This window comes from Pseudoalteromonas arctica (genome assembly GCF_012927645.1).
GTDB classification, from domain to species: domain Bacteria; phylum Pseudomonadota; class Gammaproteobacteria; order Enterobacterales; family Alteromonadaceae; genus Pseudoalteromonas; species Pseudoalteromonas arctica_A.
On sequence record NZ_JABBMT010000009.1, the window covers coordinates 1 to 57,156 of the forward strand.

The following is a 57,156-nucleotide window of genomic DNA, read 5'->3' on the forward strand; positions in this document are numbered from 1 at the left end:
TTTGCACAATATGCTCCACGCTGTCACCCCTAACTCAATTCATAAAGCCAGATTTAATACTTTAGTCGCTGCCGTTAAATCTCTATTGCACTGTCAGCAATGTACCTTGACTTCTATCGGCCGCAACTTGAATTCAAAAACAACTGAAAAACATGATATTAAACGTATTGATCGACTACTCAGTAACCACGCGCTTTTGCGTGAATCAACAACAGTTTATGTTCGCTTAAGCCGTTTTGTGGTCACTGAAAAGCATCCCGTCATTTTGGTTGATTGGAGTCATGCTGATACACAAACCAAATACTGTATTCTGCGTGCCAGCATTGTCAGTGAAGGTCGTTCTCTGACCCTGTATCAGGAAAGTGCATTCAGTTTTCAGTATCATTGCCCAAAAGTTCAAAAACGGTTCTTAAAGATGCTCAAACTGATTTTGCCGGGTGACTGCCGGCCCGTAATTGTGACGGATGCGGGTTTTAAAGTTCCTTGGCTCAAAGCCGTGCGAAATAATGGCTGGCATTATATTAGCCGAGTTCGAGGTACGGCACATTTGAAAACGCAGGGCAGTGCTGGTTGGCAAGGGACATAAGTTATTAAAAAGAGATAAAAAACGTGGTTATAAGGAGCCTTGGCTACTCGTTTCTTCTCTTCCAAAGAGGCACCACTTTCTCGAAAAAGAGCTCAAATTATATGGTATAAGAATGCAGATAGAAGCAGGATTTCGAGATCAAAAAAGTGTTAGGTTCGGCTTAGGCTCAGATCTGCACAGGACAAACAAACTCTATCGATTAGACATACTGTTGCTGCTTGGCACACTGGCTCATTGGTTCTCAATGATGCTGGGGGCAGTGATAGACAAAGCAGGAAAGACAGGCGCTTTTCAAGCTAACTCAACCAAAAAAAGACGAGTAGTGTCATGGGCATTTGTTGGGCTGCGATACTTCAAAAAACAGTCCATTAAACTGCGACGGCGAGATTATTTGGCAGGACTAGCCTATTTCGTACAGGTGGTAGTGCAACTCGATTGGAAAAATATGGATGTGAGTGATGTAATTGAAACTTAGTGATTATTTCTGGGGATCCCTTAGCCACCAAGCCAAATCGTCCCAACATTAGCAGACGCTTACGAAATAAAAGGTAGTTGACCAACACCAATTTCAATCGACTGTTGTTGGCCATAGTCAGTAGCATTAACAGCTGCTAACGACTTTGGTTCTTTGGAAGTTAATTCAGTATCGAGAAATGGGCTAATTACAATCTGAATAAATGGCTCGGAAGGAACATTATGATTTCGGATAATTGCGCCAAAAGCGTCTACTCGCCAATAACGATTATCGGCGGGAAACTCCCTTATTTTAGGAATATTACCCGCCATTATTTATCTAGCTCCCAGTACATGATAACGATGTAGTACAAAGTATCATTGTTTAGTTGCTAGAAGGATTATTTCACTTCTTTACCGGCAGCTTGTTGATCAGCATGATAGCTTGAACGAACAAATGGGCCTGATGCGGCATGTGTAAAGCCAATTTCATCAGCGTATTCTTTAAGCGCGTCAAACTCTGCGGGTGGCACGTAGCGTTTTACTGGTAAGTGATGTTTTGATGGCTGTAGGTATTGACCAACCGTGAGCATATCGACATTGTGCGCACGTAAATCACGTAGCACTTCTTCGATTTCGCTAATTTCTTCACCGAGACCTACCATTAGACCCGATTTAGTTTTCACTTCAGGGTGCGCTTCTTTAAAGCGACGTAGTAATTCTAATGACCATTTGTAGTCAGCACCAGGACGCGCAAGTTTGTATAAACGTGGCGCCGTTTCAAGGTTATGATTGAACACATCAGGTGGCGTTTCGATTAAAATCTCAAGTGCTCGGTCCATACGTCCACGAAAATCAGGCACTAAAATTTCGATGGTGATTTTTGGGTTATACTTACGAATTTCACGAATACAATTAGCAAAATGTTGTGCGCCACCATCACGTAAGTCATCACGGTCAACTGAGGTGATCACCACGTAGCTTAACTTCATGTCTCTGATTGTTAGTGCTAACTTTTCAGGCTCTGCGGCGTCTGGTGTTAACGGGCGACCGTGAGCCACATCACAAAATGGGCAACGACGAGTACAAATTGCACCTAAAATCATAAAGGTGGCAGTACCGTGGTTAAAACACTCCGATAAGTTAGGGCAAGATGCTTCTTCGCAGACTGAATGCAGACCGTGTTTGCGCATGGCTTGTTTAATGCCATCAATGCGCTCAGTCGATTTAGGTAAGCGAATTTTTAGCCATTCTGGCTTACGCAACATTTCGTTTTTTTCAGTAGGTAATACTTTAACTGGGATCAACGCCATTTTTTCTGCGTCGCGTAGTTTTACCCCTGGTTCCATCTTGACTGGTTTATTCATTCGTTTTCAAACCCTTCAGTATACTTAACTTTAGTTGCATTAAGTTTTTTTATCATGTGTTTTACGAGTCCAGCGCCTGCTTGTTCAAGGTTTTCTGGACCGTTTAGATCGGTTGTTTGCACCATATTCATGCCTGCATAACCACACGGGTTAATACGTAAAAATGGGCTTAAATCCATATTTACGTTTAGTGCTAGGCCATGAAAAGAACAGCCACGACGAACGCGTAGACCTAATGAAGCTATTTTGCTGTCATTAACGTAGACACCTGGCGCATCAGCTTTAGCGTAGGCATCAATGCTATACTCTTGCAATGTGTCGATAATACACTCTTCTAGCCAGGTCACCAGCTCACGTACGCCTATTTTTAAACGCCGCAGATTAAACAACACGTACATCATTTGCTGGCCAGGGCCGTGGTAAGTTACTTGACCACCTCGGTCGACCTTGATCACTTCTATATCGCCTGGTGCCAGCACATGCTCATCTTTCCCTGCTTGACCTTGGGTAAAAACAGGCTGGTGTTCAACAAGCCAAATTTCATCGGCAACGACATCATCGCGGGTGTCGGTAAATGCTTGCATTTTTTGCCATATTGGCATGTAACGCTGACGGCCTAACTGACGTACGATTAACATGTTCTCGCTCACTGCAAACTCCAATTATGGTTTAAAGCATGTGACGAACGTCATCAATCGCACTGATCACGTTGTAGATTTCTTCAATGTGTTTACCACTTGTCACGGTTGCAACGAGCGTAATTGACTCGTAGTTCCCTTTACTGCTTGGCTTAACTTTTGGTGCGTAATCGCCTGGCGCAATTACTTGTAACTTAGTTAGAACCTGATCAGTTAAATTAACGTTTGCTAAGCCCATTATTTTAAATGTAAATGGGCAAGGGTACTCTAAGTACTCATCAAAATGAGTATCTTTTACAGGTGTAGCCATGACGTTGACTCCTCATACTTATGTGCGTTTAGTACTATTTTACTAAACAATAAACCGATTAGATAACCTGTTCTCGATCTTTATAGCAATTGAATTAACCGCTTATGTAAGAGAATTGGTATTCAGGTTATTTGCGGGTTAGATATGGGGCGCATTCTACCATCTTTAAAGCAAAAAAAAACGCCTTGCTTTGCAAGGCGCTTATATTCTTTGTTTGGGTATTACATTATTTGTAAACGTAGGTAATCATAAATCTTACCAAAGAAGCTACCTTCTTCAACTTCTTCAAGTGTTACCAGAGGATACTGAGCAATTACTTCGCCTTCAAGCTGTAAAGATAAAGTACCGACGGTAGAGCCTTTTGCTAATGGTGCTTCTAAAACCTTATCAAGTTTAAAGTCGGCTTTTAAATTTTTACGTTGGCCGCGTGGAATAGTGATCGGCGTATCAACTAAAATGCCTAACGATACATTTTCTTTGTTACCCATCCAAATACGTTGCTCGGCAAAACTGTCGCCGGCTTTGTAAGGTGTGATTGTTTCAAAAAAACGAAAACCATAGTTAAGTAATTTTTTACTTTCTACTTTACGTGCACGTTCACTTGAAGTACCCATAACCACGGCAATTAAACGCATTTCGTCTTTGGTAGCTGATGTAACTAAACTATAGCCTGCTTCAGATGTGTGGCCGGTTTTTATCCCGTCAACGTTTAAGCTTTCGTCCCATAACAGTGAGTTACGGTTGTATTGCTTGATGCCGTTAAAAGTAAATGATTTTTGTGCGTAAACGGCATACTCGTCAGGCACATCACGAATAAGTGCTGCACCTAGGGTGGCCATATCCCGTGGGGTTGTGAAGTGTTCGTTAGTGTCTAAGCCATGACTGTTAATGAAGTGGCTGTTACTCATGCCTAACTTCTCAGCATGAGCATTCATTAAGTCTGCAAATGCGCTTTCGCTCCCGGCAATATGTTCTGCCATTGCTACACAAGCATCATTACCTGACTGGATAATAATACCGTGGTTTAAATCATCGACAGTGACCTGCTTACCGACTTCGATAAACATTTTTGATGATTCAGGAAAGTTTTTTGCCCACGCTTTTTCGCTTACCGTAACCATGTCTGTTGGCGCTATATTGCCCGCTTTGATTTCGGTGCCAATGACGTAGCTGGTCATCATTTTAGTTAAACTAGCAGGCGCTAGGCGAGTATCAGCTTCACCCTCGGCAATAACTTTACCAGTGGTAAAATCAACAAGAAAATAACCTTTTGCATTAACTTGGGGCGGTGCTGGGATGATTTGGGCGGTCACAGAAAAAACGGCAGCAGAGCAAACTACGCCACATACACCGCTAATAATTTTGGATTTAATAGATTTCATCATACTCATTAATGGTTAAAGTTAAAGATTCGCGTTTACCCCATTCTAAAGGTCTTACTGACTGTAAAGCAAGAACGCGTTTTTAAATTGATCCTGTTTTAGTTTTTCAAGCACTTGCTGAGCTTGTTCAGCATTTTTAATTGGTCCTAAACGCAGCCTATAAATAGCATCTTTTTCCACAATATTAGTGGGTAATTGGTATTGCTGGCGTAAGGTGTACGCTAATGCTTCAATATTTTTTAAGGTACTGCCTGCAGCGACTTGAATATAACTCAAACGCGCAGTCGAATCGGGCATTGTGATAGCCTCAAGCTTAACCTTGGCTGTACCATGATGATAGTAACCAAGTTTATACGCTGCTGCATAGGATAAATCGATTAAGCGGTCATCATGAAATGGACCACGATCATTTACACGAACAATCACAGATTTGCCATTACTGGTGTTGGTTACTTTTACAAAGCTAGGTAAGGGTAGCGTTTTATGCGCTGCAGTCATCGCAAACATATCATAGACTTCGCCATTTGAGGTGTGATAGCCATGAAATTTACGGCCATACCAAGAAGCGATACCTTCTTCACTATAACCCGTTTCATCCAGCATCGGAGTATAGTTTTTGCCGTTCACAGTGTAAGCGCGCCCAGCACTGGCACTTTTGCTAACCTCTGTGACTATGGCATCTTGCATTTCTAATTCAGTTGGCACTCTCAGTGGTGCGGAATCATGACGCATACTATAACGGTCACTGTGATTTATACCTGAAGAGCTACAGGCACTTAAAAAAACCACTAACCACAAACAGCTGAATATTTTTAAACAGTAGCGCATTATTTTAATAGCATCCTTTTATCAGTTGCGATAGACATGATAATGCCAAATCCGGCCATTAAGGTGACCATTGATGTACCGCCATAACTTATCAATGGCAATGGTACACCCACCACAGGTAGTAACCCTGATACCATGCCAATATTTACAAATACATAAACAAAAAAAGTCAGTGTGAGTGCTCCTGCCAGTAATTTACCAAAGGCATCTTGAGCATTAACTGCGATATACAAACCGCGACCAATAATAAATAAATACATGGACAATAAAACACATACACCAAACAGGCCAAATTCCTCACTAAGTACTGAGAAGATAAAATCAGTATGGCGTTCAGGTAAAAATTCTAATTGTGATTGCGTGCCTTGCAGCCACCCTTTACCTTCAATACCACCAGAGCCGATAGCTATTTTTGATTGGATAATATGATAACCAGAGCCAAGAGGATCGCTTTCTGGATTGAACAAAGTGAGTACTCGCTGCTTTTGATAGTCATGCATACCATAATGCCAAAAAGGCCACGCAGCCAAAGCAACCAAAGCGCTCAAAAAGCCGATTAATCGCCAGCTTAAACCAGACAAAAACAATACAAAGATCCCTGAACTGGCAATTAAGATGGATGTGCCTAAGTCGGGCTGTTCTTTGATCAGGAGTGTGGGGACCATAACAATAATAAAGCCAACAACTAAGTGCAGTGCTCGTGGTGGTAAATGATTACGGCCAATATACCAAGCGACCATCATAGGCACGGCTATTTTCATTAATTCAGCAGGTTGAAAACGGGTAATGCCTAAATCTAACCAGCGCTGAGCGCCTTTGGAGCTGACGCCAAATAACAGCACCCCAACTAGCATCAGTAATCCAGCACAATATAAAGGAATAACTAACCGCTTTAAGGTCGCAGGTGAGAACTGCGCTAAAATAATCATACCTAAAACAGCGCTGCCCATACGGGTAATATGACGGATCATCATTGCTGGATCTTGACCACTGGCACTATAAACAACGGTTACACTGCCTGTCATCATTAATAGTAATGCCAGTAATAGCGGCAAGTCAAGATGCATACGCATCCAGATTGAACGGCCATCATGCAAACTGGTCATGGTGTGTTACTCCTTGCAAGATTAACGGGGTTTGCAGCAAAGTAGTAATCCATTAGTTGGCGAGCAATTTGCACGCCGCCATGATTGTTTTCTAGAACAACAGAAACAACGATTCTAGGATCCTCATAAGGTGCAAAACCTACATAGATAGTGTTATCACGTTGGCGCTCTTTGAGGGATTTTGCATCGTAACGCTCACCTTGAGCGATACTGACTATTTGTGCGGTGCCAGTTTTACCTGCTGAATCGTAATTGGTTCCTTTAAATGCTTTGTGTGCAGTACCTGATGTTTTTTGAACTGTGTTATGCATAGCATCTAATGCGACTTGCCAATGGCGAGGATCTTTTAAAATAACAGGTGGCTTTTCTTCATTATTGATCTGTGTGACGTCATTGTCTTTTTTTACTACTTGCACTAAGTGTGGTGGGTGGTTAACGCCACGATTTACTAATATATTCATCGCGTTTGCGATTTGTAGGGGAGTTGCGGTCCAATAACCTTGGCCTATACCAACAGAGATAGTATCGCCACGCCACCATGACTCTTTAAAACGGCCTTCTTTCCATTCTTTGGATGGCAAAATAGCCGTGGTTTCTTCATGAATATCGATACCGGTTAAATCACCGTAGCCAAACTGTGCCATAAAATCACTTATTTTGGTGATCCCTAATCGATAAGAGGCATCATAAAAATAGGTATCACACGACTCTTCAATAGCTTTGTAAACATCAACATGACCATGGCCCCAACGCTTCCAATCACGCCACTTATGATCAACATTTGGAATTTGGAAGAAGCCCGGATCCCACATCGACGTTTGCTCGGTAACGAGACCTTCTTCAAGAGCCAGAATAGCCATGTGAGGTTTTACCGTCGATGCCGGCGCATAACGCCCTTGTGTGGTTCGATTGATTAGAGGTCGGTCAGGATTTAATAAGGCTTTATAGTTTTTACTGCTAATGCCGTGAACAAATAAATTTGGATCGTAACTAGGATTGGAATAAAGCGCTAATATGCCTCCGTCTTTGGCGTCCATGACGATCACAGCACCACGCATATCTTTAAGTGCATGTTGGGCAATTTGCTGTAAGCCAACATCAAGAGTAAGAACAAGATCATTACCCGGCTGCGGAGGAGTCATACTTAAAGTGCGAATGACGCGACCTCGATTATTAACTTCAACCCGCTGTGAGCCTACTTGGCCATGTAGTAATTGCTCATAATATTTTTCAATACCGAGTTTACCAATATCATGGGTTGCACGGTAATTAGTACCTTGCTCTTGTGCTTCGAGCTGAGCGAGTTCTTTTTTATTGAGTTTAGCAACGTACCCTAACGCATGGGTTAAGGTGTCTGCAAACGGGTAGTAGCGTGCCAAACGCGCTTCGATACTAAACCCAGGGAATTTATGTTGATTAACCGAAAAGCGAGCCACTTCTTGTTCGTTTAAACGTGCTTTTAATACTTGGCTCTTAAAGCGACGGTTGTGTTTTATATCATCAAGAAAATCGTTTTTTTGTTGCTCTGAAATATCAATAAATTGCGTTAAATTAGACAGTGCTGTATCAAGATCATCAACGTCCTCCGGAATAACCTCTAAGTTATAAACGGGTTTATTTTCAGCGAGCAACACACCATTGCGATCATAAATAAGGCCGCGGTTGGGTGCTATTGGTATAACTTTAATGCGGTTGTCATTCGAGCGGGTTTGATAATCTTGGTGATCATCAACTTGAATGGTATATAAATTAGATAGCAACACCGCGACTAAAATTGTAACAAATACGAACCCGACAAAGGCGCGACGAGCAAATAGGTTAGCTTCTGCTGAGTGGTCTCTAATTGTGGGTCTGTGTTTGCGCATGAGTAAATGTTACTCGCGGTGATACGGGTGGTTATTGTTTAAGCTCCAGCCTCTATATAGACTTTCTGCAATAATAATACGCACCAAAGGATGTGGTAGGGTTAAATTTGATAATGACCATTTTTGCTCTGAGGCCGCAATACACTCTGGCGCTAAGCCTTCAGGGCCACCAATTAGCAAACTTACATCGCGGCCATCCAGTTGCCACTTCTCCATGTTTTTTGCTAATTGGTGAGTATCAAGCGCTTTGCCTGTTACCTCAAGTGTGACAATACGATTGCCTTTAGGGATAGCGGCTAAGGTTTTTTCGCCTTCAATATGCAAAATACGTTTAATATCTGCATTTTTACCACGTTTGCCTGCGGGGATTTCAATTAACTCCAGCGCCATATCTTTTGGAAAGCGGCGTTGATATTCTGCAAAGCCCGTTTCTACCCACGCTGGCATTTTGGTGCCAACGGCAATCATCTGTATTTTCACGTGTTACATCCAAACTCGATTAAAATTAGTGAGCGGTTAGCTTGGTATTAGCTCCATAGTTTTTCGAGGTCGTAATAGCTACGTGCTTGATCTTGCATAACGTGTACGATTACATCGCCTAAATCAACCAGTGCCCACTCACCATCGCTTTGGCCTTCATAGCCAAGAGGCTCTTGACCTGCGTGACGAGCTTCTTTTGCTAAATGATCAGCAATTGACAATACATGGCGCTTAGACGTACCAGAGCACACAACCATAAAGTCGGTGATGTCTGAGCTTGCAGTTACATCAATATTAACCACATCACGTGCTTTCATATCGTCAATTTTGTCTATAGCAAAGGCGAGGAGTTGTTTCGTATCCAAGGTGTTATCTCATTAAAAAGTGAATAGCTGTTATTTTATCACGCAACAGGTTTTTATTCACCACTTAGATAAAGTTGCTGCGTTTGAATATACTGACTCACGCCAGTCGGAAGAAGTTCATTGTAATTTATGCCATTTTTAATCGCCTTGCGAATATCGCTTGAGGCAATGGCCATTTCTTCGCCGGCTAAAAAGTATAATTTTCCGCCAGCTTGCATTGTAAGCTCTGTGCTATTGTTACATTCGGCGGCTTGTTGGTATGCGAGCAACTCGCCATGGGCAGTGCTTTTTAGACCCGGGCGCTGAAATACCACAAGATGACAAAGCTGAGTAATTGTTTGCCATTCAAACCATCTCTCTAAGTTATTAAATGAATCCATGCCAATTAAAAAAAGCAATGGCGTATCAGGATTTTTTGCACGTAACTCTTGTAGGCTTAATAAAGAATATGATGGGCCACTGCGATTGAGTTCACGTAAATCAAGTTGAAAATAAGGGTAAGGAGTAATTGCTGCATTGAGCATGGCGACGCGATGCTCTGTACTAATGCCTGGTGCGGCTTTATGTGCAGGGATCGCACAAGGCATAAAATATAAAGTGGTTAAATTAAAGTGCTTTACACAGTGTTTTGCCATATTTAAATGGCCTAAGTGAACGGGGTCAAAAGTGCCACCAAAAATAGCAATCATCTAAGCTCCAAAGAATTAATCGACCGGGTGGGCAGGTAGGGGGATAGTTAAAGGCTGACAAAACACCAAGCAAATATGCGCCAATGCTTGATACGGCTTGACTAAATTACCTTGCTTGTAGCTGGCATCAAATTGCGCCAACAGTTGCGTAATCTGCTCAAGCGTTGCAATCGATAAACGATTGAGTGCTTGTTGAATCGGCCCTTGTTGGTTTTTCCATATCGCTTTTTGGTTAAATAAATTAGCTAACGATTCACCTTGCTGTAAGCCTAATTGCAGGTTAAGTAAGGTATTTGCTTCTTTATTAATGGTCCATAATATACTGACCGCTTCGGTATTATCACCCACGAGTTTATTCAATACTTTAATTGCTTGGCGGCTATTACCTTGTAATAGCGCATCACTTAAATCAAAAATATCAAACTTGGCTTGATTCAGTAGCCCTTGTAAAACCTGCTGTTGATCGATCATAGCAGTGCCATGCAATAACGACAGTTTTTCGAGCTCTTGAAAACACGCTAATAAATTACCTTCGGTAGCATCTATTAAGGTACGTTTAGCATCTGTTAGCATATTGATTTTTAAGCGCTGGCACTGCTCATCCAGCCAACGGCTTAAATGATTGCCGATCAGGGGGTAGCAGGGTACAAATACGCCTAGTTTATTTAATGACTTAAACCATGCGCTGCGCTGAATATCTTGACTGGCCTTGGCCCCTTTTACAATAAGTACAGTGTCTAGGTTGTTTAGTGCTACGAGCTGTTTAAACGTTTGGCTACCAACAATACCTGGTTTTTGAAAATTAAGATCTAGCTCAATTAAAGTGCGCGCACTAAAGAGCGACATACTTTGGTATTGAGCAATCAGTTCTTGCCAATCAAAACCGGGCATTAAGGTAAATTTAACAACCTCATCAAAACCTTGTTGTTTCGCAATCTGACGAATTTGTTGAGCACATTGCGTAACTTGAAAGGGTTCTTCACCAAAAACTAAATAAAAAGGCTGTAAGCCTTTTTTTAATTCATTGGGTAATTGATTCGCATAACAGCGCATTACAGTTGCGACAGCTCTCTAACAATACGACGACTGGCTTGCATGCGAATTTCACTCAGTAGCAACTCTAACTCTTTTGCTTTTGCTAACGCGTTATCTGGATCGTCTTGATAATTACGATACAGCTCAAAACGTTGTTCAATTGCTTCTTTGCCTGGGCGTTTGAGTAAGTAACTTACACTGTAAGCCAGCTCGTACTCAGCAACCTGACCATTTTTAAATAATGATAAGGTTTGGCGTTCTAAACGATCTTTAAATAAATACAGTTGCGCTACGTTTTTCTTTGGCGTGTCGAGTAACTCAACTGTGCTCAGCGTAAGTTCTTTTTCAAGCATGGTAAATAACGCTGACTTTTCATCATCACCGATTAAGGTTAAGGTGGCCAAGTCATCAGGCAGGCTTGAGGCTTTTTTAAGGTGAAAGCCGCAACTAGATAACAAAAAACAGACTAGCGCTAAGGCTAGTCCGTTTTTAATGGCGTGAATAGCAGCCATAATTAGTTAGCTACCACGTTAAGAAGTTTACCTGGTACGTAAATAACCTTACGGATTGTTACGCCATCAGTGAACTTAGACACGTTAGGTTCAGCAAATGCTAGTGCTTCTACTTGCTCTTTAGTGGCATCAGCGGGCACGGTTAATTTAGCACGTAGCTTACCGTTAACTTGTACGATGATCAGCTTTTCATCTTCAACAAGGGCTGATTCATCAACAACAGGCCAAGACGCATCTAAAATATCGCCTTTTTTGCCCAATTCTTGCCACAATTGATGTGACAAATGCGGGGTAATTGGTGCAAGCATAATTAGCAGTGCTTCAAGTGCTTCATTGGCAATCGCAACATCTTGTTTATCAGCTAAAGGTGCTTTTAACAATTTGTTAGAAATTTCCATGATTGCGGCAATTGCCGTATTGAATGTTTGGCGACGTTCAACATCATCAGTCACTTTTGCAATCGCCTTGTGTAACTCACGGCGAAGCACTTTTTGCTCGTTGTTTAATGCTGATTTATCGAGTGTTTGGAAGCCAACCATGTTTACGTCAACTGCGTATTTCCAAATACGTTTAATGAAACGATGTGCGCCTTCTACTCCAGAGTCAGACCATTCAAGGGTTTGCTCTGGTGGTGCAGTAAACATCATAAATAAACGTACTGTGTCTGCGCCGTATTGAGCGATAACTTGTTGTGGGTCGATACCGTTATTTTTTGATTTAGACATTTTGCTCATGCCTGATGAGAATACTGGCTCGCCGTCAACTTTATGCCATGCTTTAGTTACGCGGCCTTTGTCGTCGGTTTCAGTATTTACATCACTAGGAGAGATCCAAATGTCGCCACCTTTTTCATCTTTACGATAAAATGTTTCGGCAAGTACCATGCCTTGGCATAATAAGCGCTCAAACGGCTCATCTGAATTAACTAAACCAAAATCGCGTAATAATTTATGGAAAAAGCGCGAGTACAATAAATGTAAAATAGCGTGCTCAATACCACCAATGTATTGGTTTACTGGTAACCAGTAGTTCGCTGCTGCTGGATCTAGCATACCTTTATCATGGCGAGGGCTACAGTAGCGTGCGTAGTACCAAGATGATTCCATAAAGGTATCAAAAGTGTCTGTTTCATGAAACGCAGGTACGCCGTTTACAGTGGTTTTAGCCCACTGTGGATCAGCTTTAATTGGCGATGTTACACCGTTCATAACCACGTCTTCAGGTAAGCGCACTGGCAGCATATCTGCAGTGGCAGCAAGTTCGTTACCGTTTTCATCGCTTAACATTGGGATTGGTGAACCCCAATAACGCTGACGGCTAACACCCCAGTCACGTAGACGGAAGTTTACTTTACGTTCACCAACCCCCAGAGCTTCAAGTTTGTCGGCAATAGCGTTAAATGCGCCATCAAAATCAAGGCCATCAAATTCAGCTGAATTAACTAACACACCTTTTTCAGTGAATGCCGCTTCATTTAGATTTACTTCAAGATCTGAACCTGCGATAGGTGCAATGACTTGTTTGATGTCTAAGCCGTAAGCGGTCGCAAATTCAAAGTCACGTTGGTCATGCGCGGGCACTGCCATTACAGCACCTGAGCCGTAATGCATTAGTACAAAGTTCGCCACCCAAATTGGTACTTGCTCACCGGTAAGTGGGTGAGTAGCAAAAAAGCCCGTTGCGATGCCTTTTTTCTCCATAGTTGCCATGTCAGCTTCGGCAACCTTGGTGTTTTTACATTCTTCAACAAAGCGTGCTACTGCATCGCTATTTTTTGCTGCTTCTTGGGCAATAGGGTGTCCGCCTGCAACAGCAACATAAGTAACACCCATGAAAGTATCAGGGCGAGTAGTATAAACGCTGAATGTTTCGTTATTATCAGTGCGTTTAAATTCGATATCTAACCCTTCAGAGCGACCAATCCAGTTGCGCTGCATGGTTTTAACTTGTTCAGGCCAATCTTCTAACTTGTCTAAGTCGTCAAGTAATTCTTGTGCATAATCAGTAATTTTAATAAACCACTGTGGAATTTCTTTTTGTTCAACGATAGCGCCTGAACGCCAACCACGACCGTCAATTACTTGCTCGTTGGCAAGCACGGTTTGGTCTACTGGATCCCAGTTTACAGTTGACATTTTTTTGTACACTAGGCCTGTTTCGTAAAGCTTAGTGAAAAACCATTGTTCCCATTTGTAGTAATCTGGATGGCACGTAGCGATTTCACGATCCCAGTCATAACCAAAACCTAATTGCTTAAGTTGGGTACGCATGTAATCAATGTTTTCGTAAGTCCACTTTGCAGGGGCTGTTTTATTTTTAATGGCCGCATTTTCAGCAGGTAAACCGAACGCATCCCAACCCATAGGTTGCATTACGTTTTTGCCTTGCAAGCGTTGGAAGCGAGAAACAACATCACCAATGGTATAGTTACGAACATGGCCCATGTGGAGTCGGCCGCTTGGGTAAGGGAACATAGAAAGGCAATAATACTTTTCTTTACTCTCATCTTCAGTGGCTTTAAATACTTGGTTTTCTTCCCAGTAGGCTTGGACTTTTGACTCTATCTCTTGCGGGTTATATTGCTCTTGCATCTACGGTTCCAGACTTCTTGCAAACTAATAAAAAATTGCCGTTAGGATACCCCAAAAAAAGCACTAATCACAGCGTCAAATCAGTGGATTTTATATGAAATTAGTTTTCAGGGCAGGTTAACCTATACTTGTGTAAGGTATAGGTTCGCTAAACATAGTTCTGAAGGAGTAAACAATGGCTGATTATAAGACGTGGTTAACCGATTTGAGCACATGGTTGAAAGACGTAAAAGAACATGAGCTAAAAGATGCGATGGATAAGTTTATTGAATCTGAACAAGCGCTAAAAGATTTAGGACAAGAAAAATTAACTTTATACCGAGACTATTTAAAGCGCGATATTGAACATATTCGTGAACACGATAAGCACTATGATTCTCTTGCATGGCAAGAGCTTAAAGAGTCTTTGTGGTTTGAACTTTCACATATAGAAGACAAAACTCAATTTGAGTGGCACGCATTAAATCAAGATTTTAAGCACAATGGGGTCTATCACCAAGGTGAATGGATAGCCATGGGCACATTAGTATGTAAGAATTGCCAACATAGTTATGATATTTACCATGCAACGCAAATTACAGCGTGTTCACAATGCGATGGTATTTACTTTAGCCGCAAGGCACTACAACCTTAAATAGTTAGTGAATAGTGCTTATTAGAGCACTGATGCCACCTTAAAAATCAACGAATATGTTGGTATAAAAAGAAGTTAGAATGACGAACAAACTGCAGCCTTTATCTGTGTCGACTCTTGCGCCGACAATTTCACTTAATCATGTACAAACGTGCATGAACAATCCATATCCAGAAACCTTGACTTTTATTGGTCAACAGCGGGCGCAAAGCGCGCTGGATTTTTCGTTAGGAATGGAATTACCTGGTTACAATGTGTATGTCATGGGAGAGGCCGCGCATGGTCGCTTTACTTTAGTTAAAGACAAACTTCAAGCTCACAGCAAAGGCCGCCCAACACCGAATGAATGGTTATATGTAAATAATTATGACGACCACCGCGAGCCTATCGCACTATTTCTACAAGCAGGGCAGAGTAAACAGCTGGCTGACGATATAGACTCTTTTATCGATGAAGTCCTTGATACTTTCCCTGCAGCATTTGATAACCCAGCGTACCAGCGTAAAAAGAAAAAAATCGACCGTGAGTTTAATGATGCCTACGATGCGGCTATCACCGAAGTCGAAATTGCGGCACTTGAGCAGAGTGTTGCCTTAATCGAAGAGAAAAGTGTGGTTGGCTTTGCCCCGCTGATTGATGGCAAACAACTAAGCGATGCTGAATTTGCTGAGCTGGATGACGATTTACGTGAACAATTTTACGAAGTTATTGAAAAGCTCGAAGACGCATTGATTGAGGCTCTTATTGAGCTACCACGTTGGAAACGTGAATCATCTGAAAAACTCCGTAATTTAAAAAAATCCACGGCAGAGCTTGCTACTAAACCGTTATTAAAAGACCTTGAACATAAATATGCAGCGCACATTGGCGTATTACGCTATTTAAAAGACATTCGCGTAGAAATTATTGATGCAGTACTTGAGTGGCTTGATGATGAGGACGAAAGCGACGAAAACAAAGAAGATTTTGACCGTAAAGGCATGCTTACCGATTTTTTTGCACCTAATATTTTAGTTGAATTTAAAGAAGGTGATGCCGCACCAGTAGTGTATGAGCCGAATCCTACCTTTGGTAATATTTTTGGCAAAATTGAATACTCTACTTCACAAGGCTCATTGATCACCAGCTACCGCTCAATTCAACCAGGTGCATTACACCGCGCAAATGGTGGTTACTTGATCATGGATGCTGAAAAAGTGATGGCGAACCCACAAGTGTGGGATGGTTTAAAACTGTCACTGAAAACGCATCAAATCAAAAATGATTTACCGTACCAAGATAGCGCTGTTGGCAGTAGCTTTACTTTACGTCCGCAGTTAATTCCGCTCGATGTGAAAATTATTTTACTTGGCTCGCGTGAATTGTATTACACCATAGGTGAGTACGATGAAGAGTTTGCTGAACTATTTAGAGTGCTCGCCGATTTTGATTATTATCTGCCAAGCAGTGATAAATTACAGTATCAATTTATCACCAAAGTGATTGAGTACTGTGAGCAGACGCTAAAGTGTAGTTTAACTGAGCCTGCAATGGCACGCTTACTGAAGTTTAGCTACCGCCAAGCAGAGCACCACAATAAGCTTTCAGCCCGTTTTGCTGATGTATTAGAGCTAGTGGCAGAAGCCAGTTTTTATACTAAGCAAGATAACTTAACTTTAATTGATGCTCATCATATTGATGAAGCGATTGAAGGCAAGCAATATCGTACGGGGCAAATTAGCGAAAATATGCTCAGCGATATCAAAGAAGGGCATACTTTAATTGCCACCGACGGTCATGCCGTTGGTAAAGTAAACGGTTTAACAGTATTACACATTGGCGATACTTCTTTTGGTACTCCGGCACGGATCACCGCTACAGTTTATGCTGGTGCCGATGGGGTAATTGACGTTGAGCGTGAAGCTGAGTTGGGTAAAGCCATTCACTCCAAAGGTGTCATGCTACTCACTGGTTATTTAGGTAACAAATACGCACAACAATTTAGTTTAACATTGAGTGCAAATATCGCGATTGAACAAAGCTATGGCTACATTGATGGTGACAGCGCCTCATTAGCTGAGCTATGTGCACTTATATCTGCTATTACCAGTTTACCAATCAGCCAATCAATTGCGCTTACCGGCTCAATAAATCAACACGGTGATGTGCAAGCCATTGGCGGTGTGAACGAGAAAATAGAAGGCTTTTTTAAACTGTGCAAAATGCGCGGACTAACATCTGAGCAAGGCGTGATAATTCCTAAATCGAATCAAGTAAATTTAGTGCTTGATGACGAAATACTCAATGCCGTAGAACTGGGCAAGTTTCATATTTATGCAGTTGAAACCGTTGATCAAGCGCTTAATTTATTGATGGATATTGCCGCAGGAGAGCTTAAAGATGGGCTTTATCCAGAAAACTCAGTAAACGGTATTGCTTTAGCGCGTTTAAGTGAAATTGCTGATATTGTGAATGGCGATAGTGACGAAGACGAAAAAGAACAGAGTGAAGAGTCATGATTAATATTATTTTAGTGATAATTATCGCTATATTTTGCTACTTAATCTTTCAAAATAGTAAAAAAGTTAAGCAACAATCGCTTGCTAATGCGCAGCTTGGCAGTGACTTTTTAGCCACTAACACTAAAGTTGAAGGCATAACAGAGACAGCCTCTGGTTTACAATATACAGTCGTTAGCAGTGGTGGCAATGAGGAGAAACCAAGTCCTACGAGCATGGTAAACGTGCATTATCATGGCACTTTAATCGACGGCACTATATTTGACAGCTCAGTAGATCGTAAAACCCCAATTAGCTTTGGTTTGCACCAAGTTATAAAAGGCTGGACAGAAGGCCTACAACTGATGAGCCCGGGCGATAAATTTCAGTTTTATATACCGCACCAGCTCGCCTATGGTGAAAAGCGAGTAGGGGATATTCCTCCTGCGTCACTGCTTATTTTTGAGGTGGAATTACTGGCTATAGAGTCGTAATTTTAATGTAAAAAGTATATTAAGCCTTACTTTATCAAGTAGGGCTTTTTTATTTGCTCTCATTAGCCAATCCTACTCAAGAATTTAAATCGTCAGTCGATACCTGAAATAGTTACAACTTTGTTTTAGGGATAAAATAATGAAGATTTCAGCCGCCTCAATCCAATATCAAGCCTCTAGTTATAACAATCAGTCTTTAATAGAAACAGAGCGGCAACCTACAGGTGACGAATCACAAGAAGAACCTGACTATGTTTTATCAGAGTTTTTAGATGCGAAGGTTCAAAAGTACAGCGAAGATAATGCAACATTTGCTGAGCAATATCAAAATTTAGAAAAGGCATATAAGTATTTCACCCAGCAAGTGGTTGCATTGCAAGAGCAAGTAAATAAGCTTAAGCAGAGCACAGTACAACGTAGTTTAACCATAGATAATAGCCAATATGGGCCAGCTGAAGACGACAATCGCTTGACTGTGGATGCTGAGCATATGGGGGCTAAAAAGTATAAAACCGAGCAACAACAAGAAGAGATAAATAGATTGCAGTTGCAACTTAGTGAGGTGAAGTCTCAGCTGGCAGCAATAAAACAACAAATTATTGAGCTAGTAATCAACGAAATGAAAAGGCGAGGCGACGACTTTACTATTTAACTTGAGTTTAGGTTATTTAGCTAACAGCACACTATTTACTGATTATTTAATCATTGATGCAACCTACCTTTGGAATAATAACTACCTTAACCATCAATGGTTATTTTCAGGTGTAGGTTCACACTCAGCAGGGCATGAATTGCTTTCAGAGGGGATACACTGTTGGGTGTTTTCTTCTATTTTTGAAAGTATCGCATTAGTTTGGTCAAGCTTAGAGTTAGTATCATCTACTTTGAAGTTAAGAGCTGTTGTCTGGTTTGCAATAGCATTAACTATGTTGTCAGATTGGCTTTGTGTACTTGCCTGTAAGTTTTGTATATCTCGGGAAACCGTAAAAATAGCATCTCTATTTAAAGCTGCATTTGAGTCATTAGTTTGCTTGAGTTGGTCTATTGAAAGGTTAATACTCGAAGTTTGATTTTCAATATTATCTATTATTGCTGATTTTAAGCTTTCAGATGAATCGCGTACTTGAGTTTTAATATCACCTATAGCACCGCTTAAGCGTTCAGAAGATGTTTTTTCTTGATCTTTAAAATCCCTTATAACTTGAATTAATTGCGAATCATCGTAACCAGAATCGGGAGGAGTAACAGGTCGAGGCTTTTCGGACGGGGGGTTCAAATCCCCCCAGCTCCACCACTTTAAAGTGATACAAAACAGCCAGTTAGAGCGTTATGCTTTAACTGGCTTTTTTATTTCTATAGCACTTGTCCACTTAGTGCCCACATTGGATTTATAAAGGTTTATCAGGGGCGCTTTGCGCGGTTCCGTGCAAAAATAGTTTATGATGCGCTTCGCTTGGTTACGACCTAGTTAACCAGGAGGTAAATCAGGCGTTTTTGCGCGGTCTACATGGCTTCGCCATAGCAATAGTTTAGCCTGGCGTTAGTCATCAACTTTTGATGACGAATGTTTAGTCTTCCAATGTTCTTCAAAAGCTTGTTCAAGTTTACCATCTTTGTTAGATAAAACGTCATCAAGCTCTTGCATCACTTTTTCTTGTTCTTCAGAAGTCAAATCATCAAACGGCTTATTATTGTCAGGTAATGTCATTTTCAGTCCTTATTAAAAAACGTATAGATAAGGCCGATCTTCCGCACCCACTTTAAGAATAAATTTTCTGATACTGTTCGCCTAAACAATCAATGATGGTTTGATTGCGCGCTTCCAAATTGGCAACGATAGGAATTTTGTCTGGTAAATATATAATACTTATTCCTTCGAAACACTGGAATACCCAACGTGCTGTTGGCCTTTGATCAGGTTTGTATTTCATATTTGGGAAGTAACAATCTTTCTCGACTAAGGTTTTGCGAATTTGATGCTCTAACCCCGCGTACACCATTAGGCAGCAAGTCATTACCATGAGTAACGCTTCAATGCGCTCAGGTAATACGCCTTCCCCAATAAGCTTATCGACGGGCTTGTTTCTAAAATACTCGCTATACATATGAAGGGTTCGCCCCGTGAAGCCTAACCCGTTCAACACCATTGCCGTCACCAATTGACCACAACTGATTTTACGCTCAGGCGCAGCGCCGCTTAAGGCACTATCAATAATGTCGGCAAATCCTAGGTCGTGACAAAAGGCAGCAACAAGTCCGTGATGATCAAGTATTTTAGAAGAAGGAACAGGCATAAAATTAGGCTCTCAAAAGAGAGTAATAGATCAAACCTAGGGTTCTGCGTCAAGCTTTTATTTACAAAAGCAAATCAAGTGGCTATTTAATGAGCGAGTTTAATTCAAGTTAGGGGTGCGGAACAACAGATCCAAAAGCAATAACTGAGGATAGACAAGCGTTGTATTTTGAATAAATACGCCATTAGCGTAGCTAAAAACTTGGGCAAAACGACTATCACTAGGTTTTTCAATTGCAATAAATGGACTTTTCGCATCGTCAAAAAGTCTTACAGGCTGCTTTTTCAAATCAAAATGAATAAACTGCTTTGTTTGTTGCGCTACGAATGTAATATCGTTTAAGTTAATACAACATACCGTGTGATTCTTTAATATTGCGAGATCATTTTTAGCCGAATTCGCGCAGCCTGATAACAATAGAAGTAAGAGCAATACAATTGTTAACTTTTTCATAAGTATTTTAATGATTATTAGTATATAGATAGTATCTAATATGCAATAAGACTGAAATATATAAATTGCTAATATGTGACGCAATGTAAATGAAATGAAGGGTGATGAATTTAAACTGGTTTATTACAGGCTCAATGGTTTGTAATTAAACAGATAAACTAAACATCGGTCTGCGTTTAAACGAGCAAAAATCTTTTTAAAAAACTATAAAATTGAAGAGGGACTTTATGAGTATCATCTCCTTAACCACTCAACATAACGTTGCGGTTTTAACCTTAACAAACGGCGAAAATCGCCAAAATCCACAGTTTGCACATCAACTAAAACAAGCGTTAGCAGAGGTTGTTGAAAACCTTACTGCTTTTTCCTATGCCAGTGATCGCTGCCATTAATGGTCATGCTTTTGGTAACGGTGCAATTTTAGCATGCGCGTGTGACTTTAGATTTATGCGCGGCGATCGTGGCTTTTTTTGCTTCCCTGAAGTGGATTTATCAATCCCATTCTTACCCGGCATGATCGCCTTTGTGAAAAAAGCGCTCCCTTACTATCGCTTTAACGAAATGAAACTGACAGGGCGTCGCGTCCCTGGAGCAGAACTTGCAATTGATCACGTTATAGAAAAAGCCTCAACAGACCAAGATAGTCTATTAGCGGACGCAATGGCGTTTGCCGCTACATTTGATAAAAAGCGCGCCATTTTTGCTGAGCACAAAAAACGTTTATACAAAGAAATAATTCGTGTGATAAATGAAGAAAATAAACCATTTATAGATAATCTAGCTTTGATGGTTTGAGCTATAAGCTGCTCTCAATAACAATCTAAATAAAGATACCTATTTAATTTTAAGGACAAAGGCGTAAATGAAAGCGAAACAAATAGAACAATTAGCATTAACAGCTGCTGAAACTAAGGAAGTTATTACGCCCTATGCATTTAAAATAGATCAAGCGTTATTGGGACTGCCACTTGCTTCACCGACTCGCCGCGCGCTCGCGATGGTAATCGATGTAGCGCTAATTTTTCTCGCGGCTAAGATCAGTGCTGCTGTGATCGCATTGGTAGCTGCAATGGCTTTTTATAAAGGCACAGCGCAAAAATACTTACCAACAATGTCGACGGTTTGGCGAAGAGTATTAAAAATAACTGCTGCCAGTATATTATTTATAAGTTCACTCTCAGTGCTTGCAATCGCAATCGATTTTTTTGAGGATGATGCCGCGATTCAAGGGATAAAAATTAAGCGTGAAACACCATTAAATACAGAGGAAAAACAACAGATAAATACTTATTTAACGCAAACAGCACCAAGTCAAAATTGCGATCAGACTTGTCAAAGCAATGCGCTTGCCAATTTAGTTGCTCAAGTGCCACAACTGGCTGAAATAGATGAGTTTGATAACGCTCAGGTTGTCCGATTGTTATTGAAAGTAATGGTTGAAGATGATGAGCAGACGGCTGCACCTGAAGACGCACCGGTTAAAGCTGCACCTGTGAATAGTATTTTACAGTGGGGCAAAGGAATCATTCAAGATTTAGGTCTTGGCTTTGGTTGAGCCGCGGTGTACTTCACATTATTTTCGCTTTTGTGGCGTGGCCAAACACCGGGTAAAAAAGTATGCAATATCCGCGTTGTCGCACTTAGTGGCGAAGATTTAAGTTTATGGGATGCGTTTGGCCGATACGGTGGCTACGGCGCAGGGTTTGCAACTGGGTTACTAGGTTTTTTACAAGTTTATTGGGATCCGAACCGCCAAGCCATTCAAGATAAAATATCAGCAACTGTGGTTATTAAAGGTAGCTTAAATCAGCCTGTTACTACGCAAACGATAGAAGACGCGATTAAGGAATAAGTTAAAAACCACTTTAGTGAGTATTTTTAGTTCTGCTTTGATTAAAGCATGGGCTATGACGATAAGTTGTTGGTCGCCATTTATGGCGAAAGAGCGCTTTGATTGAAAAATATAGGGTTATCTATAAGCTTAATAAAACTATCAAATTAGGAGCTGATTATGAGTACTGAAACTCAAATCGATGAAGATAAAATAGATGAAGCCGCATTAGCGCTGATGTATTTAACTTTGCACGATCATTGTCGTGCATGGAAACAAATAGATTGGGATATTACCAATCGGCTGCACGAAAAAAGGCCTAATAGGCGACCCGGTAGGTAAAGCCAAATCAGTCATCCTTGCGGATGATGGCTTAAAACACGCAGAGCGATTGTTTGAAAAGCTATTTACTAAATAGTGTGTATAGGAAATAAAAGGCTACAAAAAGCGCTAGCTATAAAACTAAAAAAGGTCTAAAGTTAGCTCATATTTATGGTCTTTTTGGTGGGTTATGAGACAAATATTAGCAGACTGTTCAGCAAGTATTTCAGAATTAAAGAAAAATCCGACAGCGTTATTAAATGAAGCTGATGGTTCAGCGATAGCTATTTTAAATCACAATAAACCAGCAGCTTATTTAGTACCTGCGCAAACGTATGAGCTTTTAATGGAACTGATCGACGATATTGAATTAGCAAAAATTGTCGAAAGTCGCAGAGCAGACTTATCAGAGGCTGTTGAAGTTAATATTGATGACTTATAAGCTCAAATTTTTACCCGCAGCGCAAAAAGAGTGGAACAAGCTTGCTCCACCTATAAAAAGCCAGTTTAAAAAGAAACTCATCGAGCGGCTAGAAAATCCTCATGTACCAGCATCTAAATTAAGAGGTTTTGATAGTGTATATAAAATAAAATTGCGCACAGCAGGCTACAGGCTTGCCTATGAAGTGATTGATGCTGAAGTTGTAGTATATGTACTCGCTATCGGCAAACGAGATAAAGATGCAGTGTATAAAAAGCTGATGAAACGAAGTAAATAAATGTCGCAAGGGGGGTGGATGGAAATCGCATCGGATATTTCGTGCGCTTAACTTATACGTTATTATTTTTCCAAATCAGCTCGCTAATATCACTTAAAAATTCATTAGAAATACGAAAATCCTCGCTTTGCGAGACTAGATCCTCACGATTCATTGTAATTAGTAATGATATAATTATCTGTCGATGTACCTTAGCATAATATAGGGGGTTATCTTTTTTAGTACTGATTCTTGCTCCACCTTGAATAGATATTAAGTCTTCTTCAGGGATTTTCAGGAATGAGTCAAATACAGGATCATTAGGCCCCAATATACAGAGAGCACCAAAGGTTTGGTTTATCCAGCCTTCTGTTAATTGCTTTCCTTTAGTTTCATTTCTAACATCATGGCCTCTTTGACTTATGTCTTTATAAAAGTCTTGAAGTATTTGATTATGCGATTTTATTTCTTCAACTTCCTGATTACTTGGGGGTTGATATTTCCCCCTGATAAATCTGCCAGCTGATAAATACTCAAGTATTAATCCTTCAGTGTAAATGTTGACCTTCATTTCTTCTTCAATTTTTTTATTCTTTTTTCAAACCTTTCATATAACTGATAAAACTCTTGAGATTGAAGTTACTCAGCTTGCGATTGAAAGACTTTTTCACTTAACTCATTTGCTTGTTTTGAAATTAAGTAAGATTTATTCGCGATCAATATCGAAATCACAGCCGTTAAAAACATTAACACGCTAATAATTTCTGAAAGAATATGCTCAGGTTTAAGTCCAAGTTCATTATCTACAATTAAGGCACTTGGGAAAAATGCAGCAATAAACACCAACATCAGCGCGCAACACATAAGCAATGAAATGGGAGTTGTGAGCAATTTTTTTAATCTGTGACATTTATTCTATCCTTGAAAATAATTGAGTATTATACATTTAAATGTTGGGTTTCGTTGCACTCAACCCAACCTACGAATAAACTGGCTTACGGCTTACGGCTTACGGCTTACGGCTTACGGCTTACGGCTTACGGCTTACGGCTATACCCAAAATTCCCATCAACACAACTGCAATCCATACCGGCCAATTACCATATTGACTATAGATGCTATCGCCTTGAATAAGCTTGACGTTGACTTTCAAGATGTCGGCTTCAAATTGTGGCATGCTGATTTGAGTGTGGCTGATTGGGTCGTATACGCCGCTGATGCCATTGTTGGTTACACGAATAAGCGGGCGTTGCAGTTCAAGGGCGCGCATACGGGCTATTTGCATATGCTGGTGAGGGCCGTGAGAATCGCCAAACCAAGCATCGTTGCTAACGGTAAATAAAATATCAGATTGATTGTGGTAATTACCCCGTACTAGATCAGCAAAGGCGATTTCGTAGCAAATAGCAGGCAGAATATTTAAACCGTTGGCGCGTAGATTGTTTTGTACTTCATCGCCGCGTGTAAACGAGGACATGGGTAAATCAAACAAAGGCGCGATAGGGCGCAGAATATCTTCAAACGGCACAAACTCACCAATTGGCAGTAATTGATGCTTCTGATAGCGGTTTTTACCTAAGTATTGATAATGACCATGTTCGTCACCCTGCTCTTTATTACCAAGTACAATTAAGGTGTTGAAGATAGTTTTGGTATCAAGCTGGTAGTCGACAATACCGGTAATGAGTGCGGTGTTGTTAAATGAGGCCGCGCTATCTAAGCCTGCTAAATAGCTATCTGCAAGGGCTTCTATTTCAGGAACCGCAGCTTCTGGCCACACAATTAAATCTGCATCCCAGTGACGGCGCGTCATATCCTGATACTTACTCATGGTGGTCCAAAATTCACTGGGCTCAAAGCGTAGGTGCTGTTTGATATTACCTTGTACCAGTAAGGCGCTAATAGTTTTCTCACTGTAGTTGTTATTGCGTGTATAGTGAGTAATAGCGAATACTAAAGCGATGCTTAGCACCGTGGCTGCTGTGGCTTTAAAGTCCCTTGTAAACAGCAGGCGATAGAGCGCAAAACCAATCGCGATACATACAAGGGTTAAGCCAAACTCACCAATTACTGGAGCGAGTAGATTAAGCGGGCTATCGGTTTGAGTATAACCAAAGCTTAACCAAGGGAAACCAGTCATTACCACGCCACGTAAGTACTCGGTGATGGCAAAACCACAAAGTAATAACAAACCATAGCTGTAAGGGCCGCTGGCAAAGCGTGTCGCAAACATAAAGGCTAAAGCGGGGTAGATAGCTAAATAAGCACATAACAGCACCATCAGTAATACTGAGGCTACCAGTGGCATACCGCCAAAAGTAGCGATAGATACATGTACCCAACTAATGCCAGCACCAAACCAACCAATGCCAAATATAAAACCATATTTGGCGGCGCGTTTACTGGCTTGTTTGCCATATTGCTGCTCAGACTTATGTGTGTGGGTGCTGTATATCGCCAATGCTAAACAGGCGAACGTGAGAGGCCAAATCTCAAATGGGGCATAGCTTAAAGTTAAAAGAAGGCCCGCAACCAGTGCGAGCCATGCTTTTTTATCTGTTGCTAAATGCAGGCTATTAGTCAGAAGTGTCTTCAATGTTGTTATCATCTGCCTTTGGCACGGTAACCTGTAATTGTAATAACCGACGATTATCGGCATTGGTTACTTTAAATTGTAAGCCATCTATATCAATTATTTCACCACGGCCAGGCATATGCCCAAAGGCGTGTAAAACAGTCCCACCGATGGTATCAGCGTCTTGCGTGCTGTAGCCGGTTTTAAAATATTCGTTAAAATCATCAACTGGGGTTAGGGCTTGAACAATATATGCATGTTTTGCAACTTGACGAATATCTTGTTGATCTTCTTCGTCATGCTCATCTTCAATCTCGCCGACGATGAGCTCAAGAATATCTTCTATGGTTACTAAACCAGATACGCCGCCGTATTCATCAATCACTAACGCCATGTGGTAGCGTTGTTGGCGAAACTCATTAAGCAGTGTATCAACACGCTTACTTTCTGGTACAACAACGGCTGGGCGTAAATAATTACGTAAAGATGGTAGTAGATCATCTTTGTTTAGAATAAGTGGGAGTAGATCTTTTGCCAGTAGAATACCTTCTATGTGGTCTTTATCTTCACAGACTACCGGAAAACGGGAGTGTGTAGAATCTACCATCATAGGAATAACGTCTTCCAGCGGTGCGTCAACTTCGAGTGTGATCATTTGTGAGCGCGGGATCATAATGTCTCGTACTTTTAACTCTGACACACCGAGCACACCTTCTATCATCTCTTTGGTTTCAGGATCAATCACATCCCGAACTTGCGCATCGGCAATTACTTCAACCAGCTCTTCTCTATTCTGGGGTTCCCCTTGCAACATTTGGGTAATTTTACCCAACCAGGTCTTGCTAGAAGAACCCTGGCTAGTCTGCGAGTTATCGTCGCTCATTGCGTCTACTTGCTCCGTAAATTTAAATATCGTCCCGATATGGGTCTGCTATGCCTAATTCGGCAAGCAATTGCTTTTCAATGCTTTCCATCTCTTTCGCATCTTCATCCTTTATATGGTCAAATCCAAGTAAATGCAAGCATCCGTGGATAACCATATGGGCAAAGTGGTCATGAAATGACTTTTCTTGCTCGATTGACTCAGCCAGTACAATGGCTGGACATATAACTAAATCACCCACCAAAGGTAGTTCTACACCTGCTGGCGCTTCAAATTCAAACGACAACACATTGGTTGGTTTATTTTTACCACGGTAGTCATTATTGAGTTGTTGGCTTTGCTCTTCATCAGCAATAACAATACTCAGCTCTGATTCGTCACGGTATTGACTAAGCACTTTATTAGCCCACAGCGCAAATTGCTCAAGACTAGGCAAGTTGTCAAACTCACAGGTTATTTGTAAATCAAGTTCAGTGTTCACGGTATTACTCTTTAGTAGCAGATTGGCTCTGCTCTTGATTAGCTAGCAAGTCTTTAGCACGCTGTTTTTCTGCGCGCTTGAGTCGTTCTGTTTCATCGTTTCGTTCGTAAGCTTCAACAATACGTGCCACTACAGGGTGGCGTACCACGTCCTGTGATTGGAAAAAGTTAAAGCTTATTTCGTCTACGTCACTAAGTACTTCAATGGCATGACGAAGGCCTGAGCGTGCACCACGGGGCAAATCAACTTGGGTGATATCACCAGTGATCACCGCTTTTGAATTAAAGCCAATACGGGTTAAGAACATTTTCATTTGCTCAACCGTGGTATTTTGGCTTTCATCTAAAATAATAAAGGCATCGTTCAGTGTGCGACCACGCATAAAGGCAAGTGGAGCGACTTCAATGACATTTTGCTCCATCAGCTTTTCGACTTTTTCAAAGCCGAGCATTTCAAATAAGGCATCGTACAATGGGCGCAGGTATGGGTCGATTTTCTGACTTAAATCACCCGGTAAAAACCCCAGTTTTTCACCGGCTTCAACAGCGGGGCGGGTCAATAAAATACGTCGTATTTCTTGACGCTCTAAGGCATCAACTGCTGCGGCGACCGCAAGGTAGGTTTTACCTGTGCCAGCAGGCCCTATACCAAAGGTGATATCGTGACGAAAAATATTCGACACATAGTGACCTTGATTATCGTTACGTGGTTTTATTACGCCACGACGAGTTTTGATCATCACCTCTTGACCATACTCGTTTAGCTCACCTTGCTCTAATGCATTTGATTCACTAATGGCTAAATGGACGGTATTTGCTGCAATTTCAGTAATAACACCGCGTACTGGCTGTGTTTCAACATATAAGTCTTTGAGGATTTCCATCGCTGCAAACGCGCTGGTGGTTTTCCCGGTGATTTTAAAATAGTTATCGCGATGAGTAATTTCAACACCTAAGCGGCGCTCAATGTGTTTGATGTTTTCGTCAAATGGGCCACATAAAGATGAAAGACGTTTGTTGTCGGAGGGTTCTAAATAAATCTCTAATTTTTTTAATTGATTACTCAAAATTGCTTCCTGTTTTGATGTGCCAGCGAGGCTGGCACAGTAAGTTTCGCCTAAGGAACGAAAGTCGCCACACCTAATTCATCAGGGCTGGCTTGTGGCTCTGGTTGTGCTGCTTTACTTAAAATATCAGCTGGAGCAACCGCACGGCGTAAGTTCATTTGGGATTCTGTACGAATTAAGTCACCGCGTAAAGAGTTTGGCAGTGCTTCAGTAATACGTACATCAACAAACTGACCGATCACAGTATGCGGGCCAATAAAGTTAACCACGCGGTTGTTTTCAGTACGTCCGCGTAATTCCATCGGATTCTTCTTCGATGGACCTTCAACTAGGATACGTTGCTCAGTATCAAACATTTGGCGACTGATCTGTTGCGCCATTTGGGTTATACGATTTTGTAACAGGTATAAACGCTCTTTCTTTTCTTGCTCGCTAACATCGTCAGGCAAATCAGCCGCTGGCGTACCCGGGCGTGCGCTGTAGATAAAGCTAAAGCTCATATCAAAACCAATATCATTGATAAGGTTCATCGTCGCTTCAAAGTCAGCGGCACTTTCACCAGGGAAACCAATGATAAAGTCTGATGACATGCTTAAATTAGGGCGAATTTTACGTAATTTACGAATTGTTGACTTGTATTCAATCGCAGTATGGCCACGTTTCATTAAGTTAAGAATACGATCCGAACCACTTTGTACTGGTAAATGTAAATGATCAACAAGTTCAGGCACGTCAGCGTATGCATCAATGATGTCTGGTGTAAATTCTACCGGGTGCGAGGTGGTATAACGAATACGGTCAATCCCATCAATGGCTGCAACATAACGAATTAAATCTGAGAAGTAACAAATTTCACCATCATGGGTTTCGCCGCGATAAGCATTTACGTTTTGACCCAGTAAGTTTACTTCGCGCACACCTTGTTCAGCTAGTTGTGCAACTTCTAATAATACATCATCAAGCGGGCGGCTAACTTCCTCACCACGCGTGTAAGGTACTACGCAAAAGGTACAGTATTTAGAGCAGCCTTCCATAATAGATACGAATGCAGACGGGCCATCGGCCTTTGGCTCTGGTAAACGGTCAAACTTTTCAATCTCTGGGAATGAAATATCAACCACAGAGCTACCTTTGTTACCTTGCACTTGTTTGATCATTTCAGGTAAGCGATGCAATGTTTGTGGGCCAAAAATAACGTCAACAAATGGTGCGCGTTGGCGAATTGAATCACCTTCTTGTGAGGCAACACAACCGCCAACACCGATGATCAGATTGGGTTTGTCGTCTTTAAGTAATTTCCAACGGCCTAGTTGATGGAATACTTTTTCCTGCGCTTTTTCGCGAATTGAACAGGTATTGAGTAGGATAACATCTGCATCCCCAGCTTCATCAGTTAACTGGTAGCCGTTGGTTGCATCGAGAAGATCAGCCATTTTCTGAGAGTCGTATTCATTCATCTGACAACCCCAGGTTTTAATATGCAGCTTTTTACTCATTGAAATATAGCCTCGTTTTCAATTCGGTAGTGGCACGGTTGTGCGCTAAACAGGATAAGCGGCACTTTCGCTTACTTAAAGGACGCGTATTTTAGCTGGATACCCGCCTAGATCCAAGTATAGTTTTTATGTTTGTGAATTGAAGTCAAACAAAGTGCGTTTTATGGTTGATTAAGATGAAACTCACTCGCACTTACAAACAGAAATACGATACAATCAAGCGCACTGAAAATAACCAAATTAGTGACTAAAAATGATGAAAAACAAGGTTATTGTTGTCGGCGGCGGCATGGTTGGTGCAGCCACAGCAGTTAAACTCGCTAAACAAGGATGCCAAGTAACAGTGATTGAGCAGCAGATAATTGATGCGGATGCTGTATTGGCAAGTGAAAAAGTTGCTATTCGTGTATCTGCTATCAATCGTTTTTCAGAAAACTTATTAGATGATTTAGGCGCTATGCCTATTTTACGAGTGCATCGACATGCCCCATATCAACAGCTCGAAGCGTTTGAACGAACGGGCGATAACCTTTTGTTTGATTGTCACGATATTAATACCACTCATTTAGGCCACTTAATTGAAAATAATTTAATTCAAGCGAGTATCTGGCAACAGTTTGCACAGCACAATATTGAGGTGATTGAAACATCCCAGTCGTTGTCAGCAATTGAGCAAAGCAAACAGCAAGTGACATTGCATTATGGTGAGCAGCAATATACTGCCGATTTAGTTGTTGCTGCAGATGGTGGGCAATCGTTATTACGTCAACAGGCAGGTATTGGGGTTACGGGTTGGCAATATGACCAGCACTGTATGGGAGTATTAATAAAGCTAGACGCGGCACAACAAGTAAAAACATGGCAGCAGTTTAAACCCTCAGGCCCCGTTGCATTTTTACCTATGCAGGCACCATACGCTAATTTAATTTGTTACCATGATGCAAAGCAATTAAAGCAATGGCAGCAACTCTCAGCAAGCGAATTAAAACAGCAACTGCTTGCACATTTTCCGCCTTTAGCTGGAGATTTTGACGTTATAGAACATGCTGTGTTTCCGTTAACTCGCCAACATGCCAACAGCTATTCAGATGGCCGTATTGTACTGGTTGGCGATGCAGCACACACTATTAATCCGCTCGCTGGGCAGGGGGTTAACTTAGGCTTTCAAGATGTCGTTGCGCTTGCTGACATATTAAACAATACAGACGATATAGGTGCTGCACAATACCTCAAACAATATGAGCAAACTAGACGCAAAGCAAACTTATTAATGATGAGTATGATGGACGCCTGTTATTTTGGTTTTTCTAATCAACTGACCCCATTGCAGTGGGCACGTAGCCAATTTTTGAAAGTGGCAAATAATTCAGTTTTTTTTAAAAATCAGCTTCTAAAATACGCAATTGGTGGACAATTGGACTAGATTAAAATTATCGACAATAAAGCTTTAATCAGAATATCAATTTTATTAATATACGGATTTGTTCGTGAATTTTATTAAAAAATAAAAAGTTGATCTTCTTGTATCCGAGCAAGTAAAGCTTTTTTGCTAACTTTTACCACTTGTTTGTATTTAAAGTAATCGGAAATATAGGCGTTAATTTTCTTTAAATTGCACTCAACCTGATTATAGAAGCGCTAATGTGAATAATTTTTTTATTTTCATAATTTTAGCAGGTACTTTTCTTTTAGCCGTAAGCTTAAAGCCTACATTCTTAATCTATAAAAAAACTAATAGCTCACAATGGGCCTTATTATTTGTACTGATTATTTTTTTTATAACTGGTTATTGGTGGGTAGTCTATTATTTTTTTACCCATGGTGCTGATACCTTCGTAACTTTGAGTGTTTCATTAATTTTATTTGGCGGCAGTGCTTTTGTGATACTCGTCACTCGATTAAGCTTAAGTAGTATTATTAAAATTGAAAAGGCAAGTGCGCAGCAACGCTTTTTAGCTGAGCATGACAGTCTTACTCGCCTGCCAAGTAGAAACAAATTTTTCTGTGTTATTGAACAGCAAATTACTCAGGCTAACCCATTTACGTTATTGTTTATAGATTTAAACGGCTTTAAACAAGTAAATGATGGGTTTGGTCATCAATATGGTGATGAGCTTTTAAGTGTGCTTTCTAATAGGTTACAACAGCATTTATCTGGGATCGCTAACCTATATAGGATTGGTGGTGATGAATTCGCACTCATTTTGTTTTCACGAGAAGAAAAAACATATTCCAATTGTATTGCTGCGATTAATACTGCGATCAGTTTTCCTTTTACTATTAAGAAGCAAAAAATAATGGTGATGTTGAGTATTGGGGTAAGTCGGTTCCCTGATGATAGCCAGCAGCAACATGAACTGCTAATACAAGCTGATTTAGCTATGTACGAAGCAAAAAAGACGGGTCATCAAGTTATTGTGTATTTTCCAGAGTTAGGCCACAGAGCGCGAGAGTTAAGCGAGATGTCTAAACGGATTGAAAAAGCGTTGCAAAGTGATGAATTTGAATTGTATTTACAACCTATTTTATCGGCCTTTGGCCAGCAGTTACATGGTGCTGAAGTACTCATACGTTGGCGAAAAGAAGATGGAGAGTTTATACCGCCAAATAAGGTGCTTAGTGTGGCAGAACAAACAGGGCTAATTTTGCCTTTATCTCAGTGGGTTGTATTAAATTCGCTAAAGCATTTGAAAAAACTTAAAGCGCATGGGTTTTCTGGTTTGCTTCATATAAATCTCTCACCTAAAGATTTAGAAAGTAAAGAGTTTTATTATTTTATTGAAATGCTTGTTGATTTGGATCCTAGTATGGGTGAATCAATCATCTTTGAGATCACGGAAAACGCAGTGATGACTAGTTTAAATGCGGCTCGTGAAATGATGTCTAAATTGAGTAAGATGGGTTTTAAGTTTAGTGTAGACGATTTTGGAACCGGTTTTTCTTCACTGGTTTTATTAAGGGAACTACCAATAGATCAAATAAAGATAGATCAATCATTTATAAAGAACATGCTCAATGAGACTACGGCATACGCAATTGTTGAGTCAACAATATTTTTAGCAAGCAGACTTAATTGTAATGTAGTTGCTGAAGGCATCGAAGAAAAAGACATTGAACAAGCATTAATTAAATTAAACTGTGATTATGTACAAGGCTTTTTATATAGTCGGGCAGTACCATTAGATGAATTTATACAGGAAAATTTAATGTAGGTTAGATAAAATTGGCTGGGATACCAGGATTTGAACCTGGGAATGCCAGGATCAAAACCTGGTGCCTTACCGCTTGGCGATATCCCAACTTTAAATTTTATTAGTTTTAGTTCTAGGTAAGAACATGGTGCGGAAGGAGAGACTTGAACTCTCACATCCTAAGATACTGGAACCTAAATCCAGCGCGTCTACCAATTCCGCCACTCCCGCAGTTTTTTAAATGCAGATTTTATTGCTTTGGAATCTAAATCCAGCGTCTAATTCAAGACCACTACTAATTCCGCCACTCCCGCATAGTCCGCATAATTATATACGTTTTTGCTGTTTATACTCATAGCTAGAGTTATTCTTTAACAACATTCTTTGGTAGAAAAAGTTGGCTGGGATACCAGGATTTGAACCTGGGAATGCCAGGATCAAAACCTGGTGCCTTACCGCTTGGCGATATCCCAACAAAGAATCAGTTGATAGTTTTAGTTCTTATCAAGAACATGGTGCGGAAGGAGAGACTTGAACTCTCACAACCTAAGTTACTGGAACCTAAATCCAGCGCGTCTACCAATTCCGCCACTCCCGCAGTTCTTAGAATGCAGTTAATCGTTTTGGAACCTAAATCCAGCGTCTAATTCAAGACAACTGCCAATTCCGTCACTTCCGCAGTTCTATTCTTTAACAACATTCTTTGGTAGAAGAAGTTGGCTGGGATACCAGGATTTGAACCTGGGAATGCCAGGATCAAAACCTGGTGCCTTACCGCTTGGCGATATCCCAACAAAGAATTAATTGATAGTTTTAGTTCTTATCAAGAACATGGTGCGGAAGGAGAGACTTGAACTCTCACATCCTAAGATACTGGAACCTAAATCCAGCGCGTCTACCAATTCCGCCACTCCCGCATCGAGCATATACAGGTAATAATGTTTTGGAACCTAAATCCAGCGTCCAACTCAAGGCCACTGCCAATTCCGCCACTCCCGCATTATCACTTTGAATTAATCAAAGAAATGGTAGTTATTTTAAACTCTTCATTGAGTTGCAATTTAACTCTTGCAGAGCCACTTCTAAAAGAAGAAATGGTGGCTAAGACGGGATTTGAACCTGTGACCCCATCATTATGAGTGATGTGCTCTAACCAGCTGAGCTACTTAGCCATTGTTGGCTGGGATACCAGGATTTGAACCTGGGAATGCCAGGATCAAAACCTGGTGCCTTACCGCTTGGCGATATCCCAACAATAACAATTAATAGTTTTAGTTCTTATCAAGAACATGGTGCGGAAGGAGAGACTTGAACTCTCACAACCTAAGTTACTGGAACCTAAATCCAGCGCGTCTACCAATTCCGCCACTCCCGCATCGAGCATATACAGGTAATAATGTTTTGGAACCTAAATCCAGCGTCTAATTTCAAGACCACTGCCAATTCCGCCACTCCCGCATCGAGCATATACAGGTAATAATGTTTTGGAACCTAAATCCAGCGTCTAATTTCAAGGCCACTGCCAATTCCGCCACTCCCGCATTTCAAATTTTGATAAATCAAAACTTAGGTAGTTATTTTAAACTCTTAATTGAGCAACAAAAAATAAATGGTGGCTAAGACGGGATTTGAACCTGTGACCCCATCATTATGAGTGATGTGCTCTAACCAGCTGAGCTACTTAGCCATCTTTTTTGTTAGCACTTCATCGCTGAGTGCGGGGCGTATTATGCTGATATGACCTAAATCCGTCAACACCTTTTTTGCAAAAAAACACGTATCACGGTTTGTTTGCGGGAAAAATAGGCTAACAGGCTAAATTTTAATAAAAATGGTGTTTTTTAACAGCTTTGTACTGACTTATTAGGGCGTGTTTATCTTTCGAGGTTAAATTTGCAGCAGTGTGTTTGGTATTTAGGCAAGGCAGAGCCTATGTAGTGTGGTGTTCCCCATAAATAGGCGATAACGCAGCATTAATGCCAAACACGCGCTGCCCTTCGGGTTCTTCCTAGGGGCGATTAACTCTTTGTTGCCTACATGGATGTAGGTAAGGGGCGTGAGCAGGATGCGGAAGCTTTGCTCGACTTTTACTTAGCCCACTAGATTACAAATCTCGGGCCGCGATTAAATCGCCCCTAGTTTGAACAAATTTTAATCCTGAAAGGTCAACACGCCCTAGACTAATATTTAATAGTAGTGCAAAAATAAAAAAGCTCGTAAAAACGAGCCTTTAAAATCACTAAGTGTAGTAAATTAAAGAACGGGGATGTTAAACATTGAACAAAAAGTTCATTACATCGCCATCTTTAACTATGTATTCTTTGCCTTCTTGGCGCATCTTACCAGCTTCTTTTGCGCCACTTTCACCTTTAAATGCAATGAAGTCATCAAAAGCGATAGTTTGTGCACGAATAAAGCCACGTTCAAAGTCGGTATGGATTTTACCTGCGGCTTGTGGCGCAGTCGCACCAACAGGAATGGTCCATGCACGTACTTCTTTTACGCCTGCGGTAAAGTAGGTTTGTAAATGTAGTAATTCGTAACCACCGCGGATCACAAGATTTAAACCAGGTTCTTCAAGGCCCAGATCAGCCATAAACTCAAGTTTATCTTCTTCATCAAGTTCTGAAAGTTCAGATTCAATCGCTGCACATACTGGCACAACAACCGCATCTTCAGCGGCAGCAATTGCACGTACACGCTCAAGAAGTGGGTTATTCTCAAATCCATCTTCGGCAACGTTCGCAATATACATTGTTGGTTTGATGGTTAAGAAGTTGATAGAAGCTATTGCTGCTTTTTCTTCTTTTGTCAGTGCTAAAGAGCGTAAAGTTAAACCTTCATCAAGGTGTACTTTTACTTTTTCGAGCACAGCATTTTGTTCTTTGGCGTCTTTATCACCACCTTTGGCTTTTTTTGCATTACGGAAAATAGCTTTATCAGCACTATCCATATCCGCAAGTACTAATTCAGTGTTGATCACGTCAATATCATCAGCTGGATCAATTGTGCCCGCTACGTGAATTACGTTTTCATCTTCAAAACAGCGAACTACGTGACCAATTGCATCGGTTTCACGGATGTTAGCTAAGAATTGGTTACCTAAGCCTTCACCTTTTGATGCGCCTTTTACAAGACCAGCAATATCCACAAACTCCATACTAGTGGTAAGGATGCGTTGCGGATTAACAATTTTTGCAAGCTCGTCTAGACGAGGATCTGGCACCGGTACCACGCCCGTATTTGGTTCAATGGTACAAAAAGGAAAGTTAGCGGCTTCGATACCCGCTTTGGTTAATGCATTGAAAAGTGTTGATTTACCAACATTAGGCAAACCGACGATGCCACATTTGAAACCCATAGTTAAGATACCTTGTTTAGATCCGTTGAACCGATTATGGCTTAAACGAATGTAGTCTGTTTTGTGCTTTTAACACACCGTCTTTTGCAAGTATTTCCATACAACGAACTGCTTCATCTACTGCGGCATCCATTTTTTCTTGGTCTTCTTTGGCTGCTTTACCAAGCACCCATCCGGTGACCATTTCACGATGCCCTGGATGGCCTATCCCAACGCGTAAGCGCATGAAATCTTTTTGGTTTGCCATTTTTGCGATAATGTCTTTTAGACCATTATGGCCACCGTGTCCGCCACCTTTCTTTAACTTGGCAACCCCGGGTTCTAAATCCATTTCGTCGTGGGCAACTAGAATGCTTTCAACAGGAATTTTGAAAAAGTTGGCTAAACTACCGACCGCTTTACCACTTAAATTCATATAAGTAGTAGGGATCAGTAATTTGAATTCTTGATCTTGGATGATCACTTTGCCAGTAAGGCCATGATACTTAGGATCGTGTTTTAGCGTACAGTTGTAGCGTGCAGCGAGTTGCTCGATAAACCAAGCACCTGCATTGTGGCGTGTGTTTGCGTATTCGGGGCCTGGATTAGCCAGGCCCACAAGCATTTGAATAGAATTCAAGGTGCAAACCTTAAAAAGTTATTCTGCTGCTTCGTCTTCAACTGGCGCAGCTTTGTTGGCTTTGATAGTTACGATAGACTGGTCGTGATCAGCACCTTTCGCTAAATCAACAGATGAAACACCGGCTGGAAGTTTAACGTCAGAGATGTGGATTGAGTCACCAGCAACTAAGCCCGCTACGTCAACTTCAACAAACTCAGGAAGTGACTTAGGAAGACAAGTGATTTCGATTTCTGTTAATTGGTGAACAACAGTGTTACCAGCTTTAGTTACTACGTCTTCACCGATGAAGTGAACTGGCACTTTAGTGTGAAGTTTATGAGCAGCATCTACACGTTGGAAATCAAGGTGAGTGATTTTAGGCTTGAATGGGTGACGTTGGATATCTTTAAGGATAGCTTCAACTTTTTCACCAGCGATATCAAGAGTAAGAATGTGAGTGTAAAAGCCTTCACTTTCTTGTGCTTTGATGATCTCTTTGTGTTCAAAAGTAAGAGATGCAGCTTCTTTGTCAGCACCGTAAAGAATGGCAGGAACTTTATCTTCACGACGTAGGCGGCGGCTCGCACCTGTACCTGTTGCTGTGCGTAATTCTGCATTAAATGTATAAGTTTCGTTAGACATGATGTCTCCAATAAATAAATAGTGTAGGGCCTTTGCGACCAAGGTCCCTAGCCAAAAGGCGCGCTATCATACCACCACCACCTATTAAAAGAAATACGATACATAAAAAAAGCACCAAGTAGGCGCTTTAATTATGTTCAGGTGTTTGTATCTAAATAGTTTTAGTGTTCAAACATCGCTGAAATAGATTCTTCATTGCTGATACGGCGTATTGTTTCAGCTAGCATGTCTGCAAGTGTTAACACTTTAATTTTATCAATTGCTTTTAATTCAGCAGACAGTGGAATTGAGTCAGTTACAATCACTTCATCAATTACTGAGTTACGAATATTTTCTACCGCAGTACCAGAAAGTACAGGGTGAGTAGCGTAAGCAAATACTCGCTTGGCACCGTGCTCTTTAAGTGCTTCAGCTGCTTTACATAAAGTACCGCCTGTGTCGATCATATCATCAACGATGATACAGTCACGACCTTCAACGTCACCAATAATGTGCATTACTTGAGAAACATTCGCTTGTGGGCGACGTTTATCAATAATGGCAAGATCGGTATCGTTTAATAATTTAGCAATAGCACGGGCACGAACTACGCCGCCAATATCAGGTGATACAACAACAACATCATCAAACTGACGCTCTTTCATATCTTCAAGTAGCACAGGGCTACCGAACACATTATCAACTGGTACATCAAAGAAGCCTTGGATTTGCTCAGCGTGTAAATCAACCGTTAGAACTCGGTCAACACCTACACTTGATAAGAAATCGGCAACAACTTTTGCTGTGATTGGTACGCGAGCAGAGCGCACTCGGCGATCTTGACGTGCATAACCAAAATAAGGAATGACGGCTGTTATACGACCTGCAGATGCACGACGTAAGGCATCAACCATTACAATAAGCTCCATCAAGTTATCGTTAGTGGGGGCACAGGTTGATTGCACAATAAAAACATCCGAGCCACGAACATTTTCATTAATTTGAACACTGATCTCACCGTCGCTAAAACGGCCAACAACAGCATCGCCAACTTCAATATATAAACGTTTTGCAACTTTTTGAGCTAACTCAGGTGTTGCGTTACCAGCGAAGAGCTTCATGTCAGGCACGGTAGGGTTCCTCAGGCACTGAATTTTTGGACTAATAAGCTATATAAAAAGTATAGCTTATTAACTTAAACTTTATTTACTTGTACGTTACTTCATTGCTTCAATGTATAGCGTCCAACTGCGTATGGGCAGGAGAGATATTAACGCTGCTGGCAATAAAACCGTCCCAGTTATGGGGGAGATTTTCAAGAACATGTTGCGCTTCTTTTTGCGTGGCAAATTCAACAAAACAGCATGAACCTGTACCAGTCATCTTCGACGGAGCGTATTTTAGCAACCACTGGAGGGTCTTTTCAACCTCAGGGCAGAGCTTTTTAACTAAAGGCTCGCAATCGTTGCCTAATGTTTGCTGTTGCCAGTGGCCTTTTAGCTTTGGTGTATCACGCTTTAAATCTGGGTGAGTAAAAATTTTTGCGGTGCTGATATGTTCACTTGGATGCACTACACAATACCATTTTGACGGCAGCTCTACATTTACTAACTTCTCGCCAATGCCTTGAGCTAGGGCGCTTTTGCCGTTAATGAACACAGGTACATCTGCGCCTAACTGCACACCAAGCTCTGCTAATTCAACCAATGATAACTGACATTGCCATAATTTATTCAGTGCTAAAAGTGTGCTGGCAGCGTCTGAAGAACCACCGCCAACGCCGCCTCCCATAGGCAATATTTTAGTTAAATTTATTTTTGCACCAAAAACTGAATTACTGTGCTTTTGTAACAAAACGGCCGCTTTATAGATCAAATTATCTTTAAGTGGGATATCGGTGGTGTCACCAGTGACTTCAATCTCAGTTGTTTCAGTCAAAGTAAATGTGAGTTGATCGCCATAATTTAAAAAAGTAAATAAGGTTTCCAATTCATGATAGCCATCTTCACGGCGGCCATTAATGTGTAAAAATAAATTGAGCTTGGCAGGTGCCAATAACGAAAATGAAGTCATAGTTTGCTTAGTCATGTTAGTCAAAGTGCCACTCGTAAAGTTGAATTTTTATTTTAATATCGTGGTGTTTCAACGTGAGCTTTGTAGGTAACCAAAATCCGGCGTATTGTTGGTAATCAGCGTAGCTTATTTGCCATTGATCGCCATCGGGTGCGTGCCAAGTTACATTTTTCGCTCGGCCTAGTTCATCAACTTGCAAACTTGGATCGTTAACAGTGCCTTTTAACCAATTATCAGCACTGTTCATTGGTATATTAAAACCTGTGAGTCTAGCTAGCAGGCGCGATGCATTAATATCATGGTAAACGTCATCATCGTATTCAAGTTTTGCGCCGTGACTATCTTGTGTTAATGCTAAAACTCGGGTGCCGATAAAACTCGTCAAAATAAGTTGGTTTAACTGTTCTTGTTGTTGCCAATTTAAGTTTGCTGATTGGCGTTCATCTGGGCTAATAAAAGCCAGTTTTCCTTCAACTTGCCAGTTGCTTTGTTGTGATAATTGCGACTTCCAATCGTCATAAATGGCTGTTTGAGGGCTAGTTTGCTGCGCACAGCCACTTAAAAATAAAAAAAATATGAGTAAAATCAAATATAGTCGAATCAAATGTCGTTCCTTACTTTCCATATTCAGCTGATTTTTGGTAAAATTATCGTCTTTCGAGCACGGCTTAGCAATATTTGGCACATATGACCATAGTAGCACTAGGTATTAATCATAAAACCGCATCTGTAGAATTACGCGAAAAGGTTGCCTTTTCGCCTGAGCAATTGTCAGAAGCATTACAGCAACTGAGCGATCACGATCAGTTTAATGAAGCGGTTATAGTGTCAACATGTAACCGAACAGAAATCTATTGTAGCCTCGCTCAGCAAAATTCCCAAATACTGTTGCAATGGTTAGCTAGTTTCCATGGTTTGGATGAATATGAACTGAGCAGTAATGTATATTGTCACCAAGATAATGATGCTATCAATCATTTAATGCGTGTGTCATGTGGCCTAGACTCTTTGGTGCTAGGTGAACCGCAAATTCTTGGTCAAATCAAACAAGCTTATAATAGCGCTAAAAATCACAATTCCGTGAGTGTGGTATTTGATCGGTTATTTCAAAAGACCTTTTCGGTCGCAAAACAAGTTAGAACGGAAACTGATATCGGCGCAAGTGCGGTATCTGTTGCCTATGCTGCGGTTAATTTAGCTAAACATATATACGGCAAGTTAGATAAAACCAAAGTGTTATTAATTGGCGCAGGGGAAACAATTGAACTGGTAGCTAAACATTTATACCAGAATCAACCACAACAGATCACTGTAGCGAATCGCACCATAGAGCGTGCACGCTTACTGGCAGAAGATGTTAATGCCGACGTTATTGCGTTAGCGCAGTTACCTGAACGCTTGCATCAAGCAGATATAGTGATCAGTTCGACGGCAAGTACTTTACCAATTATTGGCAAAGGGGTGGTTGAACAAGCGCTAAAACAACGCCGTAATAAGCCCATGTTATTTATTGATATTGCAGTTCCGCGTGATATTGAAAGCCAAGTTGGTGAATTAGATGCGGCCTATTTGTATTCGGTTGATGACTTACAGGCAATAGTAAGCGAAAATATCGCTTCAAGAGAACAAGCTGCCGATGAAGCGCAAGTGATTATTACCCAGCGCTGTGCGGAATTTGTGATGTGGATGCGCTCACTCGACTCTGTCGATCTGATCCGCTCTTATCGCCAAGATGTACACGATATTAAGTCTGAGCTGGTTGATAAGGCAATAAGTCAATTAAACACCGGTAAAGATGCAGAAAAAATTATTTTAGAGCTGGCCAACAAGTTAACCAACCGTCTAATGCACGCGCCTACCCGTGCAATTCAAGATGCGGCTAAAAAAGGTGAAGTTGCTCAGTTAAGCCAATTAAAGAAAATGTTAGGTATTGATCAGGAATAGCAGTTACATGAAAGAGTCCGTTTATCGTAAGTTAGAAACCTTAGTAGAGCGTTACGAAGAAGTGCAAGCGCTGCTAAGTGATCCGTCAGTTATTAGCGACCAAAACCGTTTTCGTGCGCTTTCAAAAGAATATTCTGAATTGGAAGAAATTGTTAAAGCGTTTTTAGGCTATCAGCAAACACAAGATGATGTTGCTACAGCAGAAGAAATGCTAAAGGATTCGGATCCGGATATGCGTGAAATGGCGCAAGAAGAATATAAAGAAGCCAAAGCGCAAATCCTTGCTATCGAAGATCAAATACAAGTGTTGATGCTACCAAAAGATCCACGCGACAATAATAGTGTGTTTTTAGAAGTACGCGCCGGTACGGGGGGGGATGAAGCGGCCATTTTTGCTGGTGATTTATTCCGTATGTATACCCGCTATGCTGAAACTAAAAAATGGAAAGTAGAGATTGTGAGCACCAATGAAGGTGAACACGGTGGTTACAAAGAAGTGATAGCTAACATTAGCGGTGAAGGGGTGTACGGACAATTGAAGTTTGAATCTGGTGCTCACCGGGTACAGCGCGTACCAGAAACTGAATCACAAGGGCGTGTTCATACATCAGCCTGTACTGTTGCGGTAATGGCTGAAGTGCCAGAAGCGGAAGCGATTGAAATTAATACCGCTGATATTAAAGTTGATACGTTCCGGGCCTCAGGTGCTGGTGGTCAGCACGTTAATAAAACTGACTCGGCAATTCGTATTACCCACATACCAACGGGTGTAGTGGTTGAATGTCAAGATGAGCGTTCACAGCATAAAAACCGCGCGAAAGCGATGTCAGTGCTTGCTGCTCGCTTACAACAAGCAGAAGATGAAAAACGTCACGCGGCTGAAGCATCAGAGCGTCGTAACTTAGTCGGTAGTGGTGATCGTTCAGAGCGTATTCGTACTTATAACTACCCGCAAGGACGTATTACAGATCACCGTATCAATCTCACTTTATACCGTTTAAATGAGGTGGTTGCCGGTGACTTAGGTTGTGTGATTGAGCCATTAATGCAAGAGCATCAGGCTGATTTACTAGCAGCCATGGGTGATGAGTGATCGTGACCGACACAATTGAAAGTGCGGTGTCGAATGCTACTTTGCAGTTGCAAAGTAGCAGCGACAGTGCCAAATTAGACGCACAAGTATTACTGCTCGATGTATTGCAAAAGCCACGTAGTTATTTATTTAGCTGGCCAGAAAAAAAATTAACGCAGCAACAACAGCAACTATTTGAAAGTTACTGCCAACGTCGCTTAACAGGTGAGCCTGTGGCTCATATAACGGGAACGCGTGAATTTTGGAGTTTGCCACTGCAGGTTAATCCAACTACGCTGATCCCTCGTCCAGACACTGAAACATTGGTTGAATATGCCCTTAGTTTGTCTTTACCTGAGGCTGCTAAAGTGCTTGATTTAGGCACCGGGACTGGTGCAATTGCACTTGCACTTGCCAGCGAAATGCCACGTTGGCAAATCACTGGAGTTGATAGGGTTGCAGATGCTGTTGCGCTTGCTAATACAAATAAGCAGCGCTTAGGTTTTATTAATGTGGACTTTGTGCAAAGTGATTGGTTTAGCCAAGTTACAGCACAACATTTTGAGCTAATTGTTAGTAATCCACCATATATTGAATATGATGATATTCACTTAAATCAAGGTGACGTACGTTTTGAACCATTTTCTGCGTTAGTTGCCGATGATGACGGTATGGCTGATATTAAGTATATAATTACTCAAGCACGCAATTTTTTAACGTCAAATGGTTACCTTCTCATTGAGCATGGTTATCAACAAAGTGCTAAAGTGCGCAGTTTTTTTGCACAAATGGCGTATACAAATATACTTACAGTTAAAGATTTAGCAAATAACGATCGTGTAACGCTCGCACAGTGGCCAGAATAATTATAATAATTACAGTGCGAGAGCAAAATAAACGCCTTTGAGGACCAGTATGATGGATGATTTTTTGTTTTCGGATGAACCACAAGAAGTAGAAAGTGATGTAGCTAAAGGGGCATGGAAAGTCATCATTGTTGATGATGAGCCTGAAGTTCATGCTGTTACGAAACTGGCATTAAGTGATTTTGAGTTTCAAGGCAAGCGTTTAGAATTTATTAGTGCATACTCAGGAGCTGAGGCTAAAGTACAGATAGATAAAACCCCCGATGCTGCAATCGTACTGCTTGATGTGGTGATGGAAACAGATGATGCAGGCTTAAAAGTCGCGCAATATATTCGTGAAGTCGCTAAAAATAATCATATTCGTATTATCCTTCGTACTGGTCAACCCGGCCAAGCGCCAGAGCGCCAGGTTATTGTTAATTACGATATCAATGACTATAAATCAAAAACAGAACTTACCGCACAAAAATTATTTACTGTAGTAATGTCGAGCCTGCGTTCTTATCGCGATATTTTATCAATTGAACAATCTCGTCAAGGGCTTGAAAAAATAATTAAAGCTTCCCGTGATATTTTTTCAGCGCACTCACTCGATCATTTTATTGAAGGGGTGATGCAACAATTAGCATCGTTGCTCGGCACCGTTGATCAAGCAATGTACGCCACCAGTTTAGTGGCAGGTAACCCACAAGATAATCAGCATAAATTAGTGGTATTTTCTGGGCGAGGCGATTTTGAACGCAGCGAAGGCAAAGCGATTGAAGAGGTGTTGAATACCGAGCAGTTATCAGCGTGTAAACAAGCATTTAGAGATAAAAACATTGTCTATAAAAACAATTATTTGTTTGCATACTGTTGCAGCGAACACAATCATAATTCAATGCTTTTTATATCTGGTATTCCACACGACTTATCGGATACACAGCGCCATTTGATTGAAATATTTTCGCAAAATGTGCAGTTAGCATATGAAAATGTGCAATTACAATCGGAGGTCGAAGCAACTCAGCAAGAATTAGTATTTCGTTTAAGTGAAGCTCTGGAGCAGCGTTCAACTGAAACAGGTAATCATGTTAAACGGGTCTCACATATATGTAATACCTTAGCGTTGGCGTATGGTTTATCGAAACGTGAGGCTGATTTAGTTCGTTTAGCGTCACCACTTCATGATGTTGGTAAGGTCGGTATTCCTGACGCTATTTTAAATAAACCAGGTAAATTGACCTGCGAAGAGTGGGAGATCATGAAAACGCACACTCAAAAGGGTTACCTTATCCTACAGGGTTCTCGTCGTGAAATCGTTAATGCTGGCGCTCAGATTGCACGTGATCACCATGAAAAATGGGATGGTTCAGGTTACCCACAAGGAAGACAAGGACAAGACATTCATATTTTTGGTCGTATAGTAGCGATTGCCGATGTGTATGATGCATTGCGCCATAAACGTTGTTACAAAAAAGCGTGGACGCTTGATGATGTTGTTAATGAAATCAATCAGCAAAAAGGCAAACACTTTGAACCTAAACTGGTCGATGCATTTAACGACAGCCTAGCGGAGCTTGAAGAAATTTTAACGCGTTTTCCAGATTAAAAAATAATACCCAGAGCATTGAACTGGTGAGTTATTTAACGTATTCGAATGAGCATGTTTAATAACATTGATACAATTTCTTTTTTAACATTAATGAGTCGTTAGGGGCATATGGATTATTTAGCAGTCAAACACACACACATGGCAATTGCAGTTTTAAGCATTGTTTTATTTTATGTACGTTCATTTTCTCGACTCGGCAGTGGTGCAATCGTTAAAAATAAATTGGTATTTATTGGTAGTCACGCAACCGACACTTTTTTACTCATTTCAGCTATTACGCTAATGGCGATTGCTAAAATTAATCCACTAGAACAAACCTGGTTGCTTGAAAAGATTATTCTTGTAGTGGCGTATATTGCGCTGGGTATTATTGCTAGTAAGCAACAAAAGACCAGTATTAAAGTGGTATTTTTAGTTGTAACGACAGGAGTTATAGCTTTAATCGGTAAGCTTGCAGTAACTAAAGCTGCGTTTGTTCTGTAACAAAACTTGCCCAAAGGCTACGCTTAGTTGTTTTTGGGCATTAATCTAACGCCCTACGTTGGTATCTGTGTAAAAAAATAGGTAAACTAGGCATTCATTTTCTATTAAAGATGTTGCCGTATTAATGACCACTCCTTGGTTTGAAGATCAAAATGAATCCTATCAAGATGAGGCTTTTGACACATTCGCTCCCCAAGCGCTGTATCGTTGTATAAGCGCTGAAGCGAAGTGGGATCCTCAAGCTGATTTAAGTGATAGCTTTATCATCTTGAACGACTTTGAAGTTCAAGTTACCGAATTATGCCAACAATACCCTGATATTCACGAGCGCTTTGATGCGTTAGTTGATATGTTTTTTACTCAGTGGTTATTTAGCGTATCCAGTTTAAAAGTCCCAGAATACACCTTAAATAGTTTTAGCTATATGCTGAGTATGCGCAGTGGCTCTGAAACAACACTGGGTATTTTGTTATGTCATTTGTTAAACCACGCAGGTTTTGATGTAAATGTAACCATAAATAACAGTGAAATAAATGTCCATGTTGCTATCAGCGATGAGGAAGGCTATTTACTAGAGCCGAGTTCAGGTCAACAAAGTTGGTATATCGTTCCTGAAAACGCCAGTGAAGAAAATGGTGATGAGCAAGAGCCGCTTGAACTCATTTTTGACGAAGAAGTGTATAAGCTTTATCTTGCACAACAAAAGTGGGCCTTTATTAGCAGTAATAAATTTGGTCATGCTTTGAGCTGTGTTGAGATGCTGATGGAGCTTATAGGCGATGATCCATACGAAAGACGCGACAGAGGCTATTTACTTAACCAGCTAGATTGTCCGAAAATGGCGCGTGATGACTTACAATTTTTTATCGATGAGTGCCCAGATGATCCTGCGATTGATATTATTCAGCATCAACTTGAAGAACTTGAAGATAATCACATTACGCATCATTAACGACTCACCATTAACTTTAAGGAATTTACATGGCTGACACCCATACTGCCCTGATCACCAATGACGCAGTTGTCTTTGGTTTATTAGCAGTAATATTAGGCTTTATTTTTAAAACATCACACAGTGAAAATACAGCGCTGAAGAAGTTTTACAAATATGTCCCTGCATTATTATTGTGTTACTTTTTACCATCATTACTGAATACCTTTGGTATTGTCGATGGTCATTCTTCTAACGTGTATTACGTTGCCTCGCGCTACTTATTACCAGCGTGCTTAATTCTACTCACCATTAGTATTGATTTAAAAGCGATTATTAATTTAGGCCCCAAAGCCCTGATCATGTTTTTAACCGGCACGGTGGGTATCGTAATTGGTGGCCCCTTAGCCATACTTGTGATGAGTGCCGTTTACCCTGAAGCGGTCGGTGGTCATGGCCCAGATGCCGTATGGCGTGGCATGACCACTATTGCTGGAAGCTGGATTGGTGGTGGTGCAAACCAAGCATCGATGAAAGAAATGTTTGAAGTTGGCGGCGATATATTTTCAGCAATGGTTACGGTAGATGTGATTGTCGCTAATTTATGGATGGCTGTATTACTGTTAATGGCTGCCAACCATAAAGCCATTGATGCGAAAACAGGCGCGGATACTAGCGCGATTGAAGAGTTAAAAAACCGTGTTGAAAAATACCAAGCAGAGCACGCACGTCTGCCAACACTCAATGATTATATGATGATTATTGCAATTGCATTTGGTATTACCGGCCTTGCGCATTTTTGTGCAGACTTTTTAGGCCCTTACTTTGGCGCTAACTTTCCATGGGCACAAGAATATAGCTTAAACAGCAAGTTCTTTTGGTTAATTGTTATTTCGACGACCATAGGTATTGCATTGTCGTTTACTAAAGTACGTCATATTGAAGCCTTTGGCGCATCTAAAGTAGCCTCCAGCTTTTTATATATTTTAGTGGCATCAATTGGCCTTCATATGAATATTACGGCTATATTTGAATCACCTATGTATTTCGTCATTGGCTTAATTTGGATGCTTACCCACGCCAGTTTAATGTTAATTGTGGCAAAAATAATCAAAGCGCCGCTGTTTTATATGGCCGTTGGCTCACAGGCCAATGTGGGTGGCGCGGCCTCGGCACCTGTGGTTGCTTCGGCATTTCACCCGTCGCTTGCACCGGTTGGCGTGTTATTAGCGGTACTCGGTTATGGCGTAGGCACGTATATGGCCTATATTTGTGGTTTAATGATGCAAGCAGTTGCACCTTAGGGAATGAAAAATGAATAACCAACTGATTAAGATTAATAACATTGAATTAGCAAACGAAAAACCGTTTGTATTGTTCGGTGGCATGAATGTTTTAGAATCGCGCGATTTAGCAATGCGTATTGCTGAGCATTATGTTGAAGTGACCACTAAGCTTAATATTCCTTATGTATTTAAAGCCTCGTTTGATAAAGCAAACCGCTCATCAATCAACTCATACCGTGGGCCTGGTATGGAAGAGGGGTTAAGGATTTTTGAAGAAATTAAAAACACCTTCAACGTGCCTTTGATCACCGATGTTCATGAACCACACCAGGCCGCACCTGTGGCAGAAGTAGTTGATATAATTCAATTACCAGCCTTTTTAGCGCGCCAAACTGACCTAGTTGTTGCGATGGCGAAAACGGGCGCAATTATTAATGTTAAAAAGCCACAGTTTTTGGCGCCGCACGAAATGCGCCACATCATTACTAAATTTAATGAAGCGGGTAATAACAATGTTGTACTGTGTGAACGTGGTTCAAGCTTTGGTTATAACAACTTAGTGGTTGATATGCTCGGCATGGATGACATGAAACCAATGGCCCCGGTCATTTTTGATGCAACGCATGCATTGCAACGCCCAGGTGGTCGTGCTGATTCAGCCGATGGTCGTCGTGCACAAGCGGCAGAGCTTGCTCGCAGCGGCATGGCATTAGGGTTAGCGGGTTTATTTATTGAAGCGCATCCAAATCCTAATGAAGCTAAATGTGACGGCCCATGCGCACTTGCATTAAGTAAGTTGGAAGGGTATTTAAGTCAAATGAAAGCCGTGGATGATTTGATCAAGAGCTTTGGCCCACTGGATACCAGTGCCAGCGATTTATAATATTAAAGAATACTTAAAAGCGACTTAGGTCGCTTTTTTTATGTCTTGAATATACACCTTGCTAGTTGGCGTATATAATCCACCCATAAGAAAAACTAATTCTAAGTTTGGTTGCTATGTCTCGACGTGTTCCTCCCTTAAACGCATTAAAAGCATTTGAAGCTGCTGCTCGCCATTTAAGCTTTACTAAAGCGGCGGAAGAATTATACGTCACACAGGCGGCGGTAAGTCATCAAATAAAAACTTTAGAAGAGCATCTTGGCTTAAAACTATTTTTGCGTAAAAACCGTTCTTTATTGCTCACCGAAGAAGGCCAAGGTTACTTTTTAGATATTAAAGAAATATTTACTCAGCTAATTGACGCTACCGAAAAGCTATTAGCCCGCGGTGCAAAAGGCTCATTAACCGTGAGTTTAACGCCGAGCTTTGCTATTCAATGGTTAGTGCCACGGTTGAGCTTATTTAACGAATTACACCCTGAGATAGATGTACGAATAAAAGCTCAAGATCAAGACGAAAACTCACTTACCGATGATGTTGATGTGGCTATCTATTATGGGCGTGGTCATTGGAGTGGCGTGCAAACGCATAAACTGCATACCGAATACTTAGTGCCTTTGTGTAGTCCTATGTTATTAACAGGGGCAAAGCCGCTGGATCAGCCAAGTGATTTGGCAAACCATACTTTATTACACGATACCACTCGGAAAAACTGGAAAACCTGGATGAAAACCGCCGGTGTACGTAATGTGCAAGTAAACCAAGGGCCAATATTTAGCCACTCATCAATGGTGCTGCAAGCAGCTGTGCATGGCCAAGGTGTTGCTATTGGTAACAGTGTGCTTGCTAAACCAGATATCGATGCAGGACGTTTAGTTATTCCATTTAACCACAGTTTAGAAAGTAAAAATGCGTATTACTTGGTAAGCCGTGAAACACAGTCAGAGCTTGGTAAAATAGTCTCGTTTAAAGAGTGGATGTTAAGTTTAGTCGAACAAGAGCAAGAGTATTAATATGACGATTGAATGGATTAAAAGTGACCAGCAACCCGCTTTGGCACAATTTATTTTTGCCCATGGTGCTGGAGCCGCTAGTGATTCAGAATTTATGCAGAAAATGGCAAGCTTGCTGGCAGAGCAAAGTATTGATGTTGGCTTATTTGATTTTCAATATATGCAAATAGCCAAGCAAACCAATAAGCGCAGGCCACCCGATCGGGCAGCTAAATTACTGCAGTACTTTGAACATATATTAACCTTTGTACAGCCAAGCTTACCGTTATTTATTGGTGGCAAGTCAATGGGTGGGCGGATGGCATCAATGCTTGTCAGTGAAGAGCGAGTAACAATGCCAACAATTTCAGGCGTACTGGCATTTGGCTACCCATTTCATCCACCAGGCAAGCCTGATAAATTACGCATTGATCACTTTGGCAAAATTGCATGCCCGTTTATGGTGCTTCAAGGGGAGCGCGACACGTTTGGCAGCCGTGATGAATTAACTCAGATGCAGTTTGATAAACGTCCTGATTTTGTGTGGCTGCCTGATGGCGACCATTCATTAAAACCACGCAAACGCAGTGGTTTTACAGAGTTAGGTAATGTGCAAACTGCCGCTGAGCACGCTGCTAGTTTTATCAAGCAGTATATTTAAAGGCAATTTCGCAGGAAAAAATCATGATTAAACTATTTTTAATGGCTGGCAGTTTATTTTGCATGCTGTCAGTGGTGTTGGGCGCTTTTGCGGCTCATGGTTTAAAAAGCCGTGTTTCTGAATATGCTATTGGCGTATTTAAAACTGCGGCAGAGTATCAGATGGTGCATGGCCTTGCGTTAATTGCGATTGCCATTTTAATAAAATGGGGAATAAACCTCACATCGGCTGGTTGGTTTATTATTGCTGGTATTTTGTTGTTTAGTGGCAGTTTATATTTATTAGCAATCACCGGTCAAAAGTGGTTAGGGCCAATTACGCCACTTGGTGGAGTCTGCTTTATAATCGGTTGGGTTATTTTATTAGTGCAAGTGGCACGGTTTAAATTTTAATAGAGCATATCGCGCGAGTGCGCAAGTAAAGGGTTTTTATGTCAAGTGTAGTGATTTACTGCCGCAGTGGGTTTGAAAATGATGCCGCTGCAGAAATAACATTTCATGCAGCAGAGCAGGGCTTTGCAGGCTATGTAAAAGCAAAAGCTAATACCGGTTACGTTATTTATGAATGTTTTGAAGCGCAGCACAGCGATGAAATCATCAAAAAGGTTGATTTCAAAAATATGGTATTTGCCCGTCAGTGGTTTGCCGGCACTTTACTTGAAAACATGCCCGTTGAAGACCGTGTTGGCGAAATAGTAACAGCAGCGGTCGATTTTCCACTTTGCTCAGAGCTACGGGTAGAAACACCCGATACCAATGAAGGCAAGGAGCTGTTAACTTTCTGCAAAAAAATCTCTACCCCACTTAAAAAGGCTTTAGAGAAACAAAACACCGTGTTACGCGAACCTAAAGCCAATCGCCCCGTAATGCACATCATGTTTTTAACTAATAACACCGCCTTTGTTGGTCATTCATATAGTTATAATAATTCCCCATTTTTTATGGGAATATTACGACTAAGAATGCCAAGTGATGCACCGAGTCGCTCGACCTTAAAACTGGATGAAGCGTTTAATGTGTTTATTGCGGAAAAAGATCGTGAAGCGCGAGTTCAAGCCGGTATGCGCAGTGTTGACTTAGGTGCTTGCCCAGGTGGTTGGACGTATCAACTAGTGCGTCGCGGTATGTTTGTTAGCGCCATTGATAACGGCCCAATGAATGATGATTTAATGCAAACAGGTCAAGTTAAGCACTTTCGTGTTGATGGCTTTAAATACCGACCAGAAAAAAGAAATATCACTTGGTTGGTATGCGATATGGTAGAAAAACCAACTAAAGTAACCAGTCTTATGATTGATTGGGCGGTCAACGCATACGCGAAAGAACTTATCTTTAACTTAAAGCTGCCAATGAAAAAGCGCTTTGACAGTGTGTATGAGTGCTTAACCATGATCAAAGAAGAGCTTAATAAATACGGTATAAGCTATGAATTACAAGCTAAGCATCTTTATCACGATAGGGAAGAAGTAACTGTTCATTTGAACGTCACTAAATGAATTTAATTGTGTACACTTAGGTCCAAAAGGATGCACTGTATATGATGAGCGGCCATTAATTTGCCGTTTGTTTGGCACGACACCAAGAATGCCATGCCCAAATGATCGCGCTCCAGAGCAGCCAGTTGATCCTAAAATTGAGCGCGAAGTGCATCATTTTATTGCTAATACACGGCAAGTTTTAGTGTAAATAGTGCTGCAAATAGGGGACTAATAATGGCTTATATTGTCGTCCCCTCTGAGCGTTTTATTCGCGATACTTAGGGCGGTATTGATCAACCCACAAGCGAGTTGCGCCGCACACAGCGACGGGCATAACAATTAAATTCACGATAGGAATGGCTGTAAGCAACAATACTGCTAAGCCGAATCCATACGAGAGAGTTTGTTTTTGTTTTAAGTCTTGTTTCATTTCTTTAAAGCAAATTTTGTGATTATCAAACGGATAATCTTTGTATTGCACTGCATACATCCAACAGGTAAACATCACCCATAACACTTGGCCGATAACAGGTAATATCCATAGTAAGATAAAAAAGCCAATGGCGCGTGGTAGGTAATAGCACAACTTAGTCCACTCACGGCCAAGCATTCGTGGCACATCTTTCACAATCTCCGTTAAGCCATCATCATTAATTTTTTGACCGGTTAAATACAGCTCTACTTTTTCACTGAGTAAGCCATTAAAGGGCGCGGCAATGAAATTAGTGATCACCGAAAACAGCATACTGTAGCTAAATAAAATCACTAATACTGCAATAGGCCACATCAGCCACTCCAGCCAACTTAACCATGTTGGTAATAGATCATTTAAATAAGCAAACCCATCGGTAAGCCAACCATATAAAAAGAATAATGAGCTACCAAAAAGCACGATATTGATTAATAAAGGAATAAATACAAATCGCTTCAAGCCTTTTTGGGTAATTAATTTGAAGCCCGAAAAAAAATATTCCATACCTTGTGTAAACTGCACGCTAAAACCTCAAATCATACCAACATTGCCCATAGTATAAATTGCTCAGATATTTTGAACAGTATTTTTGCGTAACAAAGTGTTTAATCTCTAATGAGCAATAGAGTGTATGGTCTAAAAAGTATTGTCTTTAATATTTATAGCAAAAACGGAGTTACTATTGAATCGCAACAAACACTGGGATATGGTTTATATATCAACAATTCGGTATAGTTTGTTATCAAACAATAAATATAATTAGAACTTTTATGCAGTTAGTCGACTTAACCCCTGATGATCCGGATGTGATTAATGTTTTTTCTGATATCGATAGGCTTATAAATTCTCTGTACCCAGTAGCCACGGCACAATCGCTGTCGGTGAGTGAGCTTGGTCAAGCTAATGTGTACGCCATTGGCTTAAAAAGCGAGGATGGTATTGTTGCATGTGGTGCGATTGTCAGACAGTTTGACACAGTACCTTATGGTGAAATACGCCGTCTGTATGTCAAACCAAGTCATCGTGGGAAAGGCTTATCTCGGCGTATAATGCAAATTTTATTGCATCATGCTGGCGAGGAAGAGATCCCTTTGATCCGCTTAGAAACAGGCCCGAAACAGGCTGAATCAATTAGTCTGTATGAAAACTTAGGTTTTCAACGTTGTGCAAGTTTTGGTAATTACAGCGATAATCCACATAGCTTGTTTATGGAGTTAGGGCTTAGCCAATAAGGCTAATTAGTTACTAGAGACTGCCTACACTTTGTATTTTTAGTTTTTGGCTACTCCATCGATTTAATATCCCACTTAAATACGGCTTATACACGGGTGTAAGTCGTCATTTATATGCTCAAATGGCCTTGGTCTGCGCCACTTTTATCATTGAGAGTCACGTTTTCGGCTAACTTTTATATATATTCCCTTTTAAGCATTCTATTTTTTGTACTAAATACGCCAATGCCCAACAAATAAAAGGGCCGTTGTTATCGACACTAAAACTCACTCGTTACGAGCAAAAATACTTGTTGGACTTGATAAGCTATTTTTCCTTTAATGCGCGCAACAGCCGCAAGGCATTCATCAAATAAAAGAGAAAGATAAATGAAAGAGACAACATCACTAGAACAAGCTCGCACGAGTTACAATGTTCGTCATTGGAGCCAAGGTTTTTTTGGTATTAATGATCAAGGTGATGTGTATGTTGCGCCCAAGGCTGATGCCCCAGAGCAAACCATCGCACTTATTGATATTGCAAAACAACTTGAAGATAAAGGCTTGAGTTTACCTGCGTTGGTTCGTTTTCCACAAATTTTGCATCATCGCGTGCACAGCTTATGTGCTGCATTTAATACTGCGATTGAAAGCTATGGTTATCCAAAAGATTACTTGCTTGTTTATCCAATTAAAGTAAACCAACAGCGCGAAGTGGTCGAAGAAATTGTTGCAAGCCAAGCGAATGTAGAAAAGAAACAACTTGGTTTAGAGGCAGGCAGCAAGCCTGAGCTATTAACAGTATTGGCATTAGCTGAAAAAACCAGTGCAGTGATTGTCTGTAATGGCTACAAAGACAAAGAATATGTGCGCTTAGCATTAATTGGCGAAAAGTTAGGCCATAAAGTGTACATCGTACTTGAGAAACTCTCTGAGCTGGACATGGTACTTAGCCAAGCTAAAGAGCTTAACGTAAAACCGCGTATTGGTATTCGCGTGCGCTTAGCGTCTCAGGGTAAAGGAAAATGGCAAGCCAGCGGCGGTGAAAAATCAAAATTTGGTTTATCCGCTTCACAAGTATTACATGTTGTTAATCGTTTAAAAGAGACTGATCAACTTGATTTAGTTCAGTTGGTGCATTTTCACTTAGGCTCGCAGATGGCGAATATTCGCGATGTGCGTTTAGGTGTTAGCGAAGCGGCGCGTTTTTATTGTGAACTACGCAAACTCGGTGCACAAATTGAATGTTTAGATGTCGGTGGCGGTTTAGCGGTTGATTACGACGGCACACGGAGCCAGTCTCACAACTCGATGAACTATAGCTTAGCTGAGTATGCAAATAATATTGTCTACACCATTGGTGATATTTGTAAGCAGTACGAGCAACCATTCCCGACTATTATTTCTGAGTCTGGGCGTGCGTTAACTGCGCATCACGCGGTACTTATTTCTAATGTGATTGGCACTGAAAGCTATGAGCCTGAAGAAATTCAAGCGCCAGCAGTAGATGCACCGTTATTGCTGAATAACATGTGGCTGTCGTGGCAGCAATTGCATGTGTTGACTGACGACCGTGCATTGATTGAGATATATCATGATAGCCAAGGTGATTTAGCTGAAGCACATAACCAGTTTGCGATGGGGTTATTAGATTTAACTCAACGCGCTTGGGCAGAGCAAATTAATCTGCGTGTTTGTTATGAACTTAATAAACATATGGATAACAAAAACCGTTTTCATCGCCCGATCATTGATGAGCTTAATGCACGGTTAGCGGATAAGTTTTTTGTTAATTTCTCATTGTTTCAGTCATTGCCTGATGCGTGGGGTATCGACCAAGTGTTTCCGGTCTTGCCATTAAGTGGTTTAACGCAGGCACCACAAAGACGCGCAGTATTATTAGATATAACCTGTGATTCTGACGGTGCACTAGATCATTACGTTGATGGACAAGGTATTGAAAGCACACTACCGGTGCCAGCATTTAGTGCTGAAAAACCGTATTTGATGGGCTTTTTCTTAGTGGGTGCGTACCAAGAGATTTTAGGTGATATGCATAACCTATTCGGTGATACCCACAGTGCGATGATCAGCATGGATGAGCAAGGCCAGGCGAGTATAGTAGAAATTAATCAAGGTGACACAGTGGCCGATATGATGCGCTATGTGCACTTAGATGTTGAAGGCTTTCAATCTTCATATGCACAGCTGGTGGCTGCAAAATTACCACTGGCTGAGCAACAAAGCGTGCTTGATGAATTACAAGCGGGTTTAGACGGTTATACTTATTTAGAAGAGCTTTAATATGACCACTTTGTTTGATCACCCTGATCACTCTTTGTATTCCAATGGCATGACGTTTTTACGCCAGCCAATGGTGCAAAATATTACTGACATCAATGCGGATGTTGTGGTGTTAGGTTTGCCATTTGATATGGCAACCTCAGGACGTCCAGGTGCGCGTTTAGGCCCTGATGCGATTCGTCGTGCATCAGTGCATTTAGCATGGGAAGAAACAAAATACCCATGGACGTTCAAATTGTTCGAACGCCTAAAACTGGCTGATGCGGGAGATTTTACTTATCCTGTCGGTGACGCTGAATATTTTACAGCAAAGCTTGAACAAGCTGCGACGGGTATTTTAAGCCAAGGCAAAACGATTTTAGGTTTAGGGGGCGATCACTTTGTAACTTTACCGTTGTTACGTGCTCACGCTAAGCGCTTCGGTAAAATGGCGTTGGTGCATTTTGATGCCCATACTGATACTTATAGCAATGGCTCACGTTACGACCACGGCACCATGTTTTACCATGCGCCAAAGGAAGGGCTGATTGATGTTGATCATAGTATCCAAATTGGTATTCGTACTGATTTTGATCAAAGCAAACACGAGTTTGCTGTGATTGATGCAATGGCCGCCAATGATTTATCGGCGCAAATGATTGCTGAGCAGATTAAAGCGAGAGTAGGTGATTTACCTGTTTATATCACTTTTGATATAGACTGCTTAGATCCGGCGTTTGCACCAGGCACTGGCACGCCAGTATGCGGCGGTTTAACTAGTGACAAAGTACTGAAAATATTACGTGCTCTTAAAGGCATTAATATGATTGGTATGGATGTAGTTGAAGTATCACCCTCGTACGATCAAAGTGAGCTTACCGCGATTGCCGCAGCCACCATTGCCAGTGAGCTACTGCATTTGTGGACCTATAAAAATAAATACTGAGCAATAGCTCCAGTAGTAATCCCGATGGGCTGAAAGGTGTCTTATCACCCTGACTAAGGGGAAGATAATCTGAATAGTAGGGCATCACGGGCCAACGGTGGGGTCTGAAGGAAGCCATAGGAAGTTAGAGGTAGATAACTAACCGTAACCTGTTTTGGCAGCATTGATGGGGCAGCGTGTAAAATAGCGTAACGCCCTATACTTAGTCAGATCAATGCTGTGGGAAAATCCAGTGAAATTGCATATAGTAAATAAGTAGAAGGGATAGAAGAATACAGGAGCCGTATACGAGGCTCGT

58 protein-coding genes, 10 tRNA genes and 5 pseudogenes are annotated in these 57,156 nt (G+C 41.1%); 30 read left to right on the forward strand and 43 right to left on the reverse strand.

Translation table 11 applies throughout. The annotated features are described in order from the left end of the window. Position 1: 1 nt before the first annotated feature. Positions 2-1,061, forward strand: a pseudogene (locus HHO47_RS07670) (transposase). Positions 1,062-1,120: 59 nt separating this feature from the next. Here HHO47_RS07670 and HHO47_RS07675 read toward each other — a convergent pair. From HHO47_RS07675 to leuS, 14 genes are all read right to left on the reverse strand, one after another. Then, complete coding sequence (locus tag HHO47_RS07675; RefSeq protein ID WP_169019770.1) at positions 1,121-1,372, reverse strand: hypothetical protein; 252 nt, start codon at positions 1,370-1,372, stop codon at positions 1,121-1,123. Positions 1,373-1,440: 68 nt separating this feature from the next. Next, positions 1,441-2,406 carry a lipoyl synthase gene (lipA, locus tag HHO47_RS07680; protein ID WP_169019771.1) on the reverse strand — a complete coding sequence of 322 codons (966 nt, stop codon included), beginning with the start codon at positions 2,404-2,406 and terminating at the stop codon, positions 1,441-1,443. Beyond that, positions 2,403-3,056: a lipoyl(octanoyl) transferase LipB gene (lipB, locus tag HHO47_RS07685; protein WP_169019772.1), complete on the reverse strand. Its 654-nt coding sequence runs from the start codon at positions 3,054-3,056 to the stop codon at positions 2,403-2,405. Before lipB ends, lipA begins: the two co-directional genes overlap by 4 nt. 19 nt (positions 3,057-3,075) lie before the next feature. Continuing rightward, positions 3,076-3,354 (reverse strand): DUF493 family protein YbeD, encoded by a 279-nt coding sequence (gene ybeD, locus HHO47_RS07690; protein WP_169019773.1) that lies wholly within the window; start codon positions 3,352-3,354, stop codon positions 3,076-3,078. A gap of 221 nt (positions 3,355-3,575) precedes the next feature. Beyond that, entirely contained in the window at positions 3,576-4,736 is a 1,161-nt protein-coding gene (locus tag HHO47_RS07695; protein WP_169019891.1) for a serine hydrolase, read from the reverse strand. 54 nt (positions 4,737-4,790) lie between these two features. Then, positions 4,791-5,564, reverse strand: coding sequence for a septal ring lytic transglycosylase RlpA family protein (locus tag HHO47_RS07700; protein WP_169019774.1), 774 nt, complete (start codon positions 5,562-5,564; stop codon positions 4,791-4,793). Further along, entirely contained in the window at positions 5,564-6,670 is a 1,107-nt protein-coding gene (gene rodA / locus HHO47_RS07705; RefSeq protein WP_169019775.1) for a rod shape-determining protein RodA, read from the reverse strand. Before rodA ends, HHO47_RS07700 begins: the two co-directional genes overlap by 1 nt. Next, entirely contained in the window at positions 6,667-8,535 is a 1,869-nt protein-coding gene (gene mrdA / locus HHO47_RS07710; protein WP_169019776.1) for a penicillin-binding protein 2, read from the reverse strand. Before mrdA ends, rodA begins: the two co-directional genes overlap by 4 nt. Before the next feature lie 9 nt (positions 8,536-8,544). Continuing rightward, complete coding sequence (gene rlmH, locus HHO47_RS07715; RefSeq protein WP_169019777.1) at positions 8,545-9,015, reverse strand: 23S rRNA (pseudouridine(1915)-N(3))-methyltransferase RlmH; 471 nt, start codon at positions 9,013-9,015, stop codon at positions 8,545-8,547. Positions 9,016-9,062: 47 nt separating this feature from the next. Further along, the gene (gene rsfS, locus HHO47_RS07720) at positions 9,063-9,380 is read right to left on the reverse strand and encodes a ribosome silencing factor (protein WP_169019778.1); all 318 of its coding nucleotides are present in this window, start codon (positions 9,378-9,380) and stop codon (positions 9,063-9,065) included. Positions 9,381-9,433: 53 nt separating this feature from the next. Next, a complete protein-coding gene (gene nadD / locus HHO47_RS07725; protein ID WP_169019779.1) occupies positions 9,434-10,069 on the reverse strand; it encodes a nicotinate-nucleotide adenylyltransferase in 636 nt (211 codons plus the stop codon). Between the two features lie 15 nt (positions 10,070-10,084). After that, entirely contained in the window at positions 10,085-11,122 is a 1,038-nt protein-coding gene (gene holA, locus HHO47_RS07730; protein WP_169019780.1) for a DNA polymerase III subunit delta, read from the reverse strand. Further along, complete coding sequence (gene lptE / locus HHO47_RS07735) at positions 11,122-11,616, reverse strand: LPS assembly lipoprotein LptE (protein ID WP_169019781.1); 495 nt, start codon at positions 11,614-11,616, stop codon at positions 11,122-11,124. Before lptE ends, holA begins: the two co-directional genes overlap by 1 nt. A gap of 2 nt (positions 11,617-11,618) precedes the next feature. Continuing rightward, positions 11,619-14,207, reverse strand: a complete 2,589-nt coding sequence (gene leuS, locus HHO47_RS07740) for a leucine--tRNA ligase (protein WP_169019782.1) — start codon at positions 14,205-14,207, stop codon at positions 11,619-11,621. A 175-nt stretch (positions 14,208-14,382) separates the two neighbouring features. Here leuS and HHO47_RS07745 point away from each other — a divergent pair, with 175 nt between their 5' ends. The 4 genes from HHO47_RS07745 to HHO47_RS07760 all read left to right on the forward strand — a co-directional run bounded on the left by HHO47_RS07745 (position 14,383) and on the right by HHO47_RS07760 (position 18,464). After that, positions 14,383-14,841 carry a zinc ribbon-containing protein gene (locus tag HHO47_RS07745; RefSeq protein ID WP_169019783.1) on the forward strand — a complete coding sequence of 153 codons (459 nt, stop codon included), beginning with the start codon at positions 14,383-14,385 and terminating at the stop codon, positions 14,839-14,841. 80 nt (positions 14,842-14,921) lie between these two features. Further along, entirely contained in the window at positions 14,922-17,339 is a 2,418-nt protein-coding gene (locus HHO47_RS07750; RefSeq protein WP_169019784.1) for a Lon protease family protein, read from the forward strand. After that, positions 17,336-17,812 carry an FKBP-type peptidyl-prolyl cis-trans isomerase gene (locus tag HHO47_RS07755; RefSeq protein ID WP_169019785.1) on the forward strand — a complete coding sequence of 159 codons (477 nt, stop codon included), beginning with the start codon at positions 17,336-17,338 and terminating at the stop codon, positions 17,810-17,812. Before HHO47_RS07750 ends, HHO47_RS07755 begins: the two co-directional genes overlap by 4 nt. A 139-nt stretch (positions 17,813-17,951) precedes the next feature. Continuing rightward, complete coding sequence (locus HHO47_RS07760) at positions 17,952-18,464, forward strand: hypothetical protein (protein ID WP_169019786.1); 513 nt, start codon at positions 17,952-17,954, stop codon at positions 18,462-18,464. Between the two features lie 93 nt (positions 18,465-18,557). Here the strand turns inward: HHO47_RS07760 and HHO47_RS07765 are convergent, their stop codons facing one another. The 5 genes and pseudogenes from HHO47_RS07765 to HHO47_RS07780 all read right to left on the reverse strand — a co-directional run bounded on the left by HHO47_RS07765 (position 18,558) and on the right by HHO47_RS07780 (position 20,559). Continuing rightward, on the reverse strand, positions 18,558-19,088 hold the full coding sequence (locus HHO47_RS07765; protein WP_169019787.1) for a hypothetical protein: 531 nt from the start codon (positions 19,086-19,088) through the stop codon (positions 18,558-18,560). A gap of 264 nt (positions 19,089-19,352) precedes the next feature. Next, on the reverse strand, positions 19,353-19,520 hold the full coding sequence (locus tag HHO47_RS07770) for a hypothetical protein (RefSeq protein WP_169019788.1): 168 nt from the start codon (positions 19,518-19,520) through the stop codon (positions 19,353-19,355). Between the two features lie 52 nt (positions 19,521-19,572). Further along, a pseudogene (locus HHO47_RS19755) lies at positions 19,573-19,857 on the reverse strand (IS1634 family transposase); the annotation flags it as partial. Between the two features lie 45 nt (positions 19,858-19,902). After that, positions 19,903-20,106, reverse strand: a pseudogene (locus tag HHO47_RS19760) (DUF4277 domain-containing protein); the annotation flags it as partial. Between the two features lie 99 nt (positions 20,107-20,205). After that, on the reverse strand, positions 20,206-20,559 hold the full coding sequence (locus tag HHO47_RS07780; RefSeq protein WP_169019790.1) for a hypothetical protein: 354 nt from the start codon (positions 20,557-20,559) through the stop codon (positions 20,206-20,208). A gap of 227 nt (positions 20,560-20,786) precedes the next feature. Between HHO47_RS07780 and HHO47_RS19310 the strand changes: the two genes are divergently transcribed. The 7 genes and pseudogenes from HHO47_RS19310 to HHO47_RS07805 all read left to right on the forward strand — a co-directional run bounded on the left by HHO47_RS19310 (position 20,787) and on the right by HHO47_RS07805 (position 23,430). Next, entirely contained in the window at positions 20,787-20,951 is a 165-nt protein-coding gene (locus HHO47_RS19310) for a hypothetical protein (RefSeq protein WP_248290954.1), read from the forward strand. Beyond that, positions 20,929-21,354: an enoyl-CoA hydratase/isomerase family protein gene (locus HHO47_RS07785; protein ID WP_248290955.1), complete on the forward strand. Its 426-nt coding sequence runs from the start codon at positions 20,929-20,931 to the stop codon at positions 21,352-21,354. Before HHO47_RS19310 ends, HHO47_RS07785 begins: the two co-directional genes overlap by 23 nt. Positions 21,355-21,421: 67 nt before the next feature. Then, positions 21,422-22,411 (forward strand): annotated as a pseudogene (locus tag HHO47_RS07790) (RDD family protein). A 159-nt stretch (positions 22,412-22,570) separates the two neighbouring features. Next, a complete protein-coding gene (locus tag HHO47_RS07795; RefSeq protein ID WP_248290956.1) occupies positions 22,571-22,732 on the forward strand; it encodes a hypothetical protein in 162 nt (53 codons plus the stop codon). Positions 22,733-22,745: 13 nt separating this feature from the next. Further along, the gene (locus HHO47_RS19315; protein WP_348981641.1) at positions 22,746-22,808 is read left to right on the forward strand and encodes a hypothetical protein; all 63 of its coding nucleotides are present in this window, start codon (positions 22,746-22,748) and stop codon (positions 22,806-22,808) included. A gap of 93 nt (positions 22,809-22,901) precedes the next feature. Further along, on the forward strand, positions 22,902-23,153 hold the full coding sequence (locus HHO47_RS07800; RefSeq protein WP_169019791.1) for a type II toxin-antitoxin system Phd/YefM family antitoxin: 252 nt from the start codon (positions 22,902-22,904) through the stop codon (positions 23,151-23,153). After that, entirely contained in the window at positions 23,143-23,430 is a 288-nt protein-coding gene (locus HHO47_RS07805) for a type II toxin-antitoxin system RelE family toxin (RefSeq protein WP_169019792.1), read from the forward strand. Before HHO47_RS07800 ends, HHO47_RS07805 begins: the two co-directional genes overlap by 11 nt. Before the next feature lie 52 nt (positions 23,431-23,482). On the opposite strand, the gene HHO47_RS07810 is transcribed toward HHO47_RS07805, so the two are convergent. The 7 genes from HHO47_RS07810 to miaB all read right to left on the reverse strand — a co-directional run bounded on the left by HHO47_RS07810 (position 23,483) and on the right by miaB (position 29,910). Further along, complete coding sequence (locus HHO47_RS07810) at positions 23,483-23,980, reverse strand: hypothetical protein (RefSeq protein WP_169019793.1); 498 nt, start codon at positions 23,978-23,980, stop codon at positions 23,483-23,485. 68 nt (positions 23,981-24,048) lie between these two features. Next, complete coding sequence (locus HHO47_RS07815; protein WP_169019794.1) at positions 24,049-24,258, reverse strand: hypothetical protein; 210 nt, start codon at positions 24,256-24,258, stop codon at positions 24,049-24,051. A gap of 181 nt (positions 24,259-24,439) precedes the next feature. Further along, a complete protein-coding gene (gene lnt / locus HHO47_RS07820; RefSeq protein ID WP_211183651.1) occupies positions 24,440-26,005 on the reverse strand; it encodes an apolipoprotein N-acyltransferase in 1,566 nt (521 codons plus the stop codon). Next, complete coding sequence (gene corC / locus HHO47_RS07825; RefSeq protein ID WP_169019796.1) at positions 25,986-26,867, reverse strand: CNNM family magnesium/cobalt transport protein CorC; 882 nt, start codon at positions 26,865-26,867, stop codon at positions 25,986-25,988. The genes lnt and corC overlap by 20 nt, the downstream gene beginning before the upstream one ends. 22 nt (positions 26,868-26,889) lie before the next feature. Beyond that, positions 26,890-27,348, reverse strand: a complete 459-nt coding sequence (gene ybeY / locus HHO47_RS07830) for an rRNA maturation RNase YbeY (protein ID WP_169019797.1) — start codon at positions 27,346-27,348, stop codon at positions 26,890-26,892. Between the two features lie 4 nt (positions 27,349-27,352). Next, positions 27,353-28,414, reverse strand: coding sequence for a PhoH family protein (locus tag HHO47_RS07835; RefSeq protein WP_169019798.1), 1,062 nt, complete (start codon positions 28,412-28,414; stop codon positions 27,353-27,355). A gap of 50 nt (positions 28,415-28,464) precedes the next feature. After that, complete coding sequence (miaB, locus tag HHO47_RS07840; protein WP_169019799.1) at positions 28,465-29,910, reverse strand: tRNA (N6-isopentenyl adenosine(37)-C2)-methylthiotransferase MiaB; 1,446 nt, start codon at positions 29,908-29,910, stop codon at positions 28,465-28,467. A 253-nt stretch (positions 29,911-30,163) separates the two neighbouring features. On the opposite strand from miaB, the gene HHO47_RS07845 reads away from it, so the two are divergent. Next, positions 30,164-31,333 (forward strand): FAD-dependent oxidoreductase, encoded by a 1,170-nt coding sequence (locus HHO47_RS07845; protein WP_169019800.1) that lies wholly within the window; start codon positions 30,164-30,166, stop codon positions 31,331-31,333. A 220-nt stretch (positions 31,334-31,553) separates the two neighbouring features. Then, positions 31,554-33,122: an EAL domain-containing protein gene (locus HHO47_RS07850; RefSeq protein ID WP_169019801.1), complete on the forward strand. Its 1,569-nt coding sequence runs from the start codon at positions 31,554-31,556 to the stop codon at positions 33,120-33,122. Between the two features lie 12 nt (positions 33,123-33,134). Here HHO47_RS07850 and HHO47_RS07855 read toward each other — a convergent pair. The 16 genes from HHO47_RS07855 to lolB all read right to left on the reverse strand — a co-directional run bounded on the left by HHO47_RS07855 (position 33,135) and on the right by lolB (position 40,361). Further along, positions 33,135-33,209, reverse strand: a tRNA-Gln gene (locus HHO47_RS07855). A gap of 38 nt (positions 33,210-33,247) precedes the next feature. Continuing rightward, positions 33,248-33,332, reverse strand: a tRNA-Leu gene (locus HHO47_RS07860). Positions 33,333-33,499: 167 nt separating this feature from the next. After that, positions 33,500-33,574, reverse strand: a tRNA-Gln gene (locus tag HHO47_RS07865). A gap of 40 nt (positions 33,575-33,614) precedes the next feature. After that, positions 33,615-33,699, reverse strand: a tRNA-Leu gene (locus tag HHO47_RS07870). 119 nt (positions 33,700-33,818) lie between these two features. Continuing rightward, positions 33,819-33,893: transfer RNA gene (locus HHO47_RS07875), tRNA-Gln, on the reverse strand. A gap of 40 nt (positions 33,894-33,933) precedes the next feature. Further along, positions 33,934-34,018 (reverse strand) — tRNA-Leu (locus HHO47_RS07880). A 178-nt stretch (positions 34,019-34,196) separates the two neighbouring features. Beyond that, a tRNA-Met gene (locus HHO47_RS07885) sits at positions 34,197-34,273 on the reverse strand. Between the two features lie 5 nt (positions 34,274-34,278). Next, positions 34,279-34,353: transfer RNA gene (locus HHO47_RS07890), tRNA-Gln, on the reverse strand. A 38-nt stretch (positions 34,354-34,391) separates the two neighbouring features. Beyond that, positions 34,392-34,476: transfer RNA gene (locus tag HHO47_RS07895), tRNA-Leu, on the reverse strand. 235 nt (positions 34,477-34,711) lie between these two features. Then, positions 34,712-34,788, reverse strand: a tRNA-Met gene (locus tag HHO47_RS07900). Between the two features lie 582 nt (positions 34,789-35,370). After that, on the reverse strand, positions 35,371-36,462 hold the full coding sequence (ychF, locus tag HHO47_RS07905) for a redox-regulated ATPase YchF (RefSeq protein ID WP_169019802.1): 1,092 nt from the start codon (positions 36,460-36,462) through the stop codon (positions 35,371-35,373). Positions 36,463-36,496: 34 nt separating this feature from the next. Beyond that, the gene (gene pth, locus HHO47_RS07910) at positions 36,497-37,081 is read right to left on the reverse strand and encodes an aminoacyl-tRNA hydrolase (protein WP_169019803.1); all 585 of its coding nucleotides are present in this window, start codon (positions 37,079-37,081) and stop codon (positions 36,497-36,499) included. 18 nt (positions 37,082-37,099) lie between these two features. After that, positions 37,100-37,705 (reverse strand): 50S ribosomal protein L25/general stress protein Ctc, encoded by a 606-nt coding sequence (locus HHO47_RS07915; protein ID WP_169019804.1) that lies wholly within the window; start codon positions 37,703-37,705, stop codon positions 37,100-37,102. Between the two features lie 161 nt (positions 37,706-37,866). Continuing rightward, on the reverse strand, positions 37,867-38,814 hold the full coding sequence (locus HHO47_RS07920) for a ribose-phosphate diphosphokinase (protein WP_169019805.1): 948 nt from the start codon (positions 38,812-38,814) through the stop codon (positions 37,867-37,869). Positions 38,815-38,914: 100 nt separating this feature from the next. Beyond that, positions 38,915-39,757 (reverse strand): 4-(cytidine 5'-diphospho)-2-C-methyl-D-erythritol kinase, encoded by an 843-nt coding sequence (gene ispE, locus HHO47_RS07925; protein WP_169019892.1) that lies wholly within the window; start codon positions 39,755-39,757, stop codon positions 38,915-38,917. Between the two features lie 16 nt (positions 39,758-39,773). Then, positions 39,774-40,361 (reverse strand): lipoprotein insertase outer membrane protein LolB, encoded by a 588-nt coding sequence (lolB, locus tag HHO47_RS07930; RefSeq protein WP_169019806.1) that lies wholly within the window; start codon positions 40,359-40,361, stop codon positions 39,774-39,776. 83 nt (positions 40,362-40,444) lie between these two features. On the opposite strand from lolB, the gene hemA reads away from it, so the two are divergent. From hemA to HHO47_RS19765, 13 genes and pseudogenes are all read left to right on the forward strand, one after another. Continuing rightward, the gene (gene hemA / locus HHO47_RS07935) at positions 40,445-41,701 is read left to right on the forward strand and encodes a glutamyl-tRNA reductase (protein ID WP_211183652.1); all 1,257 of its coding nucleotides are present in this window, start codon (positions 40,445-40,447) and stop codon (positions 41,699-41,701) included. A 7-nt stretch (positions 41,702-41,708) separates the two neighbouring features. After that, positions 41,709-42,794 carry a peptide chain release factor 1 gene (prfA, locus tag HHO47_RS07940; protein WP_169019808.1) on the forward strand — a complete coding sequence of 362 codons (1,086 nt, stop codon included), beginning with the start codon at positions 41,709-41,711 and terminating at the stop codon, positions 42,792-42,794. 2 nt (positions 42,795-42,796) lie between these two features. Then, on the forward strand, positions 42,797-43,639 hold the full coding sequence (gene prmC, locus HHO47_RS07945) for a peptide chain release factor N(5)-glutamine methyltransferase (RefSeq protein WP_169019809.1): 843 nt from the start codon (positions 42,797-42,799) through the stop codon (positions 43,637-43,639). A gap of 49 nt (positions 43,640-43,688) precedes the next feature. Further along, positions 43,689-45,230 carry a response regulator gene (locus HHO47_RS07950; RefSeq protein WP_211183653.1) on the forward strand — a complete coding sequence of 514 codons (1,542 nt, stop codon included), beginning with the start codon at positions 43,689-43,691 and terminating at the stop codon, positions 45,228-45,230. Positions 45,231-45,341: 111 nt separating this feature from the next. After that, positions 45,342-45,716, forward strand: a complete 375-nt coding sequence (locus HHO47_RS07955; RefSeq protein WP_169019810.1) for a SirB2 family protein — start codon at positions 45,342-45,344, stop codon at positions 45,714-45,716. A 124-nt stretch (positions 45,717-45,840) separates the two neighbouring features. Then, positions 45,841-46,668: a tetratricopeptide repeat protein gene (locus HHO47_RS07960; RefSeq protein WP_169019811.1), complete on the forward strand. Its 828-nt coding sequence runs from the start codon at positions 45,841-45,843 to the stop codon at positions 46,666-46,668. A 29-nt stretch (positions 46,669-46,697) separates the two neighbouring features. Then, positions 46,698-47,951, forward strand: coding sequence for a DUF819 domain-containing protein (locus tag HHO47_RS07965; RefSeq protein WP_169019812.1), 1,254 nt, complete (start codon positions 46,698-46,700; stop codon positions 47,949-47,951). A 10-nt stretch (positions 47,952-47,961) separates the two neighbouring features. Beyond that, the gene (kdsA, locus tag HHO47_RS07970; RefSeq protein WP_169019813.1) at positions 47,962-48,816 is read left to right on the forward strand and encodes a 3-deoxy-8-phosphooctulonate synthase; all 855 of its coding nucleotides are present in this window, start codon (positions 47,962-47,964) and stop codon (positions 48,814-48,816) included. Positions 48,817-48,932: 116 nt separating this feature from the next. Next, the gene (locus HHO47_RS07975) at positions 48,933-49,829 is read left to right on the forward strand and encodes a transcriptional regulator GcvA (protein WP_169019814.1); all 897 of its coding nucleotides are present in this window, start codon (positions 48,933-48,935) and stop codon (positions 49,827-49,829) included. 1 nt (position 49,830) lies between these two features. Next, positions 49,831-50,469 carry an alpha/beta family hydrolase gene (locus tag HHO47_RS07980; protein WP_169019815.1) on the forward strand — a complete coding sequence of 213 codons (639 nt, stop codon included), beginning with the start codon at positions 49,831-49,833 and terminating at the stop codon, positions 50,467-50,469. 23 nt (positions 50,470-50,492) lie between these two features. Further along, positions 50,493-50,861: a DUF423 domain-containing protein gene (locus HHO47_RS07985; protein ID WP_169019816.1), complete on the forward strand. Its 369-nt coding sequence runs from the start codon at positions 50,493-50,495 to the stop codon at positions 50,859-50,861. Positions 50,862-50,899: 38 nt separating this feature from the next. Further along, a complete protein-coding gene (rlmM, locus tag HHO47_RS07990; protein ID WP_169019817.1) occupies positions 50,900-51,964 on the forward strand; it encodes a 23S rRNA (cytidine(2498)-2'-O)-methyltransferase RlmM in 1,065 nt (354 codons plus the stop codon). Next, positions 51,954-52,154, forward strand: a pseudogene (locus tag HHO47_RS19765) (YkgJ family cysteine cluster protein); the annotation flags it as partial. The gene rlmM and the pseudogene HHO47_RS19765, both read left to right, overlap by 11 nt. Before the next feature lie 57 nt (positions 52,155-52,211). Here the strand turns inward: HHO47_RS19765 and cysZ are convergent. Beyond that, positions 52,212-52,922 (reverse strand): sulfate transporter CysZ, encoded by a 711-nt coding sequence (gene cysZ / locus HHO47_RS08000; RefSeq protein WP_211183663.1) that lies wholly within the window; start codon positions 52,920-52,922, stop codon positions 52,212-52,214. A gap of 266 nt (positions 52,923-53,188) precedes the next feature. Here cysZ and HHO47_RS08005 point away from each other — a divergent pair, with 266 nt between their 5' ends. From HHO47_RS08005 to speB, 3 genes are all read left to right on the forward strand, one after another. Further along, a complete protein-coding gene (locus tag HHO47_RS08005; RefSeq protein WP_169019819.1) occupies positions 53,189-53,650 on the forward strand; it encodes a GNAT family N-acetyltransferase in 462 nt (153 codons plus the stop codon). 369 nt (positions 53,651-54,019) lie between these two features. After that, positions 54,020-55,933 carry a biosynthetic arginine decarboxylase gene (speA, locus tag HHO47_RS08010; protein ID WP_169019820.1) on the forward strand — a complete coding sequence of 638 codons (1,914 nt, stop codon included), beginning with the start codon at positions 54,020-54,022 and terminating at the stop codon, positions 55,931-55,933. Position 55,934: 1 nt separating this feature from the next. Next, positions 55,935-56,858: an agmatinase gene (speB, locus tag HHO47_RS08015; protein ID WP_169019821.1), complete on the forward strand. Its 924-nt coding sequence runs from the start codon at positions 55,935-55,937 to the stop codon at positions 56,856-56,858. Positions 56,859-57,156: the final 298 nt, after the last annotated feature.

Excerpts from the sequence above, each read along its gene's own strand:
- HHO47_RS07675 (WP_169019770.1), bottom strand. The coding sequence starts at position 1,372 with ATGGCGGGTAATATTCCTAAAATAAGGGAGTTTCCCGCCGATAATCGT.
- lipA (WP_169019771.1), bottom strand. The coding sequence starts at position 2,406 with ATGAATAAACCAGTCAAGATGGAACCAGGGGTAAAACTACGCGACGCA.
- ybeD (WP_169019773.1), bottom strand. The coding sequence starts at position 3,354 with ATGGCTACACCTGTAAAAGATACTCATTTTGATGAGTACTTAGAGTAC.
- HHO47_RS07695 (WP_169019891.1), bottom strand. The coding sequence starts at position 4,736 with ATGAAATCTATTAAATCCAAAATTATTAGCGGTGTATGTGGCGTAGTT.
- HHO47_RS07700 (WP_169019774.1), bottom strand. The coding sequence starts at position 5,564 with ATGCGCTACTGTTTAAAAATATTCAGCTGTTTGTGGTTAGTGGTTTTT.
- rodA (WP_169019775.1), bottom strand. The coding sequence starts at position 6,670 with ATGACCAGTTTGCATGATGGCCGTTCAATCTGGATGCGTATGCATCTT.
- mrdA (WP_169019776.1), bottom strand. The coding sequence starts at position 8,535 with ATGCGCAAACACAGACCCACAATTAGAGACCACTCAGCAGAAGCTAAC.
- nadD (WP_169019779.1), bottom strand. The coding sequence starts at position 10,069 with ATGATTGCTATTTTTGGTGGCACTTTTGACCCCGTTCACTTAGGCCAT.
- holA (WP_169019780.1), bottom strand. The coding sequence starts at position 11,122 with ATGCGCTGTTATGCGAATCAATTACCCAATGAATTAAAAAAAGGCTTA.
- lptE (WP_169019781.1), bottom strand. The coding sequence starts at position 11,616 with ATGGCTGCTATTCACGCCATTAAAAACGGACTAGCCTTAGCGCTAGTC.
- leuS (WP_169019782.1), bottom strand. The coding sequence starts at position 14,207 with ATGCAAGAGCAATATAACCCGCAAGAGATAGAGTCAAAAGTCCAAGCC.
- HHO47_RS07745 (WP_169019783.1), top strand. The coding sequence starts at position 14,383 with ATGGCTGATTATAAGACGTGGTTAACCGATTTGAGCACATGGTTGAAA.
- HHO47_RS07750 (WP_169019784.1), top strand. The coding sequence starts at position 14,922 with ATGACGAACAAACTGCAGCCTTTATCTGTGTCGACTCTTGCGCCGACA.
- HHO47_RS07755 (WP_169019785.1), top strand. The coding sequence starts at position 17,336 with ATGATTAATATTATTTTAGTGATAATTATCGCTATATTTTGCTACTTA.
- HHO47_RS07760 (WP_169019786.1), top strand. The coding sequence starts at position 17,952 with ATGAAGATTTCAGCCGCCTCAATCCAATATCAAGCCTCTAGTTATAAC.
- HHO47_RS07770 (WP_169019788.1), bottom strand. The coding sequence starts at position 19,520 with ATGACATTACCTGACAATAATAAGCCGTTTGATGATTTGACTTCTGAA.
- HHO47_RS07780 (WP_169019790.1), bottom strand. The coding sequence starts at position 20,559 with ATGAAAAAGTTAACAATTGTATTGCTCTTACTTCTATTGTTATCAGGC.
- HHO47_RS19310 (WP_248290954.1), top strand. The coding sequence starts at position 20,787 with ATGAGTATCATCTCCTTAACCACTCAACATAACGTTGCGGTTTTAACC.
- HHO47_RS07785 (WP_248290955.1), top strand. The coding sequence starts at position 20,929 with ATGCCAGTGATCGCTGCCATTAATGGTCATGCTTTTGGTAACGGTGCA.
- HHO47_RS07795 (WP_248290956.1), top strand. The coding sequence starts at position 22,571 with ATGAGTACTGAAACTCAAATCGATGAAGATAAAATAGATGAAGCCGCA.
- HHO47_RS07800 (WP_169019791.1), top strand. The coding sequence starts at position 22,902 with ATGAGACAAATATTAGCAGACTGTTCAGCAAGTATTTCAGAATTAAAG.
- HHO47_RS07805 (WP_169019792.1), top strand. The coding sequence starts at position 23,143 with ATGACTTATAAGCTCAAATTTTTACCCGCAGCGCAAAAAGAGTGGAAC.
- HHO47_RS07810 (WP_169019793.1), bottom strand. The coding sequence starts at position 23,980 with ATGAAGGTCAACATTTACACTGAAGGATTAATACTTGAGTATTTATCA.
- HHO47_RS07815 (WP_169019794.1), bottom strand. The coding sequence starts at position 24,258 with ATGTTGGTGTTTATTGCTGCATTTTTCCCAAGTGCCTTAATTGTAGAT.
- corC (WP_169019796.1), bottom strand. The coding sequence starts at position 26,867 with ATGAGCGACGATAACTCGCAGACTAGCCAGGGTTCTTCTAGCAAGACC.
- miaB (WP_169019799.1), bottom strand. The coding sequence starts at position 29,910 with ATGAGTAAAAAGCTGCATATTAAAACCTGGGGTTGTCAGATGAATGAA.
- HHO47_RS07845 (WP_169019800.1), top strand. The coding sequence starts at position 30,164 with ATGATGAAAAACAAGGTTATTGTTGTCGGCGGCGGCATGGTTGGTGCA.
- ychF (WP_169019802.1), bottom strand. The coding sequence starts at position 36,462 with ATGGGTTTCAAATGTGGCATCGTCGGTTTGCCTAATGTTGGTAAATCA.
- HHO47_RS07915 (WP_169019804.1), bottom strand. The coding sequence starts at position 37,705 with ATGTCTAACGAAACTTATACATTTAATGCAGAATTACGCACAGCAACA.
- ispE (WP_169019892.1), bottom strand. The coding sequence starts at position 39,757 with ATGACTTCATTTTCGTTATTGGCACCTGCCAAGCTCAATTTATTTTTA.
- hemA (WP_211183652.1), top strand. The coding sequence starts at position 40,445 with ATGACCATAGTAGCACTAGGTATTAATCATAAAACCGCATCTGTAGAA.
- prfA (WP_169019808.1), top strand. The coding sequence starts at position 41,709 with ATGAAAGAGTCCGTTTATCGTAAGTTAGAAACCTTAGTAGAGCGTTAC.
- HHO47_RS07950 (WP_211183653.1), top strand. The coding sequence starts at position 43,689 with ATGATGGATGATTTTTTGTTTTCGGATGAACCACAAGAAGTAGAAAGT.
- HHO47_RS07955 (WP_169019810.1), top strand. The coding sequence starts at position 45,342 with ATGGATTATTTAGCAGTCAAACACACACACATGGCAATTGCAGTTTTA.
- HHO47_RS07960 (WP_169019811.1), top strand. The coding sequence starts at position 45,841 with ATGACCACTCCTTGGTTTGAAGATCAAAATGAATCCTATCAAGATGAG.
- HHO47_RS07965 (WP_169019812.1), top strand. The coding sequence starts at position 46,698 with ATGGCTGACACCCATACTGCCCTGATCACCAATGACGCAGTTGTCTTT.
- kdsA (WP_169019813.1), top strand. The coding sequence starts at position 47,962 with ATGAATAACCAACTGATTAAGATTAATAACATTGAATTAGCAAACGAA.
- HHO47_RS07975 (WP_169019814.1), top strand. The coding sequence starts at position 48,933 with ATGTCTCGACGTGTTCCTCCCTTAAACGCATTAAAAGCATTTGAAGCT.
- HHO47_RS07980 (WP_169019815.1), top strand. The coding sequence starts at position 49,831 with ATGACGATTGAATGGATTAAAAGTGACCAGCAACCCGCTTTGGCACAA.
- HHO47_RS07985 (WP_169019816.1), top strand. The coding sequence starts at position 50,493 with ATGATTAAACTATTTTTAATGGCTGGCAGTTTATTTTGCATGCTGTCA.
- rlmM (WP_169019817.1), top strand. The coding sequence starts at position 50,900 with ATGTCAAGTGTAGTGATTTACTGCCGCAGTGGGTTTGAAAATGATGCC.
- cysZ (WP_211183663.1), bottom strand. The coding sequence starts at position 52,922 with ATGGAATATTTTTTTTCGGGCTTCAAATTAATTACCCAAAAAGGCTTG.
- HHO47_RS08005 (WP_169019819.1), top strand. The coding sequence starts at position 53,189 with ATGCAGTTAGTCGACTTAACCCCTGATGATCCGGATGTGATTAATGTT.
- speA (WP_169019820.1), top strand. The coding sequence starts at position 54,020 with ATGAAAGAGACAACATCACTAGAACAAGCTCGCACGAGTTACAATGTT.
- speB (WP_169019821.1), top strand. The coding sequence starts at position 55,935 with ATGACCACTTTGTTTGATCACCCTGATCACTCTTTGTATTCCAATGGC.